Source organism: Amycolatopsis sp. NPDC026612 (assembly GCF_040638285.1).
Taxonomy (GTDB): domain Bacteria; phylum Actinomycetota; class Actinomycetes; order Mycobacteriales; family Pseudonocardiaceae; genus Amycolatopsis.
In genome coordinates this window covers 1-57549 of the sequence record NZ_JBEZYB010000039.1, presented here as the reverse complement: position 1 = coordinate 57549, position 57549 = coordinate 1, and the positions used below count along the sequence as shown (strand labels likewise).

Genomic DNA, 57549 nt, shown 5'->3' with positions numbered 1-57549 from the left:
CGGACGCGGTGCACCTTCCCGCGAAGAATCCACAGTGGACAGTGTCTGCTGCTTCGCGCTCCCCATGTTCGCCGAGCTGCAGACCGCGTCGGACCAGATCACCGAACGGTACGCCGGCGTCACGCGGATCGTGGCGGCCGGCTCGGCTGAGCGCCGCGGATTGTCGGGGGTGGCGGTTAGCATCGGCCCATGACCAACGCCGAACCCGTCCCGCCCGACGACAGCTACCTGCGTTCCCTGGTCGAGGCCACCGCCGACGCCGTCGCGGCCGCCGAACCGCTGTCTTCCCCGCACACCGGCGCGGACGAGGCGACGCGGGCCGAAGTGACCTCCGCGGTCGAGCGCAGCTCACCCGACCTGGTGACGTTGAGCCAAGATCTGCACGCCCATCCCGAAGAGGGGTTCGCCGAACACCGGTCGGTGCGCGCCTTGGCCGACCTCCTGGCACGCCACGGTCACGAGGCCGCCGTCGGCGTCGGCGGGCTCGACACCGCGCTGCGGGTCAGCACGCCGGGCACCGGCCCGCACATCGCCGTCCTCGCCGAATACGACGCGCTGCCCGGGCTGGGTCACGCCTGCGGCCACAACATCATCTGCAGCACCGCCGCGGGAGGTTTCCTCGGCGCCGCGGCCGTCGCCGAGCGCCTCGGCGGCCGCGTCAGCCTCATCGGCACACCCGCCGAGGAAGGCGGCGGTGGCAAGGAGATCCTCGCCCGCGCCGGCGTGTTCGACGACGTGGACGCGGTGATCATGCTGCACCCGTTCAGCCACGACATCGCGCTGCACCCGTTCCTCGGGCGCCGCCAGCTGGAGATGGTCTTCCACGGTGTCGGCGCACACGCTTCGGCGCAGCCGTTCATGGGCCGCAACGCGCTCGACGCCGCCGTCGCCGCGTACCAGGGCGTCTCCGCCCTGCGCCAGCAGCTGCCGCAGAGCGACCGCGTCCACGGCGTGTTCACCGACGGCGGCGCCCGCCCCAACGTCATCCCGGCCCGCGCCGCGCTCCTGTTCTACCTGCGGTCCCAGAGCCCGGCGACCCTGCGTGACCTCGCCGCCCGCATGACGTCGATCGCGGAAGGCGCCGCGGCGATGACCGGCTGCGGCGTCGAGCTGATCTGGGACGCCCAAGCCCCCTACCTGCCGATCCGGTTCAACACCGCGCTCGCCGGGCGCTGGTCGGTCAACCAGGTGGGCACCGGCCGCAAGCCACTTCCGCCGGGCATCGTGCCGGAGTCGCTCACGGGGTCGACCGACCTGGGCAACCTCTCCTACCGGATGCCTGCGCTGCACCCGATGCTCGCCGTTTCGGGACCGACCGTTGCGTTGCACACCAAGGAATTCGCGGCCGCGGCCGCATCGGAGACGGGCGACGCCGGCGTCCGCGACGGTGCACTGGGCCTGGCCCTGACCGCCGCCGACTACCTCGGCGACGCCGAACTGCGGAAGGCGGTGCACGACGAGTTCGAGGCGGCGGGAGGAGCGCTGGACGTCCCGTCGTTCTTCGCCTGACACTGAGGAACAGCTGAGTTTTCTCAGCTGATTCTTCTCAGCAAAGCCTGAGGGATTTCCACAGGCTGCTCACAAGCACAGGCGCGAATCTAGTGCCATGACCGAGAACGAGAGTCGGCCCGGCCCCGCCTCAACCGGTGGGCACCAGCCGCACCAGCACACCCAGCAGTACGGGCCGTACGCGCAGTACGCCTACCAGCAGCAGGCCGCGCCGAATCCGCTCTTCACCCCGCAGCCGCAGGGTCCCGAGGCCCCCACGGCGCTGAAGACCAAGCCGCGCCGGGGCGGCCGCGTCGCGATGATCGTCAGCGCGACCGCGCTCGGCGCCGCGCTGGTCGGCGGCGTCGGCGGCGCGGCGATCGTCGGGCTCACGACGAGCTCGGCGGACGGCGCGACGACGTCGGTGAGCACGCCGGCCGCGAACGGGCAGACGGTCTCGAACTCGACCTCCGGCGACGTCAGCGCCGTCGCGGCGAAGGTGACGCCGAGCGTGGTCCAGATCAACGTCACGACCGACCAGGGCGAGGCCATCGGCTCCGGCGTCATCCTCACCCCGGACGGCCGGATCCTGACCAACGCGCACGTCGTCAACGGTGCCCAGAACGTCGTCATCACCACGTCCGACGGCAAGAAGTACCAGGCCAGCGTGGTCGGCGCGGACACCAAGGCGGACATCGCGGTGGTCCAGGCCCAGAACGCCAGCGGCTTGGCGGCTGCATCATTGGGTGACTCGAGCAAGCTGGCCGTCGGCCAGGAGGTGGTCGCGATCGGCTCGCCGGGCGGCCTGCAGAACACCGTCACCACCGGCATCGTCAGCGCACTGAACCGGAACCTGTCCGACATCGGGCAGGGCGAGCAGCAGCAGCGCTCGCCGTTCAGCCGCACGTCGAACCAGAGCAGCGACGCGCCCAGCTACACCGCGATCCAGACCGACGCCGCGATCAACCAGGGCAACTCCGGCGGCGCGCTGGTCGACGCCCAGGGCAACGTGATCGGGATCAACTCGGCGCTGTACAGCCCGTCGGCGTCGGCCAACGGCGCGGCGGGCAGCGTCGGGATCGGCTTCGCCATCCCGATCAACGACGCCAAGAAGATCGTCGACCAGATCGTGAACAACTAGGACGCGGACGGGCCGTGGTCGGGGCGGCCCGTCCCCCGCTCTGCGGGGAGCGGGAACACGCGAAGGCCGTTTCGAGAGTCGATCGGGGACTCCCGAAACGGCCTTCGTGCTGGTCAGAGCGTGTAAGCGAGGGTGAACAGGTGGTTCTTTTCCTCGTCGATCCCGATGCTCGCCGTGCCGGCGATCCCGGCCAGTTCACCGAAGCCCGAGCCGGTCAGGATCTTCAGTGCCAGGCCGCTGTCGTCGGCCGAATGGTGCAGGACGAAGCCGCCCTTGCGGCCGTCGACCGAGACCTCGAGACGTTCGAAGCCGACGTACGCGCGCGAAGTCGCGTTGGACGCCGTCAGCATCTCGACGGTGCTGGTCCCCTCGACCGCGCCGGTGAACGTCTTGCCGATCGCCACCCGGGCGAACTCGGTGCCCGAGGCTTCGTCGGTCGCCTGCGGCTCCCAGGTGCCGACGACGAACGAAGCGGTGGCGGTGCTGGTCATGGGTCGTTTCCCCTTGTCTTCGCGGTGCGGTTCCCCGTCAGCGTGACAGCGATACCTGACAGCTCGCGTCAGGTATTCCTCACCGTCGCCGGTTGCCGAACAGCCCGCGCGTGATCTCCCGGCCCAGCGCGCTCGCCGCGGACCGCATGAACGACTTCACGGCCGGGTTCTTCATGGCCGACTCAAGGAAGCCCGGTTCGTCCTTTTCGGGCACGGGAGCCGGCGCATCGGGAGCGGGCTCGGACGCCGGAGCGGCGGCGACCTTCGCGGCCAGCTTCTCGTAGGCCGACTCCCGGTCGATCGTTTCGGCGTACTTCGCGTGCAGGTCCGAAGACGCGACGGCCACGGAGACGGCGTCCTCGCCGATCGAACCCATCTTCGATCGCGGCGCACGCAGCCGCGTCCACGCCACCGGCGTCGGCGCACCCCGTTCCGACAGCACCGTGACGACGGCCTCGCCGATGCCCAGGGACGTCAACGCCGTGTCGAGCTCGTAGAACTTCGTCTTCGGGTAGGTCTTCACTGTCTTGGCGAGCGCCGCCTGGTCGTCCGGGGTGAACGCCCGCAGCGCGTGCTGGATCCGCGCGCCGAGCTGCGAGAGCACGGCGTTCGGGACGTCCGTGGGCAGCTGCGTGCAGAAGAACACGCCGACACCCTTCGACCGGATCAGCTTCACGGTCTGCTCGATCCGCTCCAGGAACGCCTTCGACGCGTCGTTGAACAGCAGGTGCGCCTCGTCGAAGAAGAACACCAGCTTCGGCTGGTCGAGATCGCCCTCTTCGGGCAGCTCCTCGAACAGCTCGGCCAGCAGCCACATCAGGAACGTCGAGAACAACGCGGGTTTCGCCTGGAGGTTGTCCAGTTCGAGCAGGGTCACGACGCCCTTGCCGCCGACCTGACGCATGAGGTCGTGCACGTCCAGCTCAGGCTCGCCGAAGAAGTCTTCGCCGCCTTGGGCCTCCAGATTGGACAACGCACGCAGGATCACCCCGGCCGTCGCCGCCGAGACCCCGCCGATGCCCTTGAGGTCTTCCTTGCCCTCGTCGCCCGTGAGGTGCGTGATCACCGACCGGAGGTCCTTTGTGTCCAGCAGCGCCAGGCCGCGCTGGTCGGCCCAGTGGAAGATCAGCCCGAGCGTCGACTCCTGCGTCTCGTTCAGCCCCAGCACCTTCGCCAGCAGGACCGGCCCGAAGCTCGTGATCGTCGCCCGGATCGGCGACCCCTTCCCGCCGGTGCCCAGCGACAGGAACTGGACGGGGAACGCCGTGCCCGCCCAGTCATCGCCGAGCTCCTGCGAGCGCTTCGTGACCTTGTCGTTCGCCTCCCCGGCCGCGGCCAGCCCGGACAGGTCGCCTTTGACGTCGGCGAGCACCACCGGCACCCCGGCCGCCGACAGCTGCTCCGAGATCAGCTGCACCGTCTTCGTCTTGCCCGTCCCGGTCGCCCCCGCGACCAGCCCGTGCCGGTTCAGCGTCGCCAACGGCAGGCGCACAGCAGCCGCCGCGTCCACCTGCCCGTCGACCACCACCGCACCCAGCTCCAGCGCGGCACCCTCACTCGCGTAACCAGCGGCGATCTCCCGCGCCGGCGACTCCTGCTCGGTCACTGCCCGCTCCCCGATCTGTGTCCTGCACCACATCGAATCCGGCTTGGCGAGCGTAACGCGCCGTACGCGCAGGTAACGCGCTCCATATCCCCGTGTCGGGTTAGGGTCACCAGGTGACCGACCGCCTAGTCTGGATCGACTGCGAAATGACGGGGCTCGACCTCGGCAAAGAAGCGTTGATCGAAATCGCCGCCCTCGTCACCGACGCAGAACTGAACGTGCTCGGCGACGGAGTCGACATCGTCATCCACGCCGACGAGGAAAAACTCGGCGGCATGCCCGAAGTAGTCCGCGAGATGCACGCCCACTCCGGCCTCACCGAAGAGGTCCGCCGCTCCACGGTGACCCTCGAAGAAGCCGAGCGCCGCGTCCTCGACTACATCCGAGAGCACGTCCCCGAGCCCGGCACCGCCCCCCTCGCCGGCAACTCCATCGCTACCGACCGCGGCTTCATCGCCCGCGACATGCCCGCCCTCGACGCCCACCTCCACTACCGCATGGTCGACGTCTCCTCCATCAAGGAACTCGTCCGCCGCTGGTACCCGCGCATCTACTACGCCAAGCCGGAAAAAGGCCTCGCCCACCGCGCCCTCGCCGACATCAAGGAATCCATCGGCGAACTCGACTACTACCGGCGCGTCGCCTTCGTCCCCCAGCCCGGCCCCACCAGCGACGAAGCCAAAGCAGCCGCCGCTGAAGTGCAGGAACGGCACCAGGGGTAACCCCCTGCAAACCCCGCGCGGACACCCGCTACGATTACAGGCAACGAGGTGATCGCAAGCGGTTCCCTCGCAGATGGTGGGCGTAGCTCAGCTGGTAGAGCACCTGGTTGTGGTCCAGGAGGTCGCGGGTTCGAAACCCGTCGCTCACCCCATCACCCCGGCATGGTCAGGGCCTTGCGGCCCTCTCCCTATGTCGGGGTTTCGCCTTTTTGTGGGGGTCGAACCCCCACACCCCCGCCGGGGGCCCGCCTCCGGACCCCCATCCCGTGTGGTTGCGTGCCGTTGCCGTCTTACTTGCGCTGGGCTATTCGTGGCAACGCTCACGACTGGATGGCTCAGCGTGCGGGGGGCTGGGTGGCGGTGCACCGTTGAGCCGTGGAACGTTCAGGTGCGAAGGTCAGGGGTCGGAAGAAGAAGCTGCGGTATGAGGACATCACCGTGGTTGATCGGTCGGTGCTCAAGCGGGCCGTGGGGGCCGCTGCACTGGGCAATGCCATGGAGTGGTTCGACTTCGGGGTCTATGCCTACATCGCCGACACCATTGCCGAGGTGTTCTTCCCCGCCAGCGTGTCTCCTGAGGTTCGGCTGATCGGGACCTTCGGGGCCTTCACCGCCGCCTTCCTCATGCGGCCGCTGGGCGGGCTCGTCTTCGGGCCGCTCGGGGATCGGATCGGGCGGCAGAAGGTGCTCGCCGTCACCATGATCATGATGGCCATCGGGACGCTCTGCATCGGACTGATTCCGTCGTACAGCTCCATTGGGGTCTGGTCGCCGATCCTGCTCGTACTGGCGCGGATGGTTCAGGGGTTCTCCACCGGCGGCGAGTACGGCGGTGCCACCACCTTCATCGCCGAGTACTCGCCGGACAAGCGGCGGGGGTTCATGGGGTCCTGGCTCGAGTTCGGGACGCTCGCCGGGTACGTGTTCGGGGCGTCCGTCGTCACCGGCATGAAGGCCTGGGTGCCGCACGAGACGTTGATCGAGTGGGGATGGCGCGTTCCGTTCCTCGTTGCCGGGCCCCTCGGCATCATCGGGCTCTACATGCGGCTGAAGCTGGAGGAAACGCCGGCGTTCCAGAAGCACGCCGAGGAAGCCGAGAAGCGTGGCCGCTCCGGCGAGCCGTTCTGGAAGATGTTCACCGAGTACTGGCCCGCCCTGCTCGTCTGCGTCGGCCTCGTGCTCGTGTTCAACGTCACCGACTACATGCTGCTGTCGTACATGCCGACGTACTTGTCCGAGCAGCTGCACCTCGACGCCACCCACGGGCTGCTGCTGATCATCGTCGTCATGGTCGTGATGATGCTCATCATCATGGTCGGCGGCCGGATCACCGACCACGTCGGCCGCAAACCGGTGATGATGGCGGGCTGCCTCGGGTTCCTCGTGCTGTCCTGGCCGCTGATGCTGCTCGTCCACGACGGCGGCCTCGTCCTCACGTTCCTCGGCCTGATGGGACTCGGCCTGTTGCTGCTCTGCTTCGAGGTGTCGATGCCCGCGGCGCTGCCCGCCCTGTTCCCCACGGCGATCCGGTACGGCGCGCTGTCCATCGCGTTCAACATCTCGGTGTCGCTCTTCGGCGGTACGACACCGCTGGTGATGCAGTCGCTGATCTCCGCCACCGGCCACGACTTCTGGCCGGCCTGGTACCTGATGGCGGCGGGCGCGATCGGCGCCGTCGCGGTGTTCTTCAGCCGCGAGACGGCGAACAAGCCGCTGTGGGGCTCGGGACCGTCGGTGTCGACCGAGGCCGAGGCGCGGGAGCTGGTCCGCGACTCGGGTTAGTTCGCCGCCGTCCGCCACTCGTCCCAGGACAGCTGCCAGACGCTCCAGCCGTCGGTGGGCTCGAGCTTCGGGCCGCCGCTGTTCTGCACCGTGACGAGGTCACCCTTCTTGGACGTGTCCATCAGCCACTTCGTGTTCTCGGTGGACAGGTTCAGGCAGCCATGGCTGACGTTGCTGTGGCCCTGCTGCCGCACCGACCACGGCGCGGAGTGGTAGAAGATGCCACTGTAGGACAGCCGGATCGCGTACTGGACGAAGGTGCTGTAGCCGCCGGGCGCGTCTTCGGGCACCCCGTAGGTCGCGGAGTTCATCGTGTACCCGGTGTGCTCGCTCATGACGGTGTAGGTGCCCTGCGGCGTGTTGTGGCCGGGCTTGCCCATGGAGGTCGGCATGGTCTTGACCTCCTTGTCGTTGATCGTGACCGTCATCTGGTGGGTCCCGCCGTCGGCGACGGCGACGAGCTTGTCGCCGACAGTGACGCTGGCGCCCTTGTCCTCCCGGCCGTAGCTGCCGTTGCCGAGCGGCTTGCCGTACACGGCGGCATCGATCTTGATCTTGGTGCCGCTCTTCCAGTAGTCCTTCGGCCGCCAGGTCACCTGCTTGTCGCCGGACCACCGGAACGCGCCCTCGGTGGCCGGCTCCGCGGTGACCTTCAGCGCCTTCTCGGCGGCGGACTTGTCGGCGACGTTGCCGGTGAAGGTGAAGATCAGCGGCATCCCGACCCCGACGGTCTCGCCCTCGACGAGGTTCACCGAGACGCCGAGCTGCCGGGCGGGCTTGACGGTGCCGAAGGTCGACTCCGACGTGACCGGCTTGCCGTCGCTGCCGGTGGCGGTCGCGGTCAGCCGGTAGGTCTTGTTGTAGCCGAGCGGCTCGGCGGAGTCCCACCCGGAGCCGTCGGCGCGCGGCTTCCCGGCCACGACCTTGCCGTCAGCCCCGGTCAGCTGCACCTCGCCGACCTTCCCGTCCGCGACGGTCACGCTCACCGGTTCCCCGGGCGCGACGTCTTTGGCGTCCTTCGCGGGGGCAAGGGTGAGCACGGCGGGCTTCGGCGCGGGCCGGGGAGCACTGCTCGCGGAAGCCGTCGTCGCCCGCGGCGGTTCACCCGAAGGACTGCTGCTGCAGCCGGCCACCGTGAGGCCGATCACCCCGGCGACCACCAGCAACCGCGCCCCCATACCGGCCGAACCCGTCATGCCCACCCGCCTGTTTCGCCGTCGATGTCCGACCACAGTGTGCCCGACCAGCCGGGACGCGGGAGCGGCAACGCCAGAACCCGGGTGAGGGGACCCCCCTGAAACGGGCCTCCACACGGGTGGTAATCTTTTCCACGTCGCCGAGGGAAACCCCGGCAGACACCAGCGCCATTAGCTCAATTGGCAGAGCAGCTGGCTCTTAACCAGCGGGTTCGGGGTTCGAGTCCCTGATGGCGCACCCTCACTCCCCAGGTTGAAGACTTCTTCGACCTGGGGTTTTGTGTTATCCGGAATCATTGCTTACCTTCCTCTCTTGTCCTTTGTGGTCTCCCGAGAGCGCAAGCCGGGGCTGCACACAACGGCAGCCAACCGCACCACGCGACCAGCCGGAATCCGCCGCAGGCAGGTGACCCGGCGGTCTTACGATCGACGGCACCTGCGGAAAGTCACCGGGTTTCCCGCCCGGGCGTGGCGGTTGTCTCGCCGGGGTCGATGCGGCGCAGCAGGTCCTGGAGCTGGCGGCGCTGGGCCGGGGTCAGCCGGTTGATCATCTCGGCGTCCAGGCGCGGAATGTGGGCTTTGAGCCCGGCGCGCAGGGCCGCCTGGCCCGCGTCGGTCAGCGCGACGCGGAAAGCGCGGCCGTCCTCCGGGTCGCGTTCCCGGCGGATCACGCCCTTGTCTTCCAGGCGGGCGACCAGCTTGGTGGTGCCCGCCGAGCTGTAGCCCATCCGGGTGGCGACCATGCTGGCGTGCGTACGCGGGCCGGGGAAGCGCGCCAGGCGCAGCAGGAACTCGAACTCGGTGCCGTCCAGGCCGGTGGCGGCGCGGATGTCGGCGTGCAGCAACGCGTCGAGGGCCCGGTGCAGGTTGACCACCCGACCCCACAGCACCACTCCTTCGTCGGCCACCAGTGCGCGCAACTCCTCATCCACGGTGCGATGGTATCGAACCATGGGAACATACCTCGCCAGAGAGCTAGTTTAACTCGCCAGCGAGGTATATATTGAGTCGTGCCGACCACCTGGCCGGCCACGAGGAGGCTGCGAGCAGGATGACCGACCTGACCTACACGATCATCGACGGGGACTTCCCCGCGGGCGTCAAGAACAAGACCGCGACCCTGGTGACCAGCGAGAACGAGGCGCTACTGGTCGACGCCGGGTTCACCCGCGCGGACGGGCACCGCCTGGCCGCCGCCGTGCTCGACTCCGGCCGGGAGCTGACCACCGTGGTGATCAGCCACGCGGACCCTGACTTCTACTTCGGCGCCGAAGTGATCGCCGACTCGTTCCCCGGCGCGCGGTTCCTGGCCACCCCGGAGGTGGCCGCCGCGATGGCCGGGAAGTACGAGGGCAAGCTCAAGGCCTGGGCGGCGCTGGGTGCGAACCTGCCCACCCGGCTGATCGAGACCGAGCCGCTCACCGGCGACCTGCAGTTCGCCGGCCACGCCTTCGAGCTCAAGGGCGCCCCTGCAGCGGCGCTGCCCGACCGCACCTACCTCCACCAGGCCGAGGACCGCGCGATCCTCGGCGGCGTGCTGGTCTTCGCCGACGAGCACGTCTGGCTCGCGGACACCCCGCGCGACGAGCAGCTCGACGCCTGGGACGCACTCCTGAGCGAGATGCAGGGCCTCGAGCCCACGCTCGTGGTGCCCGGCCACCGGCAGCCCTCGGCCGCTGCGGACGCGAGCGCGATCGCCTACACCCGCGAGTACATCGCCGCGTTCCGCCGCATCGTGGCCGCCGCGGCCGACGGTGCCACCGCCACCGAGGAGCTGCTCAAGGCGTACCCGCAGGCCGGCATGCAGATCGCGGCGCAGCTCGGCCCGAAGGTCGTCAAGGGCGAGATGGCGTGGGGCTGACCATGACCGAGACCGATTTCGCCACGAGCAGCGCACCGGCCGACGTGGTGCGCCGCCAGTACCTGGCCTCGGCCGCCGGCGACCTGGCCGCCCTGCGCGCCACGCTCGCCCCGGACGTGGAATGGACCGAGATGGCCGGCTTCCCGCTGGCCGGCACCTACCGCACGCCAGACGGCGTGACCGCGAACGTCATGCAGCGGCTCGGCGCCGACTGGGACGGCTGGGCCGCGCACGACGACACCTACGTCGTCGACGGTGAGAACGTCGTGGTCCTGGCCCGCTACACCGCGGTCCACAAAACCACCGGCAAGCACCTGAACGCGCGCGTTGCCCACCACTTCACCGTTCGCGGCGGACTGATCGTGCGCTTCGAGCAGTTCGTCGACACCGCCCTGGTGCGCGACGCCGCAACCCCCGACAGCTGATACACCCGCTTTGCCGAGAAATGACCCAAACCCATTGTCCGCAGCCGCGAACAAAGCCCTCGTGCTCGCCTTTTACCAGCAGGCGTTCAACGACGGCGAGCCCGAGCAGGCCGCCGTCCACCTGGGCGCCACCTACACCCAGCACAACCCCGGCGCCCCGGACGGCGCCGAGGGATTCATCGGCTACGTGCACTGGCTGCGCGGCCAGTTCCCCGAACTGCACCTGGACATCAAGCGCGCCATCGCCGAAGACGATCTGGTGGTCACCCACAGCAACCTCCACCTCAAGCCCGGCGACCTCGGCATGGCGGTGGCCGACCTCTGGCGCATCGCCGACGGCAAGATCGTCGAACACTGGGATGTCGTGCAGGAAGTCCCCGAGAAAAGCAGCAACGACAACACCATGTTCTAAAACCTGAGATCAGACGCGGCGTGACCGTGCGCGCACTCTCTTGCCGGCGAACGGACACCTGACCCTGGGCCGGCCCGGAAAGCCGCGGCTTGCAGGGTGGGATCGGACGCAGTACTTTCGATACGATACGGTAGCGTAGCGGAAGTGGGGCGCGGAGTGGGCACTTCGGAGTCCAGCGGCAAGGCTCGGCCCTCGGCGATGGGGCGGCCGCGGGATTTCGGCCGTGACCTGGCCATTCTTGACGCGACGCTGTCACTGCTGACCGAGGTGGGATACGAGCAGCTCTCGATGGAAGCGGTGGCCGCGCGTTCCGGAGCGGCGAAGACGACGATCTACCGCCGGTACCCCGACAAGGCGGCGCTGGTCGCCGCAGCGGTCGAGCGCCGCGCGCCCGCGAAGCCCCCGCCGCCTGCGGGCGACAGTCTCCGGGACACCGTGCATTCCCTGGCGGCATGGCTCGCGCGGAGCATCTCCGAACAGGACGTGGGTCTGCTCGGGGCCGTGTTCACCGGCATGCGCAACGACGCACGGCTCGCCGAGGCGATGCGGCTGATCCTGCGGCGGGACGAGACCGCGATGGCGGACGGACTTGTTCGCCACGCGGCCGAGCGACTGGCACCCGGCGCGTCAACGCTCTTCGCCGAGGTCGCTCCGGCACTGATCGTGCATCGCATCGTGGTCGTGGGCGAGCCGTGCGACGCCGCCTTCGTCGAGCACCTCGTCGACGACATCCTCTTACCGCTCCTGCGCCGCACCTGAGCGTCCATCCGGCCGATTCGCAGCACTCGCAAACCGGGAGGCACGATGAAAGCAGTACGTTACGACCGTTTTTCGGGCATCGACGGGATCTACCTCGCGGACGTCCCCGAGCCCGTGGCCGGCCCGGGCGAGGTCGTGGTGCGGGTCGAGGCCGGGGCGCTCAACCCCGGGGCGCTACCGGCGCTGCACGGCAGTTCGTACACGCCGGGCCGCGATCTCGCTGGTGAAGTCGTTGCGGTCGGTGCCGACGCGCCCGGCTTCGCCGTCGGTGACGCGGTGCTGGGCAGGCTCCAGAGCTGGGACGCCCACGCCCAGTTCGTCGCCATCCCCGCCGTCCAGCTGGTGAGCAAGCCTCAAGCCCTCTCCTGGGACGTGGCGGGCTCGCTCTACACCACACCGATGGCGGGCCTCGGTGCCATCCGGGCGGTCGACCCCCGGCCGGGCGAGACCATCGTGATCTCGGGTGCCTCGGGCGGCGTCGGGTTCACCGCCGCCCAGCTCGCGCTCCGTGCCGGGGCGACGGTGATCGGCCTGACCAGCGACGCGCATTTCGACCTGCTGCGGCAGCACGGCATCGAGCCCGTCCGATACGGCGACGGCGAACAGGAACGGATCCTCGCCACGACCGGCCGAGCCGATGCCTTCATCGACACCGTCGGTGGCGGCTACCTCGACCTCGCCATCACCCTCGGCGTTCCGGCAGACCGCATCGACACCGTCGTCGATTACCGCGCAGCGAAGGAGAAGGGCGTCAAATCTCTCGGCACGGCCGACGCCGGCGGCCTCCCGGCACTGGCCGAACTGGCTGCCCTCGCCGCGACCGGCGACCTGCACATCCCCATCGCCGCAACGTATCCACTCACCGCCGTGCGCGACGCCTATCGGGCCTTGACCGACCGCAAGGCCCACGGGCGCATCGTGCTGCACCCCCAAGATCTCGGCTGAACGGCACACTGACCGGCAGCAACCGCAACGACACCCAGCTCACGACTCAGCCGGCGACGAACTGCTCCTGCCACTCGCCGCTGCCGTACGGCGGCGCCGCGACCTGGAGATCACCGTAGGACGGGGCCGGTTTCCACGAACCGAACACCCGCAGCTGGTAGCTGCCGACCGGAACGTTCTTGAAGGATGCGAAGCCGTTGGCGTCGGTCTTGGCGAAAGACCGGGCCAGCTTGCCGTCCTCGACCAGCACGACGGTCTGGTTTGCCAGGCCCTCGTCGGCGTCCGGCTGGTTGTTGCCGTTCTTGTCCACCCAGATCCGGCCCTTGGAGTCGGCGCGCATGCCGGGGACCTTGGCGTAGGCCGCGGCGTACGGGGTGCCGCCGCTGTGGCCGTCGTTGACGGCGCAATCGAGCCCCGTCGTGCCGGTGTAGGCCGCCTTGGCGGGCACCTTGCCCTGTGCCGTGAGCACGATCCGCTGCCCCGCGGCCAGGGTTCCCTCGCGACGCTGGTTGCCGAACGCGCCCCACTGGTCGTCCGTCACCGTCAGCTCCGCGCCGAAACCGCCCGCGTCGCAGCTGAGGAACAGGCCGGTCAGCGGCTGGTCGCCGGAGTTCGAGAGCGTGACCGTCACCTTGCCGGTGTCGCCGGCGGCGTAGCTCGTCTTGTCCAGCGTCAGAGCCTCGTGCAGCACGTCGGACAGCGGCCGGACGGCCCGGACCTCGAGCGCCGTGTAGGCCCCTCGGCCGTCCAGCCGCATCGCCCCCACGGACTGGTCGACCCAGCCGCCGGGCACCTTCTGGAAGGACAGGTAGGCGATCCGGCTCAACGGGAGACCGCTGAAGGAGAAGTGGCCCGTCGCGTCGGTGACGGCGACCAGGTCCGACGTCGTCCCGACGCCGATGAAGTGCGCCTCGGCGCCGGCCAGGCCCTCGCCCGGCGATGGCTTGCCGTCGCCGTTCGCGTCGCCGTACAGCAGGCCCGCGACCTGCTCGGTGCCCCGCGCCAGCGGCAGCGTGACACGCTGGACGTTGTCGCTGTAGTCGACGTCTTGCGCGCCGTACACCTCGATGTGCACGACCGAATCGCCGTCGAACGTGCCCAGCTGCCCGGTCAGGTGGATGCTCCGGGTCTCCCCCTGCGCGATGGTCGCGCCGGTGCCGCCGTCCGAGAGGTCTCCCCATTGGTTCCGGTCGTTCCAGAAGGGCGTCCCGGACTCCGAGTAGGCGGTGCCGAACGCGCCGAACGCGACGGAGTCGCCGATGTTGCTCACCGTCACGTCGAGCCCGACGGTGTCGCCGGACAACCAGCGGCCCTGCTGCGCGGTGACGGTGACCTTGAGGTTCGGGCCGGAGGCGGCCGACGCGGGCGTCGCGGCCATCCCCGCCACGACGAGTGCCGCAGTCAGCACGCAGACTGACCGCATGAATCTGCCAGTAGGCATGGTTTTCTTCCCCCTTGAGTGCTTCAGGCGAATCTAGGACCGGCCCGGACTTCCGGGGGAGACCGGAACGTTCCGCAAGACCGGTACGGCAACCTTTCCGGCGCCTGAAGCGTTCCGGAGCGCACCCCCCGGCCGGGTTCACCTCGGCGGGGCGGTGAACAGGACGTTCAGCAGGTCCACGGCCGCGTCCCGGGTGAAGGCCGCAACGACGTAGTAGTCGGCGATCGCGGGGAGGAACGCCAACGGGATCTCGTCGGGCGACCGGCCCGGCAGGACGACCGGCAGCAGCTTCTTCGTCCACCGGTCCCGGTCGCGGTGCAGGAGGTCGGCCAGCCGGCTGTACTCCGACCGGATGCCGCGGTGACGCGTGGAGTCGGCGAGCTCGCCGTCGCCCACCGCGCGGTACGCCGGCGACGCCACGACGAGCACGTAGTCGGTGCGCAGGATCTGGGTCGTCGTCCACTCGTCCCAGTTGCGGCGGTGCTCCAGGTCGTCCTGGTCGACGCGCACGTCGACGCCGGCCGCAGCCAGCAGCCGGCACAGCTCCACGACGGCCTTCTTGTGCGCCGGGGACTCCTGCGCGTACGAGACGAACACCCGGGGTCTGCCGTCGGCCGCCGGGGTGGCCGGGACGTCCGGTTCCGGCGCTTCGGGGAGCCGCACGGTGAACGCGTCGGGTTCGCCGCTCGCGTGGAGGCCGAGGTCGCCGTCCGCCGTCAGGTGGTAGGCACCCCCGGCCAGCACCGGCAGCTCGGTCCGGTCCGGCGGGGTCAGCAGGACCAGCCACGCGGTGTGCGTGCCGGCGTGGACGCCGCCGGAATGCCGCCACCGCACCCGCGCGCTCCCGAGGCCGAAGCCGGCCACTTCGGACCGGACGGCGGGCAGCGCGACGTTGGCTTCGCTCGCGTCGGCCGCCCAGCGGGAACGGCCGCCGGCGCGGCGGACGAAGTTGAGCTGCCCGGTCAGTTCGTAGGTGCGCGCCGGCTCGGCCGCCGTGACCGCGCGGGGGATCGCGTCGACCACCATCACCTCGGCGGCGTCGAAGGCGAACTGCACCTCCGCCCAGGCCGGGGGTGTTTCGCCGGCGGGCACGTCGAACTCGTAGTTCACGCGGACGAGGTAGGCCGCGTGCCCGGCGAAGCCGGCCGGCAGCGGATCGATCCGGTGCAGCTGCCAGCCGGAGAAGCGGATCAGGCCGATCGCGATGTCGTTGGGCGCCAGGTCGACGGATCTCACGAAGACGTCGAGGAACAACGGGACACTGCCCGCTGTCCGGTCGGTCGGAGACGAACGCACGAGGTCCTCCTTCGTCTCGGCGGCTGCCGGTTTCTCCGCCCCGTTGCGTCGAGTCGTCCCTTGCGAAACCGCGTCGACGGAAGGAGTCGCTCCGGACGCCGATTTGTTTCACCGCGTCGATTCTTTCGATTATTCGATTCGTTCGACCACGCCTCCGGTCCTATGCGAACCGGCCGGATTGACTGCACGTATCGCCCATGTTGGAATATGTCCATCAATGGCCCGGGAGGTAAAACCGTGACTTCGAGATCAACGAAGATCAAGTCCGTTTTGTTCGCCACCGCGCTGGCGGCCGTCGCGGCCGTGTCCGGCGTGGCGAACCAGGCGCCCGCCGCTGCGGCCCAGCTGAACGCCACGCAGATCGTGGCCGACATGGGTGCGGGGTGGAACCTGGGAAACCAGCTGGAAGCCAACGCCAACGGCGTGCCGAGCGAAACGGCGTGGGGGCTGCCCACCGTGACGCAGGCGCTCGTCGACAAGGTCAAGGCCGCGGGGTTCAAGACGATCCGGATCCCGGTGTCCTACCTGAACTACATCGGGGCGGGCCCGAACTACCCGATCAACGCCGCCTGGCTGAACCGGATCCAGCAGGTCGCCGACTACGCCTACCAGCGCGGCCTGTACGTGCTGATCAACATGCACGGTGACGGCTACAAGTCCGTCAACGGCTCCTGGCTGATCTGCGATTCGTCCGCACAGGCGACGATCAAGGCCAAGTACCAGAAGGTCTGGCAGCAGGTCGCGAGCCGGTTCGCCGGCTACGACCAGCACCTGGTCCTGGAGTCCATGAACGAGGAGTTCGACGGGCAGTACGGCACCCCGACCCAGCCGTGCTACTCGAACATCAACGCGTACAACCAGATCTTCGTCGACACCGTGCGCAAGACCGGCGGGAACAACAGTTCGCGCTGGCTGCTCGTCCCCGGCTGGAACACCAATATCGATTACACCACCGGAAACTACGGCTTCACCTTGCCCACGGACCAGTTCCGCTCGTCGGCCATTCCGGCAGGAGAAAAGCGGATCATGATTTCGGTGCACTACTACAGCCCATGGGACTTCGCCGGCGAGGAAAGCGGGAACATCACCCAGTGGGGCCGGGCGGCGACCAACCCGGCGAAGAAGTCGACCTGGGGTCAGGAAGACTACCTGGACGCCCAGCTGAAATCGGTGCACGACGCGTTCGTCGCCAAGGGGTACCCGGTCGTCGTCGGTGAATACGGTGCGATCGACAAGTCGTCGTTCGATTCGTCGAACAACCGGTACCGCGCGGACTTCGCGCGCGCCGTCGTGGCCACCGCGAAGAAGTACGGCGCGTCGACCGTCTACTGGGACAACGGCGCCAACGGGCAGTACGGGTTCGGCCTGTTCGACCGGCGCTCCTACGCGGTGACGCACCAGACCATCATCGACGCCATCATGAGCGGCGCCGCGAGCCGATGACCGCTCGCTCCGACCGGCCAGGGCCGGGCGGAAGTGTGGGCAGGCGCGCCGAGGGGGGAGGAGGCGCACCTGCCCACGGGTGAGACGCTAGCGGACGGCCCGGCAGTTCGCCGATCGAACCGCCGGGCCGGTCCTCAGCTGCAGGTCTTCCCGTTCACCGCGAAGGCCGCCGGGCGCGGGTTGCTGCCCGTGTAGCTGCCGTTGAAGCCGAGCGAGACGGACTGGCCCGGCGCCACCGCGGCGTTCCACGGCATGGCCGTGGCGGTGACGGCCGCGCCGGACTGCGCCCACGTCGCCGACCAGCCCTGCGTCACCTTCTGGCTGCCCGGGAAGCTGAACTTCAGCGCCCAGGTCGGCCACGCCGTCGTCCCGGTGTTCTTCACGGTGAGGGCGGCCGTGAAGCCGCCGTTCCACGTGTTCGCCTCGTAGGTCACCGCGCAGCCGCCGGCCGAGCCGTCCGGCAGGGTCGTGAACTGCGCGGACGGCGAATCCGGGCCGGTGAGACCCGCGCCGTTGCGGGCCACCACGACCAGGGTGTAGGCGGTCGACGGCGACAGCCCCGTCAAGGTCGCACTCGTCCCGGTCACGGTGGTGAGGACCTTGCGGGCCGAGCCGGTCACGCTGACGACGTCGTAGCTCTTGATCCCGCTTTCCGGGTCGGAGGACGCCGCCCAGGTCACCGTCGCCCCGGTGCCGGACACCGCCGACACCGCGGGCTTGCCCGCCGCGGCCGGGGCGGTCGTGTCGACCGCGGACGGCGACTTCTCCGCCGTCCAGTTCGCCAGCCAAGCCAGCGCCGAGTTCCAGTTGATGGCGACCTCGTTCACCGAATACGCCTGGATGTCGTCGACGAAGCAGCGCTGGGGCGCGCAGCCGGTGAGCAGCCGGGCCGCGGTCGGGTCCTGCAGGCCGCTGTTGGGCCCGCCGGACAGCGCCCCGGGCGGGGCGGTCGGCAGCGCCGGGTCCAGCTCGTGCGCCCAGAACCGGTGGTGGACGTTCTGCACGGCCTGGTCACCGTGGCCGGAGACGTAGGAGTAGTTCGCCGGGTTGCGGCCGAGCAGGTAGTCCATGGCCTGGAACGCGCCGTCGCGGTACTTGGCCTGCTTGGTGAAGTCGTACGCCAGGGCGAGCACGACGCCGTTGTTGGCCACCAGGCCGTTGGAACCCCACTCGTACGTGCCGTCGGCGGTGCGGTACGGCGCCGGGTAGCCCATGCCCGCCATCTGGGCCAGGTGGCTGTCGGCGGTCGTGGTGATCGCCGTCTTGATCGCCGCCACGTCCGCCGCGGGCAGGTCGGTGGCCACCAACGCGAGCGTGATGTCCCCGAGTGCGCCCGTCGAGCCCCAGTCGAAGCCGTGGGTGTTGAAGCTGACGCCGCGGTAGAGCGACGACCCGGTGACGTCGGCGCGGTACCCGCTCTTCGCGGTCGTCGCGAACAGCTCCGCGGCCGCCCAGTAGAACTCGTCGGTGACCGTGTTGTCACTGTAGGTACCGCCGCCGGTGCCGTCGTCGGGGTCGGCGAGCAGGTTCGGGTTGGCCTTCGCCGCGGCGTAGGCCTTCTCGGCCGCGGCGAGCAGCTTCGCCGAGTACGCCTGGTCGATGGTCCGCCACAACCGCGACGCCTGCGCCGCGACCGCGGCCATGTTCAGCGTGGCCGCCGTGCTCGGCGCCGAGAGCCGGCGGGGCTGGCTGTCCTGGTCGGGCCGGGTGGGCAGCGCGGTCCACTGCGCGTCGTGGATCTTGTGGTGCACCATGCCCGCCAGCGGCTTGCCGTCGGGCACCTGCATGGAGAGCAGGAAGTCGACCTCCCAGCGGGCTTCGTCGAGGATGTCGGGCACGCCGTTGGCCTGCTCCGGGATGGCCAGCTTCCCGTCACCCAGCGCGCTCGGGTCCCCCACCTTCAGCGCGCGCTCGTACTCGTCGAGCAGCTCCCAGGTCGCGATGCCGCCGTTGACCACGTACTTGCCTTGGTCACCGGCGTCGTACCAGCCGCCGCGAACGTCGAGGGTGTAGCCGCAGTTCAGGTCCGCTCGGCAGGGCACGTTGTTGTCACCCTGGTTCGGTGCGACGTTCACGTGCCCCGCGGGGCGGGCGTAGGTGGCGCCGACGTACTTGGCGTCGATCGCGATCCCGCTGCGCTGGTGGTAGAAGAACGCCAGCGAGTCGTAGCGCAGCTTCTTGAGCCCGTCCGCGGAGATGTCGAACGGGAAGCTGGTCTCGGCGCCGACGGCCAGCGTGTAGCCGGTGCCGGCGGTGTCGTAGGCGGAGAAGTCGATGTCGTGGACGCTCTCGCCGGAGGCGGCGTCCGCGCCGCGGGGCCGGGTCTGGCCGGTGGTCACCGCGGCGCCGGCGGAGTTCTTCAGCGTCCACGTCAGCGGCGTGGTGGCGCTGCTGATCACGGTGGCGTGCTTGGGCAGGCCGGGCACGTAGCTCTCCTGGTTCACCCGGATGCCGCTCGTCGGGGGCAGGCCGCCGGGCGGGATCACACCGCCGATCAGCGAAATGTTGTCCAGGCAGACGGTGTTGTTCGCGGCCTGGCCGCCGAACCAGAAGGCCAGCTGGCCGTTGCCCGCGTTCGGGAAGTCCAAAGTGGACGTGAAGGTGACGGTGAAGTGCTGGGTCGCCGGGGTGACCGTCAGGTCGGTGCGCGAGATCTGCCGGTAGGGCGACACGGCTTCCCCCGCCACGGCGGAGATCTGCTGGGTCGTCGTCGCGTGCGCGTCGAACTTCAGCGTGTACTGCTGGCCCGCCTCGAAGGGCACGCCGTTCTGGCCCGCCAGCGCGTCGTAGCCGTTGGCCGTGCCACCGGTGACGTCGGTGCAGAACTCCCCGCCGGTCACGTGGCCGGTGGTCCCGGACCCGGCCCACCAGGGGTCGAGGGTACCGCCGGCGAAGGTGCCGTTGAGCAGCCGCTCGTAGTCCGCGGCGGACGCGGGCACGGAACCCGCCGTCAGCCCGAGCGTTACCGCGGCCAGCAACGCCAGACCGGTCCGGAATTTCCTTGCCCGCATTCGCCATCTCCTCGTCGTCGAGCCAGGCGTAAGTGGGAGCGCTCCCAGGCAGGAAACTGTAATCATCCGCGCGCGCCTTTGGCAATGATCCCGCCGGCGGAGTCTGGACGCGGCCCCGGAGGTTCCTCTATACATACGTGGCCACTGGGTGAGCCAAGCCGAAAGTTTCACGAAGCCCGCGCGCGACCGACAGTGTTAACGCTAACAATTCGGTCCGCCCATCGGAAAGGGGCGACGATGCCCGCTCGAACCCGACCCCGGGTCCTGCACTTGTTCGCCGCGACGGCGGTCGCGCTGTCGGTATCGGTCGCCGTCGCGGCTCCCGCCGCCGTCGCCGCGCCCGGGAGCCCGGCGGTCACTCCGCCATTGGGGTGGAACAGCTGGAACAGCTTCGGCTGCAACGTCAGCGAAACGACCGTCCACCAGGCCGCCGACGCGATGGTCTCCTCCGGCATGCGCGACGCGGGCTACCAGTACGTCGTCGTCGACGACTGCTGGTTCGACCCGCAACGCGACGCACAGGGCGCCCTGCGCGGCAACGCCTCGAAGTTCCCCAGCGGCATGAAGGCCCTCGGCGACTACCTCCACGCCCGCGGCCTGAAGTTCGGCATCTACCAGGTCCCCACCGACCGCACCTGCGCCCAGCGCGGCGGCGCCTACCCCGGCTCCACCGGCAGCCAGGGCCACGAAACCCAGGACGCCCGCACCTTCGCCTCCTGGGGCGTGGACTACCTCAAGTACGACTGGTGCTCCCCCGCCGGCACCCGCGACGAAGAGGTCAGCCGCTTCGGCCTCATGCGCGACGCCCTGCGCGCCACCGGCCGCCCGATCGTCTACAGCATCAACCCCAACAGCTACCACGCCATCACCGGTGACAAGTACGACTGGGGCCAGGTCGCCGACCTGTGGCGCACCACCGAAGACCTGCTCGACATCTGGCAGAACGGCAACACCAACAGCTACCCCATGGGTGTCGGCAACGTCCTCGACGTCACCGCCCCGCTGGCCGCCCAGGCCGGTCCCGGGCACTGGAACGACCCCGACATGCTCGTCGTCGGCCGCCCCGGCCTGACCCTGACCGAATCCCGCGCCCACTTCGCCCTCTGGGCGCTGATGGCCGCGCCCCTGATGGCGGGCAACGACATCCGCACCATGTCCGCCGACATCAGCGCCATCCTGCGCAACCCGCGGCTGCTCGCGGTCGACCAGGACCGCCTCGGCGCCGGCGGCCGCCGTGTCCGCGACGACGGCAGCATCGAAGTCTTCGCCAAGCCCCTCGCCGACGGATCCGTCGCCGTCGGGCTGCTCAACCGCGGCAGCGCCACCGCCACCATCAGCACCACCGCGGCCCAGGTCGGGCTGTCGGGCACGTCCTTCACCCTGACCGACCTGTGGACCGGCGGCACCTCCACCAGCTCCGGCAGCATCTCCGCGAGCGTCCCCGCCCACGGCGCGGCCGCCTACCGGATCTCCGGCGGTACGCCCGTGGCCGCCACCACCTCACGGCTGCGCGACGCCGGTTCCAACCGCTGCCTCGACGTCGACAACGCCTCCACGGCCTCCGGCGCCGGCACCCTGATCTGGGACTGCCAGACCGCCGCCAACCAGCTCTGGACCACTTGGGCGAACGGCGAAATCCGCGTCTTCGGCGACAAGTGCCTCGACGGCACCACCAGCGCCGCCCGCGTCCTCAGCCGGTCGTGCACCGGCCAGGACAACCAGAAGTGGACCCTCGGGGCGGACGGGTCCATCCGGAACGTCCAATCAGGACTCTGCTTGGACGTCGAAGGCGCCGCGACCGCCAACGGCACGCACGCGATCCTGTGGACCTGCAACGGCCAGGCGAACCAGAAGTGGAGCCGCGTCTGAACCTTCGCGCGGAGAATCACCCTTCTCGCGACACGCCGAAGCCGCGACCGACACGTCGGTCGCGGCTTCGGTCTGCGCCGGGTGGGACCGGCTCACGGCTTCCGCCCGGTGGCCGGTCCCACCCGTGCCGGCGTCACACCGAGCACGCCGCACGGCGTCGTGCGACGCCGGAGTCCGCGCCCCGGCCGGCTTCCGCACACACAACGGGCGGCCGCGGCGCGGGGACTCAGTGGCCCTGGCTCGTACCGCCGTCGGCGATGCCGCCCGAGGCGCAGTTGTACGGGGACTCGCCGCTGGCCTCGTGCTCACCCGGCGACAGGATCGGCACGCCGATGCCGTTGAGCGAGTCGTGGATCGGGACCTGCACCCCCAGCACGTTGACGTCGTTGCCGCACAGGCCGAGCGTGCCGTTGACGTTGTGCAGCGCGTCGGTGTTGTTCAGGTTGAGCAGGCCGAGCTGGCTGGTGTAGCCACCGTGGTCGTCGTGGCCGTCGAGCGTACCGGCGGCCGCGACGCCACCGGCCAGGAAAGCGCCGGCCGCCATGGCAGCCGTGACGAAACCAAGCTTCTTCAGCATTTGTTCTCCTAGAATTGACGGTGCATCGGACAGGACGGCGGCGAGGTGTGTGTTCTCCGTCCCGCGTGAGGGAAACGTACTGAGTCACCGGCACCGCTTCCACCGCACGCCACCATCGGGTGCGCACCGGAAGCCGCTGACCGGGCCTTGATTGGTCCGATCGGGTCATCGGGTTCAAAACCGTAAAACCCCTCCGGCAACGACGGCCGGAATCGCACATCCGTTCATGCCCCAACCACCCGGAGAACAGCGACGAACACGCGGCGGAGGCCGTAGGGTCAACCACGGAACCCGTTCCTCCGACCCCGGGAGCGGGTGTCCCGCTGGTGAACCGGCGAGGGGTGAACCCCTCAGCCGAGCCCGCAGCCGGGCGACGCACACCCTCGCCGGTTCCCAGCCACTACCCGGAATTCGTCCGCAGCACGTGGCTGCACAACGCCACGCGGACCGTGCGTTCGGTGTCCTCATCGGACAGACTCGGCCCGGCGTTGCTGCCGGCGGCCACGACGACCGCGGCGACGTCGCGGAGCTTGACGTTGGTCTGCTGCGACACGGCGACCAGCACGCCGAACGCCTCCGCGGCGGGACAACCGCGCAAGAGCATCACCATGCCCTTGGCCTGCTCGATCACCGCGCGGGACGACAGCGCCTCGCGCAGCTGCGCGTTCTCGGCGGCCGGGTCGACGTCACCGGGGGCGCCGCGGCCACGGTCGTGCTCCACTCGTCCTGGCTTTCTTTCTGCAGCGAAAAGCCGCCGCGCGGAAAACATCCACGCGGCGGCCTCCTACCGGGTTCGTCAGTTGCCCTGGGCGGTCCCGCCGTCCGCGATACCGCCGCCGGCGCAGTTGGACGGCGACGAGCCATCGGCCTCGTGCGCCCCCGGGGAAAGGACCGGGACGCCGACCCCCTGGGCGACGTCGTGCACCGGGACCTGCACGCCGAGCACGTTGACGGTGTCGTCGCAGACGCCGCCGACCGCGTTCACGTTGTGCAGCGCGTCGAGGCTCTGCACGTTGGCCACGCCGAACTGGTCGCTCTGGCCGGCCGGGTGGTCCGAGACGGTGACGGTCGTCGCGGAGGCCGAGCCACCGAACGCGGCCAACCCGGCGGCCAGTGCGGTCGCGACGAATCCGAGCTGCTTGATCACGAGAAAGAACTCCTAAGGTGCCCGCCCGTGTCCCGGGCGGAACTCACGGCGCAAACCGTCGGTGCGCCATTCCGGTTGCGGGGATCGAATGGTTTTCCGCCGAGGCGGAACTCAGTTGCCCTGGCTGGTGCCGCCGTCGGCGAGACCGCTCGAAGCGCAGTTGTACGGCGATTCGCCACTCGCCTCGCTCGCCCCCGGCGACAGCACCGGAACGCCGAGACCGTTGAGGGAGTCGTGGATCGGCACCTGGACACCGAGCACGTTGACGTCGTTGCCGCAGAAGCCGAGCGTGCCGTTGACGTTGTGCAGCGCGTCGGTGTCGTTCAGGTTCACCAGGCCGACCTGACCGGTGTGGTCGTACCCGAGGTTGCCGTGTTCTTCGCCCGGCGTGCCGGCGGCCGCGATTCCGCCGGTGATGAACGCCCCGGCCGCCATGGTGGCGGCGATGAAGCCGATTTTCTTCAGCATGAATTCTCCTCGATCGACAATTGCCACGGCGTCATTTCCAGGCGTTGTTCCGCCTTGGTGGGAAAAACGTACTGATGCCCCGGCGGCCGTTCCAGCCGGTTCACCGATCGTGTGGGGTGCGCGGCCCCCTGACCGGGGGTCGTATAACTCGACCGGGTGGCCCCCGTCCGGAGCGGCCGCCATTCGGCCGCTCGGCGCCGGAAAGACCAGGTGATCGATCGGCGAAGCGTTACTACGCAACGTGTTCGCCGATCCAGACACTGCGGCGCGTCACGCTTTAGGGTTGCTTCAGTCGCCCAAATCCGTCTCGGAGCGTGACGAAGTTCCGAACCCCATCCTTCGAAAGTGAACCCACTTCTTGGTTCCTACGCTTTGCCGGACACCTGGTACGCGATGCGGGACTTGAGGAGTCGATTCGTGGTGGATTACGCAGTGCTCGTGGCGTCCGCGGTGCTGTACGCGGTGGGGATCGTCGCGCAGAGCGTCGCCGCCCGGCGCGCCGGGAACCGGCCGGGCACGGGACTGGGCCTGCTGGCCCGGCTGGCGGCCGATCGCCTGTACCTGCTCGGTTTCGCCGGTCAGGTGGGCGGGTTCGCGCTCGCGTTCTTCGCGCGCGCTTCCCTGCCGCTGTACCTGGTGCAGACCGCGTCTTCGTCGGCCATCGGGCTGGCGACCGCGTTCGGGGTCGTCGCCCTCGGGTGGCGGATCCGCGCCGCGGAGGCGATGACGCTGGTGCTGCTGGCCTGCGGGCTCGTCGTGCTGGCCGGGTCCTCGTCGGCCTCGGTCGCCACCGACCTCCCGCCCGCCGGGGTCGCCGCTCTGGCGCTCGTGGTGCTCGCGACCGGGCTGGCCATGGTCCCCGCGGGCCGGGCGGGGACCTTCCTGCCTGCCGCGGTCCTGTCCGGCGTCGCGTTCGCCGTCGTGGCGGTCGCGAGCCGCACGCTGGCCCACCTCGATCTCCTTGCCCTGCCGGGGAATCCGCTGACCTGGCTGATGGTGGCGGCCGCCGTGCTCGGGCAGGCTTCGATGGCGACCGCCCTGCAGTGCGGGCCGGCGGCCGCGGTCGTGGCGGCCGCCGACGCGACCACGATCGTGCTGGCGTCGGTCACCGGGATCGCCGTCCTCGGCGACCACGTCGACGGCGGGCACGGGCCGTGGGTCGCCTCCGGGCTGGCCGTGGTCGTGGGCGGGGTCCTGCTGCTCGGCGTGCAGTCGCGCGCGGGCACGGCCGCCCTCGCCGGGGAGGCCGCGTGACCCCGCGGCCGCTCGCGAGCGTCTCGGTCGACCTCGACAACCTGTGGGCCTACCTCAAGACCCACGGCGATCCCGGCTGGCGCGACCGGCCCAGCTTCCTGCCGTCCGCGGTGCCGCGGCTGCTGGAGATCCTCGGCGGACAGGGCCTCACGACGACGGTCTTCGTCGTGGGCGCCGACGTCGTCCTCGAAGACGGCGCCAAGGCGGTCGCCGAGATCGCCGCAGCGGGCCACGAGGTCGCGAACCACTCCTTCGGCCACGAACCCTGGCTGCACCGCTACTCCCGCGACCGGCTCGAGGACGAGCTGAGCCGGACCGAAGACGCGATCACCGCCGCGGGCGCACCCCGGCCGAGCGGGTTCCGCGGCCCCGGCTACAGCGTCACGCGCGAGCTGATCGAGCTGCTCGCCGAACGCGGCTACGCCTACGACGCCAGCACGCTGCCGACGTGGATCGGCCCGCTCGCCCGCGCCTACCACAACCGCACCGCGAAGACTTCCGACGAGGGCAGCGACGAGCTGTTCGGCGGCTTCTCGCGGGTGCTGGCACCGGTGCACGCGTACCGCTGGCGAACGGGCGCGGGCAGCGCGCTGGTGGAGCTGCCGGTGACGACGATGCCGCTGCTGCGCACGCCGATCCACGGCTCCTACCTCCTGCAGCTGCACGAGATCTCGCCGCGGCTGGCCCGCGGGTACTTCCGCACGGCGCTGCGGCTCTGCCTCGCCCGTGGGGTGTCCCCGTCGCTGCTGCTGCACCCCACCGACGTCCTCGGCGCGGCCGACGCACCCGGAATGGAGTTCTTCCCCGGCATGACGGCGCCGGGCGAGCGGAAGGTGGCCTGGCTCGGCTGGGTGCTTTCCGCGCTGCGCGAGCACTTCGACGTCGTCGGCACCGGGGAGTACGTCCGCCGCACGACCGTGCGCCGCACCCGCCCGGTCGCCCGGCTCGACGCCGGGAGATGACGATGGTCGCGGTTTTCCGGCCCGAGGCCGAGCCCCGGGCCGCCCAGCTCTTTCGGGGGTCCGGGTGGCGAAGCCCCCGGCCTGGGGCAGCGCCCCGCATGTCACTGTCACAGCTCGTCCGGCCCGCCCGGCACGAAACCCGCGAGGCGGCAGTGCTGCGGGTCCTCGCCTGCGCGACCGTGGCGCTGGCGCCGGTCGAAGGCTATCTGACCGCCGCGCAGAGCCAGCTCGGCAAGGTCGCGCCCGCGCTGCTGACGGTGGTCTGGCTCGTGGTGCGGATCCGCCGGCGGCAGCCGCCTCGTGCGATGCCGTTGCACGCGGTGCTCGCGCTGCTCGCCGTGGTGCTGACCGCGACGGCGGCCCGGCACTCGGCGGGCCCGTTCACCGCCGAGTACACCCTGCGCTGGCTGCCGTTCCTCGTGGTCACCGCGGTGCTGGCGGACGTCGCGAGCCGGGAGGTCCCGATCCGGTGGCTGCTGCTGGCGGCGGCCGCCGGGGCCACCGTCGCCGGCGCCGGGGCGCTCTACAGCCTGGTCGCCGAGGGCGAAGCCCGGGCGAGCGGGCCGCAACCGGACCCGAACGACCTGGCCTACTTCCTCGTCGCGGCGGTCCCCTTGCTCGCCGCGCTGAACCGCCGGGGCCGCGGGCTCGCCCTGACGGCCGCGGGTGTCGTGCTGGTGGCCGGCGCGACGGCGACGTTCTCCCGTGGTGGCGCGCTGGGGCTGGCCGCCGCGGTCGGCTGGCTGTTGCTGCGCCGGGTCCTGCCGTGGCGGGTGCTCGCCGCCGCGGCCGCGGTGGTCGCCGGGCTGGGCCTGGGCGCCCTCGTGTTCGCCGGGCCGCAGCTGGACCGGGCCCTGCAGGAGAAGAGCTTCATCGCGGCGTCCAATGTGGACACCCGGGAGCTGCGCTGGCAGGCGGCGGCCCGGATGCTGACCGCCCACCCGGTGCTCGGCGTCGGTCCCGGCGGGTTCCGCGAGCACTACGCCGCCGAGTCCCACGACGCCGAGGTCGACGAGCAGACCCCGGTGGCGCACAACATGTACCTCGAGGTCGCCGCGGAACTGGGCCTGCCGGGGTTCGCGCTGTTCGCCGGGGTGGTCGGCACCGCCGCGGTGGCGAGCGAGCGGACCGTCCGGCGGGCCGGCTCCGGTCCACAACGGACGGAAGCGGCCGCGATCCAGGCGTCGCTGCTCGCGGTGCTGGTGACCTCGACGTTCCTGTCCGAACAGTACTACCTGCCGTTCTGGTCGCTGGCCGCGCTCGCCGCCGCGGCCGAAGCCCGGATTCGCCGAGAAGGAGGAGGGAGCGCCGATGCGGGTGCTGCACGTGATCAGTGAGATGGGGGCGGGCGGGGCGGAAACCCTCGTGGCCGGGATGGTGGCCCGCGGCGAGGAGTACGGCTGGGTGTCCGCGGTCGCCAGTGGCGGGGGCTTCCAGGCCGACGCGCTGGCCGCGGACGGCACGCCGGTGTTCCCCGTCCCGCTCGCCCGCCGCAGCAAGGCGGGCGTGCTGAAGGCGGCCCGGGCGACCCGCCGCGCGATCGCACGGTTCCGGCCCGACGTCGTGCTGGCCCACAACGTCGGCGCGAGCCTGGTGGCCCGCCTCGCGCTCGTCCCCGGACGGCGGCGGCCGCTGGTGACCGTCTTCCACGGCGTCGCCGCGGACGACTACCCCGCCGCGGCCCGGATCCTGCGCCGCACCTCCGGGCACGTCGTCGCCGTCTCCCCGGCCACCGCGGACATGCTGACCGCGGCGGGCCTGGACCGGCCGGTGGTGATCCGCAACGCCGTGTTCCCCCGGCCACCGGTGTTCGGCCGCCCGGAGGTCCGCGCCTCCCTCGGCGTCCCGGAGCGGACACCGGTCGCGCTCTGCCTGGCCCGGCTGGAGCCGCAGAAGCGGCACGACGTGCTGCTGGACGCGTGGGCCACGGTCGGGGGAGACGCCGTGCTGTGGCTGGCAGGCGACGGCAGCCTGCGGGCGGAACTCGAGCGCCGCGCCCAGGCACTGAGCCGCCGGGTCGAGTTCCTCGGCACCCGCACGGACGTGCCGGACCTGCTCGCCGCGGCCGACGTCACCGTCCTCACCAGCGACTGGGAAGGCCTGCCGCTGGCGGTGCTGGAATCGATGGCGGCCGGGCGGCCGGTGGTCGCCACCGACGTCGGCGGGATCGGCGCCGTGCTGGCCGGCGGCGGCGGGATCGTCGTGCCGCCCGGGGATCCGGCCGCGACGGCCGCGGCGCTGAACACGGTGCTGTTCGACGAAGTCACCCGGAAGACCGTGGGGGCCGAAGGGATCCGGGCCGTCGAGCGCGACTACGACCCGCACACGCTGATGAAGTCCTACGACGAACTGCTCCGAGGTGCCCGGTGAAGGATCTGCTGTCCCGCCTCCCGCGCACCGCCGTGCCGAGCGCCGTGGTGGCGGTGCTGGCCGGTCTCCTCGTGCTGCTCGGCGGCCTGACGCGCGGGACCGAATACCAGGGCCGGGTGAGCCTGCTCGCCACACCCGCCGCGGCGGACGGTGCCCCGTACGGCGAGGTCGTCTCGCTGGCCCTGCCCGGGCTGGTCGAGCTGGCCCGCAGCCCGTCGGTGCTGCAGGCGGCGGCTCCGGTGTCCGGCTACTCCCCCGACGAGCTGGCCGGGCACGTGTCGGTCGAGCTGGTCCCGGCGTCCGGCCTCGCGCGGCTTTCGGTGCGCGCGGCGTCGGCGGAGCAGGCCGGCGCGGCGGCGAAGGCGCTGGGCAAGGCGCTGATCGACGCGGACCTGCTCGCCCCGGCCGCCAAGCTGCGGACGCTCGATCCGCGGCCCGAGGTCGTCGCGGTGGCCCCCGACCCGGCGCTGGTGCTGGGCCTGGCCCTGGTCGGCGCGGTGGCGGCCGGCCTCGCGACGGCGGCGGTGCGCCGGGTGACGCCGGGGGGCGCGGGGCCGGGCCCGGTGCGCCGCGCACTGGCGGCGGCCGGCGTCCGCTGCCCGGTGGCGGTGCTGCGGGAGGCCGACCCGGCGGCCGCCGACCGGCTGGCGGTCCTGTGCCGGGCGGCCGGGCGGCCGGTCCGGGTGCTGCCGGTGGCGCCGGAGCTGGCCGAGACCGCGGCGAAGCTGGCGGCCGGGCTGCCCGAGGAGCGGGGAGAAGGCGCCTCGGTGGTGGCGGTGGCGGCGGCCGGACGGCAGCAGGCCGACCTGACCGCGGCGGTGGCTGTGCTGCCCCCCGACGCCGTGCTGGTGGCGGTGGTGCTGGCATGACTTCGAGACAGCGCACCGCGTCCGGCGCGGCAACGCGACCCACGATCCCCGGCGCGGCTTTCCTCCGCGACCGCGCCGCCGGCCTGACCCCCAAACAGCGTGTCGTCCTTCTCGCGGCGGTCCTCGCCGGGGCCGTGAGTGCCTGGCACGCGCTCGCGCCGTCGTGGCGGGTCCCGCTGCCGACCCCGGGCAACGCCGGCGAAGAACGCCTGCAGGACTTCCGCGACGCCCTCTACTTCCCGATCCGCGAGTTCCTCGCCGGCGGCAACCCCTACGACCCCGCGGCGATGTTCGCGCACTGGCCGGTGCGCCAGGACTTCAACCTCTACCAGCCCTACCACCTGCTGCTGCACGCGCCGTTCGCGCTGGTGGGCTACCGGGCCGGGGCGGTCGCCTTCACCGTCGTCTCGCTGCTGCTGCTCGTCGCGCTCGCCGCGCTGACCGCACACGCCGTCCGGCGGTCGGTCCCGGTGCCGTTCGCGGTCACCACGGCGGTGGTCGCGGCGCTGCTGGTGACCAGCCAGGTCGGCAAGGCGCAGCTCTACATCGGCCAGGTCAACCCGCTGATCGCCCTCGGCGCGGCCGGCGCCGTGCTGGCGAGGCGGGACCGGCCGGGGTGGGCTTCAGTGGCGCTCGCGCTGGCCTGGCTCAAGCCCCAGTACGGCTTCCCGCTGGCAGTCCTGCTGTTCACCCGCGGCTCGCGGCGGGTCGCGCTGACGGGCACCGCCATCGCCGCGGCCGCCAGCCTGCCGGTGGTCGTGCTCCTCGTCGTGCGCGGCGGCGGGATCGGGCCGTTCCTCGACGTCGTCGTCGCGAACCTCACCCACGCCCGCGGCACCGGCTACGGCGCCGTCGATTCCCTCACCGCCCAGCGCATCGACGTCGCCGCGGTGCTGTTCCGCGTCACCGGCTGGGTGCCCTCCGGCGTCGAACTCGTGGTGCTGGCCGGCGTGCTCGGGACGACCGCGCTGCTGGTCCGGACCGCGCACGCCCCGATCGCCGACCTGCTGACCGTCCTCGCCGTCGTGGTCTGCGTGGTGCACCAGCCGGGCGACGTGCTGATCGCCGTGCCCGCGACGGCGGCGGTGGGCGCGCTGTGGTGGCGGCACCGGGGCGAACCGGGCTGGGGCGCGGCCGGGCTCGCCGTCCTCACGCTGGCCGTGCCCTTCGCCCATCTGTACACAGTGGACTCCACGGTGGTCTCGGTGTTCGGGCCACGGGCGGCGGTCACCGTGGACGGGGTCGCGGTCGTCGTCGCGTGGGGCCTGGCGGTGGCCGCCGCGGTGCGGCTGACCCGGGCGCGGCCGGTGGTGGCGGCGTGACGAGCGCGCTCGGGACCCGCGTGGTCCGCGGCTCCCTGTGGCTGGGAGCGGTCAACCTCGTCAGCAAGAGCAGCCAGATGGTGGTCACGCTGGTGCTGGCGGCCCTGCTGACCGAGGGGCAGCTCGGGGCCGTGGCCCTCGCCGTGGCCCTGGTGAACCTGGGCCAGGTCGTCCAGTCGATCGGGGTCTACGACGTCATCGGCCGCACCGCCGGCGATCCGCGCCGGACGGCGGGCACGGTGCTCACGCTGAGCGTCGGCGCCGGGATCGTCCTGGCCGGCGCGCTGGTGGCCGTGGCGGGCCCGCTCACCGCGGTGCTCGGCACCCCGGACGCCGCGGGGCTGGTCCGGCTGGCCGCGCTGGGCCTGCCGTTCTCGGCCGCCGGCGGGGTGCAAATGGGCCTGATGCACCGGGAGCTGGACTTCCGGCGGCGGCTGCTGCCCGACGGCGGGAGCGCGGTGCTCGGCGCCGCGGTGACGGTCGTGCTCGCCGCGTGCGGTGCCGGCCCGGTGTCGCTGGTGCTCGGCCTGCTCGGCACCGCGGTGGCGCAGCCGCTGCTCGGCGCGCTGGCCGGCGGTGGGGTGCGGCCGTGCTGGGACACCGCGGCGGTGCGGGAAGTGCTGCGGTGGGTGGCCGTGGTGGGGCCGGCCGCGGTCGTGGGCGCGCTGCTGGTCAACCTCGACTACCTCGCGGTGGGGCACGTGCTCGGACCGGCCGCGGTCGGCGTCTACTCGCTCGCGTACCGGCTCGCCTGGGTGCCCTACATCATGGTGGCGGTCGTGCTCGGCGCGGTCGCCTTCCCGGTGTTCACGCGGTTGCAGCGCGACGGAACGCCGCTGGCCGGCGCGGTCACCCGGTTCACCCGCGCGGTGCTCGTGGTGACCGGCGGGCTGTACCTGGCCCTCGCCGTCCTGGCCGACCGCGTCGTGCTGCTCGGCGCGCGGTGGGCGGACGCGGCCGGCCCGCTCGTGCTGCTGTCCGGCTACGGCGCCGGGATCTGCCTGCTGCAGATCTGGTACCAGGCGGTCAAGGCGACCGGGCACGTCCGGCGGTACCTGGCGCTCGAGACGACGCACCTCGGCCTGCTCGCGGCGGGACTGGCGCTGCTGACCCACGCGGGCATCGGCGCGGTCGCCGTGGTGCAGCTCGGAGCGGCGTGGCTGGTGGTGCCGCTCGCCTGGCGGGTGCTGGCCGGGCTCGGCGTGGCACCGTCGGCAGCGGAGCTGGCGGGCATGGTCGTTCGCGTCCTGGTCGCTTGCCTGGCCGGAGCGGTGCCCGCGATGGCCTTGGCGCGGTGGTCCGGGGAGTCGCTGCCGGGCGCGCTGGCCGAAGCCGCCGTTCTCGTCGCCGGGTACGGCGGGGCGACCCTGCTGCTGCAGCGGACCGCGCTCGCCGAACTGCGCCGGGGAGGTCTCCGGTGACCGCCCCGCTCGGCCCCGCGGACGGCGGTGGTCACCGATGAGGATCGTGCACGTCTCCCAGCCCGTGACCGCGGGCGTCGCCGCGGTCGTGCTGGAACTCGCGGTGGCCCAGCGGGATCGCGGCTGGTCCGTCACGATCGCCTGCCCGCCGTCGGGCGGGCTCGCCGACCGCGCGCGGGAGCTCGGGATCGACGTGCGGGGCTGGGCCGCCCGCCGCGCGCCCGGACCCCGTTCCCTCACCGAGACCCTGCGGCTGCGGCGGCTGCTGGCCGGCCTCGACCCGGATGTCGTGCACCTGCACAGCTCGAAGGCGGGGCTGGCCGGACGGCTGGCCGTGCGCGGCGGCCGGCCGACCGTCTTCCAACCGCACCTCTGGTCCTTCGAGACGGCCGACGGGCCCCTGCGCCGCGCCTCCGCCGCGTGGGAGCGCTTCGCGTCGCGGTGGACCGACCTCGTCGTCTGCGTGAGCGACGACGAACTCGCCGCCGGCCGGGCGGCGGGGGTGACGGCCGAGGCGGAAGTGGTCTGCAACGGCGTCGACACCACCCGGTTCGTCCCCGGCGACCGGGTCGCGGCGCGCCGGCGGCTCGGGCTGCCCGAGCACGCGCCGCTCGCCGTCTGCCTCGGCAGGCTCGCCGAGCTCAAGGGCCAGGACCAGCTGCTGTCGGCGTGGCCCGCGGTGCTGCGGCGGCTGCCGGACGCGCGGCTGGTCTTCGCCGGGGACGGGCCGATGGGTCCCGTGTGGCGCGAGCGGCACCCGGTGGCGGGACACGCGTCCGTGCGCTGGCCGGGGCACACCGACGAGCCTGCGGCCTGGTACACCGCCGCCGACGTGGTGGTCCTCCCCTCCCGCGCCGAGGGCATGGCGTTGGTGCCACTGGAGGCGATGGCGTGCGCGCGGCCGGTCGTCGCGTTCGACGTCGGCGGGATGCGGCAGAGCGTCGCGGACGCCGGCGCGGTGCTGCCACCCGGCGACGTCGGCCGGCTCGCCGAGGCCGTGGCCGCGCGCCTCGCCGACCCCGGCCTGGCCCGGCGCGAAGGCGAACGCGGCCGCCGCCGCGTGGAACTGTCCTTCGACTGCGGGCGGATGACCGATCAGATCGCTGCCCTCGTCGACAAACTCACCCCGTCGGAGCGCCTCTCGTGACCCGCATCGCCTATCTGCTCACCCAGGACCGGGGCGGCCCGGTGGACGTCACCGTCCGGCTGGCCGCGACGCTCGCCGCCGACGGCGCCGACGTCCGGGTCTTCGGTCCCGTGCCCGCGCGGGGCGCTTCGCTGCTCGAGGGCCGGCACGAGGAGCTCGCGGTGTCCGGCAAGGAAGACGTCGCGGCGGCGGGCCGGGCGCGGGCGGCGCTCCGGGCGTGGCGGCCCGACGTCGTGCACGCGCAGGACCGGCGCGCGGGACTGGTGATCGCGGGCCTGCGGTTCGCCCGCGGCGCCCGGCCGGCGCTGGTCCAGACCTACCACGGCGTGCCCGACGACGTCGCGGAGCCGTGGTTCCGGAGCGAGTCCGGGGCCGCGAGACCTTCGGTCTACACGCGGACGGTGCTGGCGGCGGACGCCGCCGTCGCCCGCGTCCTGGACCGCACGATCGTGCCGGCCGAGGCGATGGGGGCCTTCCTGCGCCGTCGCCTGCGGGTGCCCGCCGGACGGCTGGCCCACATCGACAACTGCGTCGAGCCTGCCGAGCCGGACCCGCCGCGCGGGCCGGTGCGGCACCTCGTCTTCGCCGGGCTCCTGGTGGAGCGCAAGGGGCTGCTCGACCTGCTGGCCGCGCTGGCCGTCGAGGGCGTGCTGCCGCCGGACGCGCGGCTGACGGTGGTCGGCGACGGCCCGCAGCGCGCCGAGGCGGAACGGGCCGCGCGGCGGCCGCCACTGGCCGGGCACGTGACGTTCCTCGGGTTCCGCCCCGACGTCCCCGCCCTGCTCGCCGGCGCCGACGCGCTGGTTCTGCCGTCCACCATGGAGCAACAGCCGCTGGTGGTGGCCGAAGCGATGGCCGCGGGAAAGCCCGTACTGGCCACGGCCACCGGCGGCGTGCCCGCCATGCTCGACGTGCCGGACGGGCCGGTGTTCCTGGCCCCGCCCGGGGACGTCCCCGCACTCGCCGATCGGCTGCGGGCCCTGTTCGCGGAACCGGACCCCGCCCGCCTCGGCCGGCTCCTCGCCGACCGCGCCCGCGCCCGCTACCGCCCGGAAGCCTGCGCCCGCCGTCACCTGGCCCTCTACGACCGGCTGACCGTCACCGGGCCCAGTGTGAGCCGGCTCGGAACTCGTCTCGGGTGATCCGCCAGGCACTGGCCATGACCTGGGGCGGATCGACGAGGACGACCGCGTCCGCGGCTTCGACGGTGAGCGGGGGCGGGGCCGGGGTGGACGTGGGCGTGGGGGTCGGGGTGGACGTCGATGTAGGGGCCGACGTGGACGTGGATACAGACGTGGACGTGGATGTGGATGCGGGCGTGGATGTGGGGGCCGAGGTGGACGTGGGAGTGCGCGAAGCCGACGTCGAAGCCGAGGTACGGGTGGCTGTGAGCGTCGGAGTGGGGGTGGGTGCCAGGGCGCCGGGGACGACCAGGCCTTCCGGGGGAACCACCGTCTGGGTGGACGCCGTCGTGTTGACCGCGACCCAGCCGTGGGTGAACGTCCGGGTCCAGACCCCGTTCGGCAGCCGGCTGGCCGCGTCCACCGCCTCGCCCAGCCCGCTGTCCTGCAGCGTCGACCACTCCGGGTCGCGGTAGTCGTCGGTGGTCGCGCGGGTCCAGCACGTCCGGGGGCCGGCGAGCAGGGCCGCGCTCGCGTAGCCGGAGCGCTCCTCCCGCGCGTTGTGCGTCCGCGTGACCAGCAGCAGCCAGGACTCGCCGAGAGCGGCCTGCGCGCGCAGTTCCTGGAACTCGTTGCCGCGGAAGGTCAGCAGCCCGCCGGTGCCGCCGTTCTCGCGGAAGCCGAAGTTCTCCTCCATCGCGCCCCCGAAGCGGGAGTGCGCGGTCCAGCGGCCCGGTACCAGGTGCGTCTCGGACACGTTGGGCACCAGCAGCTTGTCCGCCTTCGTGAGGGCGTCGCCGGCCTTGGACAGGAACGCGTCGAGGCCGTCACGGAGCTTCCGGTCGGTGCCCGCGACGTTCGCGGTGCCCGCCAGCACCGCGGACGAGTAGTGGCTCAGGGAGTTGAAGTCGTTGTCCGCGAGCACGCCGTCCCAGCCCTCGCGGGTCACCTCCGCGACGACGGCGTCGGTCCAGGCCTGCTGGTAGTCCGGGTTCCACACCGCCATCTGCCAGTGCTTCGGGTAGCCCTGCCACTCGATCCGCCGCCCCTTGACGTCGCGGGCGAACCACTCCGGGTGGTGCTCCTGGGCGGAGACGTAGCCGATCCCGCTCGGCAGGAAGACCGCGTCCTGGCCGCCGTCGACCGCGCCCGGGTAGTTGCGCGTGCTGGAAAGGTCCTTGTAGACCAGCACCTTCACGCGCGGGTTGAGCTGGTGCAGGCGGCGCATGGCCGCGCCCTGGTCGGCGTTGAGCACGACGACCTGGTACCGCCGGGCCGCCAGCTCGATCTCCTGGGAAGTCGGCGGCTGCCCGATCCCGTACCACCACGCGCACGGGGCCAGCGGCTTCGGCGGCGGCGCCGAGATCTCCTGCGCCGAACTGGTGATGCACCCGGCCAGGCAGCCGGCCAGCAGAACGGACGCGGCCGCCCAGCGCGCCGCCGGGTGAGCACGCGTCAGCGTTGCCTTCGGCACAGCAGTTCTCCCACCGTGAGGATGATGATCTTGACGTCCAGCCAGAGCGACCAGTTCGCGATGTAGTAGTTGTCGTAGCGCGCGCGGTCCGCGATCGAGGTGTCACCCCGCAGGCCGTGCACCTGCGCCAAGCCGGTCAGCCCGGTCGGCACCCGGTGCCGGGCCCAGTACAGGTCGTGGACGGTGGAGAACTCGTGCACGAACACCGGCCGCTCCGGCCGCGGGCCGACCAGCGACATGTCCCCGCGCACGACGTTCCACAACTGCGGCAGCTCGTCCAAAGAGGACCGGCGCAGGAAGCGGCCGACCGGGCCGACCCGGCGGTCCCCCGCCACCGACCAGCGGGTCTGCGAATCGTCGACGGCGGCCTGCCGCACGCTGCGCAGCTTGTAGAGCACGAACGTGCCACCGTCCATGCCGACCCGCACCTGCCGGAAGAAGACCGGGAACCCGCTTTCCACCGCGACCGCGAGCGCGCAGACCGCGATGACCGGGGCGAGGACGACGAGCGCGCCCGCGGCCAGTGCGGTCTCGACGGCGCGCTTGACCCACCAGCTCGGCCGCCGGGTCGGCGCGCCGCCCAGCCACACGAGCGGGTAGCTGCGGAGCCGGTCGACGCCCGGCCCGTCCGGGCAGAGCTCGAACAGGTGCGGCAGCACCAGGGTGACGCACCCGAGCCGGTGGGCGGTGATGGCGGCGTCGACGATCGGGCCGTCGCGGTCGTCGGCGGGGGCGAGGATCACCGTGCCCGCGCGCAGCCGGGCGATGGCTTCGGTGAGGTCGCCGTCGATCCGCTCGACCGGCAGCCCGGCGGGCACCGGGTCCGGGCCGGCGGCCACGAGCCCGACGGGGAGCAACCCGAACTCCGGGTGTTCCAGCATGGTGCGGACCAGTTCGCCGGTGATCCGGCCGGAGCCGACCACGACGGCCCGGTCGCAGCGCCGCAGCCGGCGGCGCCCCCACCGGCCGAACGCGAAGACCGCCGGGCGGACGGCTTCGCCGAGCACGGCGAAGCACAGGACCACCTCCTGCATCCGCGCCGTGGTGGCACCGTCCATCCCGGCCACCAGCCCGGCCCCGGTGACGAGCGCGAACGCCAGCGCGGTGGCGGTGACCGAGCGCGGGAGGTCCTGCAGCCAGGAAAGCCACAAGCGGCGGCGGTGGATCCGGCCGGCCACCCTGGCACCCGCGAGGGCCACCGCGGTCACCGCCGCGCCCACGGCCCCGGGGCCGGTCCGCAGCACCGCCATCAGCCAGGCGGCGCCGTCGACGGCGACGAGCAGCACGGCCACGGCGTTGACCCGGGCGAGGAGCGGGCGCGAGCGGACGGCGGCCCGCGGCCGGTCACCCGGCCGGGCGCGCCGCTGCGCCGGCACGGCTTCGACGACGACGTCTTTGAGTTCAGTCACCGGTCTCGACCTCTTCTTGACATGAGGGTTCCATTCTCGCTTTCTTCACGTCTCATCCATTCGAGGCAACACCGGCACTTTCGGGTGAAGTTTGCCTCGAAGTTTCGGCGATGCACTCGATCGGGGTGTTCAGCAAACCCGATCCGGTGATTTCCGGAAACACCAAGTAGTTCTGACGACGTCCCTCCTTCCGAGGGACTTCCGCGGCCACTAAAGAAACCACACAACATAGCCGAATAGAGCAGGACGGCCGCACCAAACCCGATTCCGGCCGGGTGACGAGCACAACCAGACGAGGGGAACCGTGTCGCGCGAAGAGACCACTCTGGCCACACTGTCCGATCCGGACCGCACCGGGCCTGATCCCACCGCCGGCCGGACCGGCGGACGGGCGCACGTCGTGCTGCCCGCGTTCAACGAAGAAGCATCCCTGCCACCGCTGCTGCACCGGCTCGCCGAGGTGGCCCGCACCGAGCAGGTCACCGTCTGGGTCGTCGACGACGGTTCCGCCGACGCCACGGTCGCCGTGGCCGAGTCGGGCTACGGCGGGCTCGACGTCCGCGTCGTGCGGCACCTGGTGAACCTCGGCCTCGGCCGCGCCGTGCAGTCCGGGCTCCGGGCCGCGCTGGAGGCCGCCGGTCCCGACGACATCGTCGTCGTGATGGACGCCGACGACACGCACGACCCGGCGCTGATCCGGGATCTGCAGGCGGAGATCACCGCCGGCGCGGACGTCGCCATCTGCTCCCGGTTCGTCCCGGGCGGCGACGACCGGACCGCCCCGTTCGGACGGCGGCTGCTCTCCCGCGGTGCGGCGCAGCTGTTCCACCGCACCCTCGACGTCGACGGCGTCCGGGACTTCACCAGCGGCTACCGCGCCTACCGGGCCTCGCTGCTGGCCCGCGCCTCCGCCCACTGGGGCGAACGGCTCATCGAAGAGCAGGGCTTCGCCTGCATGGTGGAACTGCTGCTCAAGCTCCGCCACTGCCGGCCGGTGATCACCGAGGTCCCGCTGGCCCTGCGGTACGACCGCAAGCAGGGACCCAGCAAGCTGAAGCTGCGGCGGACCGTCGTGCAATACCTGAAACTGCTCGCCCGCGACCGGCTGAGCCCGGCGCCCTACCGGAAGCTGTGACGCCGGTGAACAACCCCGCCCACGTCGCCGTGATCGGCGGCGGCATCTGCGGCCTCGCCGCCGCCCACCGCCTCGCCCACCGCGGCACCCGCGTGACCCTGCTGGAAAGCAGCGACCAGCTCGGCGGCCTCGGCACGTTCTTCGCCCACGGCGACCGGTGGGTCGAGCGCTTCTACCACTGCATCATGCCGTCCGACGCGAGCCTGCTGGAACTGCTCGGCGAACTGGGCCTGCGGGACGCGGTGCGGTGGCGCGACACGACGATGGGCATGGTCGTCGACGGCCGCCGCCACCCGTTCAACTCCCCGCTCGATCTGCTCCGCTTCTCCCCGCTGCGGCTGCCCGACCGCGTGCGCTTCGGCGTCGTTTCCCTGCTGCTGCGCCGGCTGGGGCAGGGCCGCGACCTCGACACGCTGCGCACCGAGGACTGGCTGCGCGGGCTCTACGGCGACGTCGTCTGGGAGCGCCTCTTCGCGCCGATGTTCGGCTCGAAGTTCGGACCGTCCTTCGGGGACGTTCCCGCGCTGTACCTGTGGCAGCGGCTGGGCCGCGAGCGCAACGTCGCCACCCGCGGCTACCCGGACGGCGGCTACAAGACCGTCATCGACGCACTGCGGACGTCGATCGAGGAAGCCGGTGGCACCGTGCGCACGGAAACGCCCGTCCGGCGGCTGCACAGCACCGGCGGCCGCTCGGTGCTCACCCTGACCGGCGGCGAGGTCCTCGACGCCGACCACGTCGTCTCGACCGTGCCGTTGCCCCTCCTGCGGCGCATCGCCGACGACGCGCTCGCCGCCCGGCTGCCCACGACCGACCTGCCCTACCAAGGGGTCGTCACCGGCGTGTTCTTCCTCCGGCAGCCGGTCACCGAGCACTACTGGACGCCGGTCCTGCACTCGGGAACCGAGTTCGACGGCGTCGTCGCGATGTCCGCGCTCGCCGGCCCCCATGACGGTTGCCACCTCGTCTACGTCATGCACTACACCGACCGCGACTCACAGCTGTACCTCGACGACGACGCCGCGATCGCCGCCCGCTGGTCGGCGCAGCTGCGGGGCCTGTACCCCGAGCTCGCCCCGGACGACATCGCCGAGGTGCGGGTGTTCAAGGCACCGTTCGTGGAACCGGTGTACCCGCTCGGCTACCTGGCCGCGCGGCCGCCGGTGACCGTGGACGGCACGAACCTCCTGCTCGCCACGACCGCCCACGTCTACCCGGACGTCACGAGCTGGAACTCGAGCGTCGCCCTCGCGAACGACGTCGTCGCCGCGCTGGCGGATCAGCCGGTCGTCGCCGGATCGGCGCGGTGATCGAGCAGCGCGCCGAGCGCCGTCACGATCCGGGCGGAGGCGGATCCGTCGCCGTACGGTGACGGGAGGTGCCGGAGGCGCTCGCGGTGGCCGGCCACGTCGTCGAGCCAGCGGGCGACCTCCGCGCCGATCCCCGGCCCCGGCAGCACCCGCGTCCCGAACGTCCCGGCGATCTCGGGCCGCTCGGTGCTGCGCCGGACCACGACCACCGGTCGCTTGAGGACGCTCGCTTCCTCTTGGATGCCCCCGGAATCCGACACGAGCACCGCCGCTTCCGCGGCCAGCGCGAGAAACGCCGGGTAGGCCTGGGGTTCCAGCTCGACCAGCGGGTCGAGCAGGTGCCGCAGCCCGGCCTCCTCGACGCTCTTCGCCGTGCGCGGGTGCAGGGGGAACACCACCGGCAGCGGCAGGCGGCCCAGCTCGCGCAGGATCACCGCCAGCTGCCGGGGGTCGTCGACGTTCTCGGGACGGTGGATGGTCGCCAGCACGAACCGGTCCCGTTCCAGCCCGCGAGCCGCCAGCACCGCCCGCCGGTCCTCGGCGGCCGGGAGCGCGGTCCGCAGCGCTTCGACGACGGTGTTGCCGGTGAGGGCGATCCGGTCGTCGGGCACGTTTTCCGCGAGCAGGTTCCGGCGGTTGAGCTCGGTCGGCGCGCAGCACAGGTCGGCGAGGTGGTCGATCAGCACGCGGTTGTGCTCTTCGGGCATCGCCCGGTCGTGGCTGCGCAGCCCGGCTTCGACGTGCACCAGCGGGAGGTCGTGCGCGTTGGCCGCCAGCGCGCCGGCGAGCGCGGACGTCGTGTCGCCCTGCACGACCACCACCCCGCCGGAGCCGGCCGCGAGGACCTCGTCGACCGCGCTGACCGTCCGGCCGAGCTGACCACCGCGGCGGCCGGCGCCGACACCGAGTTCGTGGAACCGGCCGGACGGCGGCAGATCCGCGCGGATGCGCGAGTACAACGACCGGTCGTAGTGCTGTCCGGTGTAGACGACCGCGCACTCGTCGCCGAAGGCCCGCATCAGCGGGGCCAGTTTGATCAGTTCCGGCCGGGTGCCGCAGATCAGCGTGATTCCGCCGGTTGCGGCAGGCGGCCCGGCTGAGGAACTGCCGGTGGCTTCCCGGAATTCTGCGGTGGTCGTCGACATGCGGTGCGGTCCTTTCGGGCGATGAGCTCGCCGCACGCTACTCACCGGAACCGCGGAACCGGCGGCAACTCAGTCCATCGGGTGACGACCCGGTGTCGCACCCGGGAATTGCGGACGCTCTAGAATGGCGGCGCCTCGGAATACCGGACAGGACGGCCCAGCTGTTGCTCAAGAAATTCGCGGTACTGGCACTGGTGGTGCTTTCGGTCACCGTCTCCGCCTCCGCCCCCCGTGCCGACGCCGCTCCGAGCTTCCTGCTGCCCGACCTCCGCCAGGCGCCACCGGGGTGCGCCGGTGGCAGTTCCGGCGAGCTCCCGCTGTGCACCGCCTGGGACGTGTGCCCGGTGGTCGACCCCGCCGCCCCCAACGGCCGCTGCGTCGCACCGTCCGTGGCGAAAGCCGTCCGGCTGCGGTTCACCAGCGCGGAAGAGAACGTGGGCGACGGGCCGCTGCTGCTCTTCGGCCGTCGTGACAGCACGAAGCAGGACACCATGACCGTCCGGCAAGCGCTGCGCAACGGCACGGACGGCTCGATCCCGGGCAGCTACGCGGCGGCCCAGCGGGCCACCGGGGCCTTCACCTACTACGAACCGGCCCTCGCCCACCAGCACTGGCACCTGATGAACTTCGAGCACTTCGCGCTGGTTTCGCCCCAGGGCAAGACCGTCGTCACCGACCGCAAGAACGGCTTCTGCCTCGGCGACCGGTTCCGGGTGGCCGACATCGGCCGCCTGAACCACGTGCCGGGCGACACCGGCGCCGACGCCGACCTCGCCGGAACGCTGCGCGAGAACATGTGCCGCCACCACGAACCCACCGCCCTCGACGTGCTGGAGGGGATCTCGGTCGGGGCCGGCGACGACTACAAGTACACCGTCGACTTCCAGTGGCTGGACATCACCCGCGTGCCGGCCGGGACGTACGACCTGGTGAACACGGTGAACGCCGACCGGACCCTGCTGGAGACGGACTACCGCAACAACTCCTCGGCCGTCGCGCTGTCCATCACGTGGCCCCGGGGGATGCCCGGGCCGGACGAGGCGATCCCGGCGACCCCGGTCGTCGAGTTCCTGCGCAGCTGCCCCGGGCAACCGCGCTGCGCCTGAGCCACGACCAGGGCCGTCCCACCGGGCTACGGCGCCGGATCGGCTCCCGGGGTGGCCGCCCGGGCTCCGGGATCGCGGACCTCGTCCGCCGGTTTCGCGCAGACGCAGAAGAGGTTGCCCTCCGGGTCGGCCAGGACCACCCAGTCGTCGTCCGGGTCGTCGTCGACGTGGCGGACGAACCGCGCGCCCAGGCCCACGAGCCGGTCGACCTCGTGCTGCTGGTCGTCGGTGTAGAGGTCCAGGTGCATCTGGTCCCGCGCCGACACCGGCGTCGCGGACCGCTGCAGCGACAGGTTGACGTACGGGCCGCGCAGCAGGCGGAAGTCACCGGATTCGGACGCGGGCCGCAGCTCCAGCGCCGCGCACCAGAACCGGGTCATCGTGTCCAGGTCGGTGCAGTTGATCACCGTGCTGCCCAGCCTGATGGCCATGGTCGTTCCCCTGTCCTGCCCGGGCCTGCCTCGACTTGACGCTGCGCGGCAGCATAGTGCGGCCGGAACCCTTCACCAGCCTCGCTGGTGCAGGTAGGCAGCGATCCGCACCCGCAACGCGCGGATGTCGGCCAGGTCCAGGGTGAACGAACCGGCCGGCCGGTAGCCCGGCTCCGCGTGCCGCGGGTCGCACGGCCCGGAGACGTAGACGAAGCCGTCCTGCGGGTCGTGCCGGGGCTCCGACCAGGCCGGGTCGCCGTCGAGCGTCAGGCGGCCCGCCCGGGCCCGGGCGGTCCAGTAGGTCGGGAGCTTCATCACCTCGCCGAGCGCCTTGGCGAAGGCAGGCAGGTCTTCCTCGGGCAACGCCAGCCCCCGGCCGCCCCACACCCGCGGTGTGGCGGCCGGATCCCGGTCACGGCCCGCGGCCACGTGCGTGAAGGTCGCCTGGTCGCCGGACGTGCGGATCGTCCACTGGGGCAATTCGGTCAACGTGGGCACGGATCGCTCCTCGCTCGCTCTGGTCTGTCCCCCAGGCGCGACCCACCCTAGTTGATCTCCACCGCGTGGTCGAGCCCGCCCGGCGCCCACGCTCGGGAAAGCGCTTTCGGGAAATCGTCGAATTCGCCCGAGTACCCCGCAGAAGCCTTGATTCGATCTCGGATCTGCGGTTCCCTTTTCGGGAGACCGTGCGTATTTCGCCGAAGGAGCTCATCCCATGAACGACAAACCGGAAAACGTACCGGCCGGCCTGGACCGGCGCACCGTGCTGCTCGGGGCGGCCGCCGGCGCCGGCGCGCTCGTCCTGGGCGCGGGTGCCACGACGCGGGCGACAGCCGCCGTGACCCAGCCCCGCGCGGCGGCGGCCGCGTTCTTCAAGGGCGCCGACATCAGCTGGGCCCCGCAGATGGAAGCCCACGGCTACGCCTGGAAGAACGCCGCTGGGCAGAGCCAGGACCTGCTGACCATCCTCAAGGGATACGGCATCAACGCGATCCGCCTGCGCACGTTCGTCAACCCGTCCGGCAGCGCCACCGACGGCCACTGCAGCATCACCGAGGTCGCCGCGCTGGCCAAGCGGGTCAAGGCCGCGGGCATGTCCATCATGCTGGACTACATGTTCGGCGACACCTGGAACTCCGTCGGGGTGCAGAACCCGCCCGCCGCGTGGAAGAACCTGAGCTACAGCCAGCTGCTGTCCGCGATGAACTCCTACGTGAACCAGACGATGAACGTCATGAAGAGCAACGACGTCCTCCCGACGTGGGTGCAGATCGGCAACGAGATCAACAGCGGCATCTGCCACCCGGTCGGCAGCGTCTCGAACGGGGCCCAGATGACGGGCCTGCTCAACGCGGCGTACAACCAGGTCAAGCAGGTCTCACCGAGCACGACGGTGTGCATCCACCTGGCGCAGCCCCAGAAGTGGGACTCGATGCAGACCTTCTTCAGCCGCTACTCCGGAAACGGCGGCAAGTGGGACATGTCCGTCTTCTCCTCCTACGGCAGCGCCGACCTGGCCGCCGGCATCGTGGCGAACATGAAGAAGATCTCCAGCCAGTACGGGAAACCGTTCCTGCAGTCGGAGTTCGGCGGCCCGGTGAGCAAGGTCTCCGCCACCAAGGCCTCCCTGGTGGCCTACCTCAACGCCCTCAAGAGCAACGGCGGCCAAGGGTTGTTCTACTGGGAGCCGGAAGGGTATTCACCCTTCACCGGCTACGCCAACGTCGCCTGGAACTCCGCGAACCGCCAGCCCACCGCCATCATGGACGGCTTCAAGCAGGCCTGACCCGCGGAAGGAAAGGCGGTGACCTCCGCGTCCGGAGGTCACCGCCTTTCCGGGTCAGGATTCGAAGGCACCGAGGTCCGGCGCCTTCCCGCTGTAGGGCAGGCCGACGTTGGTGCCCTTGTCGATCAGTGCGCTCCCCGCCGCCAGGCGGAGGTTCGGCAGCACCGGCAGGCTGCCGTCGGCCTGGCGCCGCGCGTCCCAGCCGGCCGTCGACACGCTCTGGAACTGCGCGTCCGACAGCGTGACACCCAGGTTCCAGGAGTTGTACGCAGCGTTCGTGCCGGTCATGTTCGACAGCAGGGTGTTCTTGTACGCGATGTTGTTGCGCAGGTTGCCCAGGCCGGTGGCCCCGCCGCTCGAGGTGATGCCGAGCATGTTGTAGTCGGGGTTGTTGGCGTAGCTGGTGTTGTCGAAGTAGTCGTTGGCCAGCGTGTGGTGGTTGGCGTAGAACCCCGCGGCCTTGTTTGCGAACGCCACCGAGTTCCGGACGGTGTGCTTGACGCCGTTGCTCACGTACTTGCCGCCGTAGCCGCCCATCTTGAAGCCGTTGCCGTTGCCGGACGAGGTCGTCGTTTCCGGCAGGTAGCCGTTGCGCCACGCCCACGAGTTCTCGATGGTCACCGGCGAGAACGCGTTGATCAGGTCGAAGCCGTCGTCGGAGTTCCACCACGCGCGGCAGCCGCGGAACACGTTGCCCGGGTGGCCGGCGGAAATGTGCGCACCGAACCCGTCCGCGCTTTCGCCCGCGCCGTTCGACGTGCGCGGGTCGTAGTTGTCGTGGGAATCGGAATTGAGGACGAGGTTGCCGCCGCCGTCCTGGATGAACAGGCCGGGACCCATGTTGTTGTGCAGGTTGAGCCCTTCGAACGTGTTGTTGCTCCCGGAGATCCAGATCCCCCACGACTCGTGGTTGAGGTTGTTGTTCTGCGGTACGCCCTTGACTTCCAGTCCCTTGAGGTGGATGAAGCTGCCGGTGACGTCGAAGCCCTTGATCCGGCAGTCGTCGCTGACCCGGGAGAAGTCGAAGACGGGCGTTTCGCCGGGATAGGCCCAGTAGCGGATCGGGTTACCCGCACTGCCGCTCTTGTTCAGGGTGATCGCGTCCACCCGGTCGGTCTGGCTCGCGCAGGCCTTGTTCGCGCGCGAAGAGGTGTAGGTGCCGCCCCGCAGGTACACCGTGTCGCCCGCCTGCGCGACGGCCTGGGCGTGCGCGACCGACGCCCAGGGCGCGGCCTGCGTCCCGGCGGCGCTGTCGCTGCCCGACGGGGCGACGTAATAGGCCTTGCCGGCCACGGGACCGGCCACGGCCACCCCGCTGCCTGCCAAGGCCAGCGCGACGGCCGCCGCGGCGGTGAGGGTGTGCATTCCGTCCATGCGAAGGGACCTCCGATTCAGTTGCAGCTGCCGGAACACGGCACGAACGGTGCCGTCGTGCCGGTCAGCGTGGTCGTGCCCAGCGTCAGGCCGCCGGCGCTCGCGGTCACCGTGATGGTGCCCGCCCCGGTCGCCCGCACCAGGCCGTACGCGACGCCCTGGTAGGCCTTCCGCACGATGCCGCGGAAGGTCTCCTGCACCGGGCTCCCGCTGTCGACCGCCACCAGCACGCCCGGCCCGCTGACGCTGAACGTGATCGGGGCGGACGAGCCGGTCACCACGCGGCCGGCCGAATCGGCCACGGTCGCCTTGACGTAGGAGACGTCGTCGGTGTCGGTCGACACGGTGCTGTGGTCGGGTGCCACCAGGACCCGGGCGGCCGTGGTGCCGGTGGCCGGCGGCGACGTGGCCGGCGCACCCCACGTGCGCTGCCACGAGTACCCGATCGGGCGGACCGTGCCGACGCCGTCCACCAGGCCGAAATCTCCCTCGCCGCGGGGCCAGAGCCCGTCGGCCTCGCCCAGGTACGCGGCGCCGGTCCAGAGGAACAGGCCGGTGACCACGGCGTTGTTCCGCACCGTCGTCCACGCCGAGGTGTCGGTGCCCATCTCGGTGAACAGCCCCGCCCGCGTCGGAGACGTCTTCGCCGCCTGGATGACCTCGTCCGGCCGGTAGTTGCCGCCGAAGACGTCCACGATCGTCCGGGTGGCCCCGGTGACGTCGCCGCTGTCGCCCGGCCGGAACAGCGCCTGGGTGACCGGACGGCCGTCCAGGGCATGCGCGATGGAGACCATCCTGGTCAGCAGGGGCGTCCGGGTCGAGATCGAGTCGCGGATCTCGTTGCCGGTGCTCCACATCGCCACGCTGGGGTGGTTGCGGTCACGCATGACCACGCTGGTGGCATCGACCTGGTACCACGGCGTCGAGCCGCTCGCGCCCGGTACCGCGGGCGTGCCGGTCGGCGACGACGCCGTCTTGCCGAAGTACGTCGCGTAGTCACCCACGTCGGAGTACTTGTGCTGGGTCCAGACGTCGAAGAACTCGTCGAGGACCAGGAACCCCATCCGGTCGGTCAGCTCGAGGAACGCCGGGCTCGGCGGATCGTGCGCGGTGCGGATGGCGTTCACCCCCAGCGCCTTCAGCTCGGCGAGCCGCCGCTGCACGGCCCGCTGCGGCGCGGCCATCCCGAGCCCGTGGAAGTCCTGGTGCAGCGCGACGCCCTGGAACTTCACGTTCTTGCCGTTGAGGCTCATCCCCGTGGCGGCGTTGAACGTCAGGGTCCGGATGCCGACGGACGTGAGGTCGTCGTCCACCGCGGTGCCATTCACGAGGACGTTGGTGGCCAGCGAATACAGGTTCGGGTTCGCCAGGTCCCAGAGCTTCGGGTTGCTCACCGGCACGTCGTAGGCGAAGGTGGCCGACGCGCCGGCGGCGATCGTCCTGGCCGCCGTGGTGACCGCGGGCAGCGCGGCCCCGCCCGGGTCGCTGAGCACGCCCTGGACGCTGACGCTCGCCGCCGAGCTGCCCTCGTTGACCACCGTGGTTTCCGCGTGCACGGTGGTGGCGTTCGGTGTCGTGACGCGGGTGGCCCACTGGCCGACGTGCACCGGGTCGGTCGCGATGAGCCGGACGTCGCGGTAGATTCCGCCCCCGGTGTAGTAGCGCGACGCCGGCTGCGACGTCGTGTCCGTCTTGACCGCGACCACGTTGTCGGCGCCGCCGAACTTCGCCGCCGCCGTGATGTCGTAGCGGAAACTCGTGTAGCCGTACGGGTGGGTGCCGATGAGCGTGCCGTTGACGTACACGCTCGCGTTGGCCATCACGCCGTCGAACTCGAGGGACACCTTGCGGCCCGTGGGCACCCCGGCCAGCGAGAAGTGCTTGCGGTACCAGCCGATGCCCGCGGGCAGGTACCCACCGCGGCCGGTGCTCGGCGCCGACTGCGAAAACGGGCTCGCCGGCGGGTTCTTGCCCTCGATGCTCCAGTCGTGCGGCACGCTGAGCTTGCGCCAGCCACCGTCGTTGTAGGAGGCATCCCCGGCGCCACCGGCGTCGCCGTAGTTGAACAGCCAGCCGGGATCGAAGTCCGTGACCGTCCGGTAGCGGTTCACCGCGGCGGTGCCCGCGTCAGCGGTGCCGGACACGACGGCGAGCGGTGCGATCATCACGGCGAGCACCCCGGCGGCGGCTTTGCGCAGCCTTGCCACCGCCATCACCGGGCCAGCGCGAAGCTGGGGTGGGGCGGCTGGTTGTAGGCGGTGTTCTGCCAGGCCACGGCCTCCCGGTACTGCCGGTCCTGCATCAGGGAGACGTGCGAGATGCTGGTGGTGTCCGTGGTCGAGTAGATCCGCAGCGCCCGGTTGTCCGACGTCGGCCAGATGACCTCCTCGCGCCAGTCGCCGAACAGGTCCGCCTGCAGCGACGGCGTGTTCTTGGTTCCGTTGTTCGCGTGCACACCCGACCCGGTCAGCAGCCGGGTGTCTCCCCCGGTGCCGTACTTGTCGATGTGGGTGCCGTCCAGCAGCTCCCGCTGGGCGTCGCCGTCCCACCAGATGACGAAGTTCGTCGAGGACGGCTTGCGCCCGATGTTCTGCCCGCTGGTGTTCAGCAGCCCGGACACCGCGGACGACCACGACTCGGCACCAGGGCTGCCGGCGTAGATGTCATCCGAGACGCCGCGGCCGTTGTCGCAGTTGCAGGACGCGTTCTGCCAGATGATCTGCCCGGTCTTCGCGTCGGCCATCCAGGCGGCGGGCTTGGACTTGTCCTCGTCCACCTTGAACTCCTCGAGCCCCGGCCGGCTGGGGATCAGGTCGCCGACGTGCATGGCGTCGCCGTGGCCGTTGCGGGTGTTCCACAGTGCCTTGCCGTTGTCGTCGATGGCCATGGCGCCGAAGACGATCTCGTCCCGGCCGTCGCCGTCGGTGTCCGCGATGGCCAGCTGGTGGTCGCCCTGCCCCGCGTACTGGGAACCGGCCGAGTTCGAGTCGAACTTCCACCGCTCGGTCAGCGCGCCCCCGCGGAAGTCCCAGGCCGCGATCACGGTCCGGGTGTAGTAGCCGCGGCTCATGATCAGGCTCGGGTGGGACCCGTCCAGGTAGGCCGTCCCCGCCAGGAACCGGTCCACCCGGTTGCCGTAGCTGTCCCCCCACGCAGACACCGTGCCGCGCGGCGGGTCGTAGTTCACCGTGGACATCGCGGCACCGGTCTGCCCGTTGAACATGGTCATGAACTCCGGGCCGGACAGGACGTACCCGCTCGAGTTGCGGTAGTCGGCGCTCGCGCTGCCGATGACCTGGCCGGTGCCCGACCGGGTGCCGTCCGCGGTCTTCATGCCGACCTCGGCCTTGCCGTCGCCGTCGTAGTCGAAGACCTGGAACTGCGTGTAGTGCGCGCCGGCCCGGATGTTGCGCCCGAGGTCGATCCGCCACAAGCGCGTGCCGTCCAGCTTGTAGGCGTCGACGAAGACGTCACCGGTGTAGCCGGACTGCGAGTTGTCCTTGGAATTGGTCGGGTCCCACTTCAGCACGATCTCGTACTGGCCGTCGCCGTCCAGGTCACCGGCGCTGGCGTCGTTCGCGGTGTAGGTGTAGCTCTCCCCGGACGGCGTTGTCCCGCCACCGGGTGGCTGGATCGGGATGTCCCGGGTGCTCGCCGCCACGCCCTCGACGCTGTTCAGCGTCAGCGAATCCTCCGCGGCGAAGGCCGACATCCGTTCCACCCCGCCGACCACCGCTCGCACGGTGTACCGGGCATCCGCCGGCGCACCCGCGTCGACGAAGCTCGTCGGCCCGCTTATCGGCGCTGACGTCACCTTGGTGCCGTCGCGGTAGACGGCGAACGCCACGCCGGCCGGGTCGTCGGCGAGCAACCGCCAGCTGACCCGGTTGCCCTGGGCGGTGTGGACGCTGACCACCCCGCGGTTCAGCTTGTCCGGCTGCGGCGTGCCTGCCCGCGGGGCGGCCGGGACGACCGCGCCGACGGCCGGGGCCGGGATCAGCCCCACCGCCAGCACGCCCGTGACGGCCACGACGAGCCGCCTGCTGATGGCGAACTTGCGCATGGCTACTCCAATCTGCGTCGATTGCCGAAGTCAGCCGAGGACCGCGGCCAGCCGGGCGGCGATCTTCCGGTGCCCGGTGTCGTTCGGGTGGGTGCCGTCCACCGTGTCGGTGGCCTTGTCGATCCAGCCCGCGGTGTCGATGAACTTCACCTTGCTGTCCCCGGCGTCGTGCCGGGCGGCCACCGCGGCCTTCGTCTCGGCGGCGTACCGCTGGTAGAAGTTCTCCATCGCGTGGATGGTCGCGTTCGGGTACTTCGCGCGAACCCGTTGCAGGAGCGTCACGTACGCGCTCTGGAACTGCGCGCCGGAGACGTTGTGGCTCTTGTCGTTGGTGCCGAGGTTGATCACGACGTCGGCGGCTTGGTAGCGGGAGAAGTCCCAGTCCGGCGCGCCGGTGGCCAAGCCGGTCTTCAAGAACCGGTCCCGCATGCCGAGGCACCCGTCCGGAGCCGGGTACAGGCAGGCGCCGCCGACGGCGATCTGGGTGTGCCCGGCGCCCAGCTTTTCCGCCGTCAGCCAGCCGTACGCGGTCAGCGCCTGCTTCGACGACAGCTGGCCCACCGTGATCGAATCACCGACGAACTCGATGATCCGGGACGGCACGGCCGGCACGACGGTCCGGGCCCCGGAGTCCAGCAGCACGCCCTGGAACACCGCGTCACCGTGGTACGAGCCGGCCACCGGCCGGTAGGACACCCGCAGCGTGTGCGTGCCCGACGGCAGCCGGGACGGCGTCAGGTCCACCGTGCCGCGGACGTTCGTCCGCGACACCCAGGCGCCGCCGTCGACGCTGGTGAACAGGTCGACGGCGTTGCGCTGGCGCAGTTTCACCGTGGTACCGGTGAAACCGACCACCACGTACGCACCGGCCCATTCGGACACGTAGGCGCCCGCCGCACGGGTGTCCCACCGCCCGAAGTACCGGATGTTCGAGTCCGACGGCGAGCCGTCGCCGGTGGCGGCCGAAGCCGGGTGCACCGCCGTGCTCACCGCGGCCACCACCGCCACCACGAGCGCGACGGCCCGCGACCTCGTACCGATGGGCATCGTTGCCCCTTTCGTGTCCGATGTGGACTGATCAGCGAAGGTAGGCGGCGAGCGGGAGGTTCTGCTCGCGGATGCCCTGGACGACCAGGTTCGCCATCTGGGTCGCGCCGTACACGGAGAAGTGCGTGTTGTCGGTGACCCCGTCGCTCGCCGCGGTGAGGTAGATCTTCTGCGACCCCGACGAGCCGAGGGACTCCACCAGGGTCTTGCTCTTGGCCGTCAGGTCGAGCACCGGCACGTTCGCGGACTTGCCGAGCGCCCGGATCACCGCGGGCAGGTCGACGCCCACCCCGTTGACGTGCAGGGCCGTCGGCGTCAGCTTGCTGCCGCTGAACAGCCGCCGCACCGGCGGGGTCACCAGCACGGGGATGCCGCCGCGCTCCCGCACCCCGGTGACCAGCTTGGTGAGGTTGTCGCGGAACGCCGTCGCCGTCGTCTGCTTGTCGTTGTGGCCGAACTGGATGAGGACCAGGTCCTTGCTCTTGATCAGCGGCTTGAGCGTCGGGAAGAGCGCCTTGGTGGCCAGGAAACTGCCCGAACTCTCCCCGGAGTCCGCGTAGTTGGCGATCACCGCGCCCTGCCGCACGGCGGTGGGCAGGATCTGCCCCCAGCCGGTGTAGGGCGCCGCCGGCTGGTCGCAGACGGTCGAGTCGCCGGCCAGGTACGTCACCAGCGGGGTCTGGGCCGCCGTCACGGTCAGCGAGCCGATCGCGGGCGCGCTGCCGCCGAACGTGATGTCCAGGCCCGCGGTGCCGGTGCCGCCCTGGCCGGTGGGCTGACCCTCCGGGGTGCGCACGTTCACCGTGACGGTCGTGGGGACGACCTGGCCCGCGTTCGTCGAGACGGCGTTCAGGACCTGCCGGCGCGCCTCCACCGACATCGACGTGCTGGCCGCCTTCGTGGTGCTGCCCAGCCCCACGGTGACGTCGTAGTTGCCCGGCGCGACGGCGAAGTGGCACTTGATCGGCGCCGTCCCCGAGCACTGCGCGGGCAGCGCCCGTGGGGCGGCCGCGGCCACCGCCGGAGCGGGAACCAGGGTGGCCGCGGCCAGGCCGGCGAGGAGGATCGCGTGGTGCTTGAGGGACATCGGTACTCCTGTATCCACTGTGGACGGTGAGTCAGCCGGCCGAGCAGGTGCTGCCGTTGAGCGTGAAGGCGGTCGGAGCCGGGTTGGTGCCGCTGTAGGTGCCGTTGAAGCCGACGCCGGTCGAGGCGTTCGGCGCCAGCGCGCCGTTCCAGCTCAGGTTCGTGGCGGTCACCGCGCTGCCGGACTGGGCGAACGTGGCGCCCCAGCCGGGCAGGGTCACCCGCTGGCCCCCGGCGAAGGTGAAGGCCAGCGTCCAGCCGTCGACCGTGCTCGCGCCCGTGTTGGTGATCGTGACGTTGGCGGTGAACCCGTTGCCCCCGCCCCAGTTCGAGGCGGAATAGGTCACCTTGCACGCGCCGGACCCGCCGCCCGCGCTCGTCGTCGCCGTCGCGACCGCGGAGAGGGCCGAGGTGTTGCCCGCCGCGTCCTTGGCGCGCACCTGGTAGCGGTACGTGCTCGAAGCCGCCAGACCGCTGTCGGTGAACGACGTCGTCGCGGTCGAGCCGACCACCGCGAACGTGCCGCCGCTCGCCCCCGGCGCCCGCAGGACGTCGTAGCCCGTGACGCCGACGTTGTCCGTCGACGCCGTCCAGCTCAGCGTGGCCCCACTGGAGGTCACCGCCGACACGGCCGGGGTGCCCGGAACGGACGGCGCCTGGGTGTCCGCCTGACCGCCGCCGTAGATGGTGGCTTCCTTGGACGTCTGCCGGATGCCGTTGGTGCCGTTGAGGAACCGCTCGCCCCACGCCGTGAGGCTGGCCGGGTCGAAGCCGTTCGTCATGTCGAGGTACCCGACGTCACTGCTGTTGCCGCTCCACGACCAGCCGATGTAGCCGAGGCCGCGGGCCTGCGCCTGGGCCATGATCGTGTCCTCGTCCGGGTTGCCGTCGGTGTGCATGCTCCCGAACTCGCCGACGACCAGCGGCAGCCCGGCGGTGCGGAAACTGTCGAAGTACGCGTTGATCTCGGCGGCGGTGTCGTAGACGCCGTACATGTGGATGGAGAACACCGTGTTGTGCTGCGGGTCGGCGTTGAACACCGTGGCCGCGTTGTCCCGCATGATGTTCTGCCAGTCCTGGCCCCACATCGGCGCGTCGGCCATCAGCAGGTGCTGCAGCCCGGCGGCCCGCAGCCGCTTGATCGCGTTGCTCGTCGCGCTCGTCCAGGTCGCGCTCACCTGCTGGTCGTTGCCGAACGGCTCGTTGCCCAGGTTGATCACGACGTAGTTTTCCTGGCCCTGCAAGGCACTGGCCACGCTGATCCAGTAGCTGGCCGCCTGGTCGAGGGACGCGGCCCCGCTCTGCTCGCCGTACCCGGTGGTGTCGTGCGCCTCCAGCACGCAGATCAGCCGGTTCTGCTTGCACTGCCCGATGATGTTCGTGACTTCGGCGGCCGAGGTCGGCCCCCACCGCTGCCCGCTGCCGAGGACGACGCGGACCGTGTTGGCGCCGAAGGACTTGATGTCGGCGAACGCGCGGGTCTGGGTCGGGTACCAGACGTAGGCGTGGTTCACGCCCCGCATCACGAACGGGGTGCCGCTTGCCTCGAGGATCCGGGTGCCGTCGACGTGGAGGCCGGTCGCGGCCGGGGTGTCCGTGCCGAGCGCCGCCACCAGCGCGGGGTACCAGCGGCTCTCCATCTTCTGGATGCCGGTGGTGCTGTTCGGGTGGACGCCGTCGCCGGTGTCCTTCGCGGTGTCGAACCCGGTCCACTGGTCGACGACGGTGATCGGGGACGCGGCCGTGGAGTGCGCCTGCGCCCAGCCGGGGATGGCGTTGTCCAGATCGACCACCCGCTGGCCGCAGGCCGTGCAGTTGGCCGGGTTCATCGGGATGATCTTGGCGACGACGAGCTTCGTGGCCGGGTTGGCGGCCCGCATCTGGCCGAGCAACGTCGTGTAGGCGTCCAGGATCGTGCTCGCCGGAATGTTGCTCCACACGTCGTTGGTGCCGAGGTGCATCAGGACGATGTCCGGCCGTGCCGCCGACAGCCAGCCGGGCAGCTGGTTGTCCCGCACGATCCCGGTCGCCAGGAACCCGCCGTGGCCCTCGTTGTCGCCGTCGTAGGCGAACCCGCAGCCCGGATCCGGCAGGCTGCCGACGAAGTCGACGTCGGTGTGGCCGGTGTCTTGCAGGTGTTTCCACAGCAACGCCCGCCAGCAGCCGGGCGATCCGGTGATGGAGTCGCCCAGGGCCATGACCCGCGTGGGTGCGGCCGCGCCGGCCGCGGCGGGGGCCACGACCGCGCAGGCGGCCAGCAGCAGGCCGGCCACGACCACGCGGAGGAATCGCCAGTTCATTACCGACCTCCTGGAGACAGCTCGACAGGACAGGTACGCAATCTGGGAGCGCTCCCACGCTAACACGGGCGACCCGGGGTGAACACCGGTCACCGAGACAAGAACCGGTCGATCCGCTTAACTGTTAAGCAATGCGCACCGGTCGAGAAAGCGTTTTCTCAGTAGCCGTGCGTTCGTTGGGAAGCGCTTCCCGGACCGGCGCGGCCGACCGCGGCGCGCGGTGTCGGCGGTCGATTGCGGGGCACCACGCCGGCCGTGTTCGCGGATGCCGTCGCAGTACCGGCGGCGGCCGGCGTGGGGCACGGTCATTCGATCTCCTTTGATCGACGACGTGACGGGCCAGGGAAGACAGCTGCGCACGTACCCAATCGGCCACGTGCCGTCCGGTAAGAATGGAACCGCACCGGTGAGAAATTTTCAAGGTCGTTCGACAAGTTCTGTGAACGTGCACAGTGCGGCTCCGGCCGAGCCGGCGGCCTTCCGGTTCAGGCGGAGTCGCGGACGACGAGCTCGGTCGGCAGGATCACCGAGGCCGGCCCTTCCCCGTCGATCTGGGCCAGCAGCTGCCGCACCATCGTCTCGCTGATGCGGTCCCACGGCTGCCGCATGGTGGTCAGCGGCGGGTGGGCCGCGGCCGCCACCGGCGAGTCGTCGAACCCGCCGACGGCGACGTCGGCGGGCACGCGGCGGCCGGTCCGCTCGAGCGCCGTCAACGCGCCGTCGGCCATCAGGTCCGAGGCGACGAAGACCGCGTCGAGGTCCGGGGCGCGGGCCAGCAGCCGCTGCATGCCCGCCTCGCCGCTCGCCCAGCTGTAGTCGCCGACCTCGACCAGCCGCTCGTCGACGGCGAGGCCGTGCTCGGCGAGCACTTCGCGGTAGCCGGCCAGCCGCTCCACCCCGCCGGGCGAGTCCTGTGGGCCCGCGATGGTCGCGACGCGCCGCCGGCCGGACCCGAGCAGGTGGCGCACCATGTCCTTGGCGCCCTCGCGGTCATCGGCCGCCACGTAGGACACCCGGCGGCGCCGGCCCAGCGGCTTGCCGCAGCAGACGAACGGCAGCCCGGCCCGATGCAGGTGCTCGACCATCGGGTTGCCGCGGTGCGAGGAGATCAGCAGCACGCCGTCGACGTGGTGCGCCGAGAGGAAGGGCGTGATGCGACGGCGTTCGGCCTCGGTGGCCGCCGTGATCAGCACGAGCGGGAGGTCGTGCGCCGCCAGCGCCTGGGTGCAGCCGCGCAGCAGGGTGCTGAAGTTGGGGTCCGCGAAGAACCGGTCCTGCGTTTCCGACAGCAGGAACGCGACCGAGCCCGCGCGCTGGGTCACCAGGCTGCGCGCGGCCCGGTTCACCACGTACCCCAGCTTGTGGATGGCGGCGTCGACCGCCTCCCGCGAGGCCGGGCTGACGTTGTGGCCGCCCTGCAGCACCCGGGACACCGTGCCGCGCGAAACGCCGGCGTGCGCGGCCACGTCGTGGATGGTCGGCGGCCGCTTGGCCCGCGGCCGCGGCGTCGTTCCCGTCATCGTCCCCCATCTACCGGCTGTGACCCCGACTTTACGGCTTCAGCCGGCAGATCGACGCACCGGTGGCGCAGCGGGCGGCGGCGGTGAAGCGCCGGACCTCGCACGTGGGGCTCACGCGGGCGGTGTCGTCCTCAGTAGACGGTCAGTGGCCGCCCGGGCCCCGGTCCCGTCACGGTCGGCCCGGGCTTCGCACCCGCCGCGGGCGACGGCTCGACTCGCGGACGACCAGCTCCGGCGTGAACACCACGTGCCGGTGCTCGTGCTCGGCAGGCGACTGCGATTCGGCGATGACCAGGGTCGCGGCCGTCCGGCCGATCTCGTGCCGCGGCTGGCGGACCGAGGTCAGCGGCACCGCGGCCGCCGCGGCGAAGTCGATGTCGTCGTAGCCGACGATCGCCAGGTCCTCCGGGACCCGCACGCCCGCCCGCACGGTGGCCTGGAGCAGACCCAGCGCCAGCAGGTCGTTCGCGCAGAAGACGGCGTCCGGCCGCACCGCCCTGGCCAGCAGCTGCTCGCCGGCGCGCAGGCCGCACGCGACGTTGAGGGCCGGGGCGGGGAGCACCTCGAGGACGTCCGGGGCCCGGCCGGCCCGCCGGATCGCGTCCCGGGCGCCGCGGTGGCGTTCGGCCGCCTGGTGGATGCCGGGCGGGCCGGTGACCATCACGATGCGCTCGCACCCCTCGGCCAGCAGGTGGGTGACCGCGAGCGCGCCGCCGTGGCGGTCGTCCACCGCCACCGAGCACAGGTCCTCCTCGGCCGTCGGGTGGTCGAGCAGGACCACCGAGATCCCCCGGTCCCGCAGCCACCGCACCGGCATCGGATCGGACTGCACCGGGGTGATCAGCACGCCGTGCACCCGCTGCGAGGCCAGCAGCTCGACGTGCCCGCGTTCCTTGCCCGCCGATTCGCCGCTGTTGCACAGGATCACCGCGTGCCCGGCTTCGCTCGCCGCCTCCTCGACGCCGCGGGCGACGTCGGTGAAGAACGGGTTGCTCACGTCGAGCACCACCAGGCCGATGGTGCGGGCGGTGCCGGAGCGCAGCTGGCGCGCCGGCTCGTTGCGGACGTACCCCAGGGCGACGATGGCGGCGAGGACCCGCTCGCGGGTGGCGGCGGCGACCACGCCGGGGCGGTTCAGCACGTTGGACACCGTGCCGACCGAAACCTCGGCGCGCACGGCGACGTCCCGGATGCTGATCGGCGGCTTCACCGGGCGCTCACCGCGACCGCGGCCAGCACCAACAGCCCCGGCGCGACGACCACGAAGGCCGGCGCTTGCCCCACGACGACGGCCACGACGACGATCGCGGTGACCAGCCCGGCGCTGCCACGCCAGTCCAGCACCGTCTCCCGGCCGGCCGCCGTCAGCACCTCCGGCCACCGCCGGCCCGGCCGCCAGGCCGCCGCGCCCCGCAGCCCGGCCGCCAGGAGCGCGGCGAGCACCGCCCCCAGGACCGCCCCGAACGCCCGGCCGCCGGGCAGCCCGCCCAGCACCGCGACGACGTCCACCCCGCCGACGGCCAGCAGACCCGCCGGGGCCAGGACGGCCACCGGGTGGGCGAGCGCCGCGCGGAACAGCCGGGCGAATCGGCGCACGGTGGGTGTCCGGCCGTCCGCGGCAACCTCGGCCAGCAGAACCGAACCGGCGGCTGCCGCGGCCAAGGACGTCACGACGAACACCGAGGCCACGCAGACCAGCAGGCCCACGAACAGGACCTCGGCCAGCAGCGCAAGCGACCGAGCGCCCCAATGTGGCCTTGGGTGCGTTGAACGCACCGAAGGCCGCCTTGGGTGCGTTGAACGCACCGAAGGCCACA

The 57549-nt window shown here is 71.5% G+C and carries 49 protein-coding genes and 2 tRNA genes; 26 read left to right on the top strand and 25 right to left on the bottom strand.

Features of this window, described 5'->3' with window-relative positions:
• Positions 1-189 precede the first annotated feature (189 nt).
• Positions 190-1509: a M20 family metallopeptidase gene (locus AB0F15_RS29005; RefSeq protein ID WP_360276886.1), complete on the top strand. Its 1320-nt coding sequence runs from the start codon at positions 190-192 to the stop codon at positions 1507-1509.
• 97 nt (positions 1510-1606) lie between these two features.
• Positions 1607-2629 (top strand): trypsin-like peptidase domain-containing protein, encoded by a 1023-nt coding sequence (locus AB0F15_RS29000; RefSeq protein WP_360276884.1) that lies wholly within the window; start codon positions 1607-1609, stop codon positions 2627-2629.
• 113 nt (positions 2630-2742) lie between these two features.
• Here AB0F15_RS29000 and AB0F15_RS28995 read toward each other — a convergent pair whose 3' ends face one another.
• Positions 2743-3120: a DUF3224 domain-containing protein gene (locus AB0F15_RS28995; RefSeq protein WP_360276881.1), complete on the bottom strand. Its 378-nt coding sequence runs from the start codon at positions 3118-3120 to the stop codon at positions 2743-2745.
• 79 nt (positions 3121-3199) lie between these two features.
• Positions 3200-4759, bottom strand: a complete 1560-nt coding sequence (locus AB0F15_RS28990; RefSeq protein ID WP_360276878.1) for a helicase HerA-like domain-containing protein — start codon at positions 4757-4759, stop codon at positions 3200-3202.
• Positions 4760-4839: 80 nt separating this feature from the next.
• Between AB0F15_RS28990 and orn the strand changes: the two genes are divergently transcribed.
• The 3 genes from orn to proP all read left to right on the top strand — a co-directional run bounded on the left by orn (position 4840) and on the right by proP (position 7230).
• Positions 4840-5448: an oligoribonuclease gene (gene orn, locus AB0F15_RS28985; protein ID WP_360276875.1), complete on the top strand. Its 609-nt coding sequence runs from the start codon at positions 4840-4842 to the stop codon at positions 5446-5448.
• Between the two features lie 76 nt (positions 5449-5524).
• Positions 5525-5600, top strand: a tRNA-His gene (locus AB0F15_RS28980).
• A 223-nt stretch (positions 5601-5823) separates the two neighbouring features.
• Complete coding sequence (proP, locus tag AB0F15_RS28975) at positions 5824-7230, top strand: glycine betaine/L-proline transporter ProP (protein ID WP_360276872.1); 1407 nt, start codon at positions 5824-5826, stop codon at positions 7228-7230.
• On the opposite strand, the gene AB0F15_RS28970 is transcribed toward proP, so the two are convergent.
• Positions 7227-8426, bottom strand: a complete 1200-nt coding sequence (locus AB0F15_RS28970; protein WP_360276870.1) for an Ig-like domain-containing protein — start codon at positions 8424-8426, stop codon at positions 7227-7229. The two genes, proP and AB0F15_RS28970, sit on opposite strands and share 4 nt — an antisense overlap.
• A gap of 165 nt (positions 8427-8591) precedes the next feature.
• On the opposite strand from AB0F15_RS28970, the gene AB0F15_RS28965 reads away from it, so the two are divergent.
• Positions 8592-8664 (top strand) — tRNA-Lys (locus tag AB0F15_RS28965).
• A 208-nt stretch (positions 8665-8872) separates the two neighbouring features.
• Here the strand turns inward: AB0F15_RS28965 and AB0F15_RS28960 are convergent.
• Complete coding sequence (locus AB0F15_RS28960) at positions 8873-9358, bottom strand: MarR family transcriptional regulator (protein WP_360276867.1); 486 nt, start codon at positions 9356-9358, stop codon at positions 8873-8875.
• A 119-nt stretch (positions 9359-9477) separates the two neighbouring features.
• Between AB0F15_RS28960 and AB0F15_RS28955 the strand changes: the two genes are divergently transcribed.
• The 5 genes from AB0F15_RS28955 (at position 9478) to AB0F15_RS28935 (ending at position 12828) form a co-directional block, all read left to right on the top strand.
• Positions 9478-10287: an MBL fold metallo-hydrolase gene (locus tag AB0F15_RS28955; protein ID WP_360276864.1), complete on the top strand. Its 810-nt coding sequence runs from the start codon at positions 9478-9480 to the stop codon at positions 10285-10287.
• Between the two features lie 2 nt (positions 10288-10289).
• Entirely contained in the window at positions 10290-10712 is a 423-nt protein-coding gene (locus AB0F15_RS28950) for a nuclear transport factor 2 family protein (protein ID WP_360184040.1), read from the top strand.
• A gap of 61 nt (positions 10713-10773) precedes the next feature.
• A complete protein-coding gene (locus AB0F15_RS28945) occupies positions 10774-11124 on the top strand; it encodes a nuclear transport factor 2 family protein (protein WP_360276861.1) in 351 nt (116 codons plus the stop codon).
• A gap of 144 nt (positions 11125-11268) precedes the next feature.
• Positions 11269-11883, top strand: a complete 615-nt coding sequence (locus tag AB0F15_RS28940) for a TetR/AcrR family transcriptional regulator (protein WP_360276859.1) — start codon at positions 11269-11271, stop codon at positions 11881-11883.
• A gap of 45 nt (positions 11884-11928) precedes the next feature.
• Entirely contained in the window at positions 11929-12828 is a 900-nt protein-coding gene (locus AB0F15_RS28935; RefSeq protein ID WP_360276856.1) for an NADP-dependent oxidoreductase, read from the top strand.
• Between the two features lie 46 nt (positions 12829-12874).
• On the opposite strand, the gene AB0F15_RS28930 is transcribed toward AB0F15_RS28935, so the two are convergent.
• Entirely contained in the window at positions 12875-14236 is a 1362-nt protein-coding gene (locus AB0F15_RS28930; RefSeq protein WP_360276853.1) for a hypothetical protein, read from the bottom strand.
• A gap of 171 nt (positions 14237-14407) precedes the next feature.
• On the bottom strand, positions 14408-15565 hold the full coding sequence (locus tag AB0F15_RS28925) for a toll/interleukin-1 receptor domain-containing protein (protein ID WP_360276851.1): 1158 nt from the start codon (positions 15563-15565) through the stop codon (positions 14408-14410).
• A gap of 237 nt (positions 15566-15802) precedes the next feature.
• On the opposite strand from AB0F15_RS28925, the gene AB0F15_RS28920 reads away from it, so the two are divergent.
• Entirely contained in the window at positions 15803-17008 is a 1206-nt protein-coding gene (locus AB0F15_RS28920) for a glycoside hydrolase family 5 protein (RefSeq protein WP_360276849.1), read from the top strand.
• A 134-nt stretch (positions 17009-17142) separates the two neighbouring features.
• Here the strand turns inward: AB0F15_RS28920 and AB0F15_RS28915 are convergent, their stop codons facing one another.
• Complete coding sequence (locus AB0F15_RS28915) at positions 17143-20019, bottom strand: glycoside hydrolase family 9 protein (RefSeq protein WP_360276846.1); 2877 nt, start codon at positions 20017-20019, stop codon at positions 17143-17145.
• Positions 20020-20256: 237 nt separating this feature from the next.
• Between AB0F15_RS28915 and AB0F15_RS28910 the strand changes: the two genes are divergently transcribed.
• Positions 20257-21888 carry a ricin-type beta-trefoil lectin domain protein gene (locus AB0F15_RS28910; RefSeq protein WP_360276843.1) on the top strand — a complete coding sequence of 544 codons (1632 nt, stop codon included), beginning with the start codon at positions 20257-20259 and terminating at the stop codon, positions 21886-21888.
• 226 nt (positions 21889-22114) lie between these two features.
• On the opposite strand, the gene AB0F15_RS28905 is transcribed toward AB0F15_RS28910, so the two are convergent.
• From AB0F15_RS28905 to AB0F15_RS28890, 4 genes are all read right to left on the bottom strand, one after another.
• Complete coding sequence (locus AB0F15_RS28905; RefSeq protein WP_360276841.1) at positions 22115-22465, bottom strand: hypothetical protein; 351 nt, start codon at positions 22463-22465, stop codon at positions 22115-22117.
• 400 nt (positions 22466-22865) lie between these two features.
• Entirely contained in the window at positions 22866-23186 is a 321-nt protein-coding gene (locus AB0F15_RS28900; protein ID WP_360276838.1) for an ANTAR domain-containing protein, read from the bottom strand.
• A gap of 75 nt (positions 23187-23261) precedes the next feature.
• Positions 23262-23612 (bottom strand): hypothetical protein, encoded by a 351-nt coding sequence (locus AB0F15_RS28895; RefSeq protein ID WP_360276835.1) that lies wholly within the window; start codon positions 23610-23612, stop codon positions 23262-23264.
• 111 nt (positions 23613-23723) lie between these two features.
• Complete coding sequence (locus AB0F15_RS28890; protein WP_360276832.1) at positions 23724-24080, bottom strand: hypothetical protein; 357 nt, start codon at positions 24078-24080, stop codon at positions 23724-23726.
• Between the two features lie 417 nt (positions 24081-24497).
• Here AB0F15_RS28890 and AB0F15_RS28885 point away from each other — a divergent pair, with 417 nt between their 5' ends.
• The 9 genes from AB0F15_RS28885 (at position 24498) to AB0F15_RS28845 (ending at position 34567) form a co-directional block, all read left to right on the top strand.
• The gene (locus AB0F15_RS28885) at positions 24498-25334 is read left to right on the top strand and encodes a hypothetical protein (protein WP_360276828.1); all 837 of its coding nucleotides are present in this window, start codon (positions 24498-24500) and stop codon (positions 25332-25334) included.
• The gene (locus AB0F15_RS28880; protein WP_360276825.1) at positions 25331-26296 is read left to right on the top strand and encodes a polysaccharide deacetylase family protein; all 966 of its coding nucleotides are present in this window, start codon (positions 25331-25333) and stop codon (positions 26294-26296) included. Before AB0F15_RS28885 ends, AB0F15_RS28880 begins: the two co-directional genes overlap by 4 nt.
• 98 nt (positions 26297-26394) lie before the next feature.
• The gene (locus AB0F15_RS28875; protein WP_360276822.1) at positions 26395-27633 is read left to right on the top strand and encodes an O-antigen ligase family protein; all 1239 of its coding nucleotides are present in this window, start codon (positions 26395-26397) and stop codon (positions 27631-27633) included.
• On the top strand, positions 27608-28666 hold the full coding sequence (locus tag AB0F15_RS28870) for a glycosyltransferase family 4 protein (protein ID WP_360276819.1): 1059 nt from the start codon (positions 27608-27610) through the stop codon (positions 28664-28666). Before AB0F15_RS28875 ends, AB0F15_RS28870 begins: the two co-directional genes overlap by 26 nt.
• Positions 28663-29535: a hypothetical protein gene (locus AB0F15_RS28865; RefSeq protein ID WP_360276816.1), complete on the top strand. Its 873-nt coding sequence runs from the start codon at positions 28663-28665 to the stop codon at positions 29533-29535. Before AB0F15_RS28870 ends, AB0F15_RS28865 begins: the two co-directional genes overlap by 4 nt.
• On the top strand, positions 29532-30857 hold the full coding sequence (locus AB0F15_RS28860; RefSeq protein WP_360276813.1) for a glycosyltransferase 87 family protein: 1326 nt from the start codon (positions 29532-29534) through the stop codon (positions 30855-30857). Before AB0F15_RS28865 ends, AB0F15_RS28860 begins: the two co-directional genes overlap by 4 nt.
• Entirely contained in the window at positions 30854-32278 is a 1425-nt protein-coding gene (locus AB0F15_RS28855) for an oligosaccharide flippase family protein (protein ID WP_360276810.1), read from the top strand. The genes AB0F15_RS28860 and AB0F15_RS28855 overlap by 4 nt, the downstream gene beginning before the upstream one ends.
• 37 nt (positions 32279-32315) lie before the next feature.
• Positions 32316-33425 carry a glycosyltransferase gene (locus AB0F15_RS28850; RefSeq protein ID WP_360276807.1) on the top strand — a complete coding sequence of 370 codons (1110 nt, stop codon included), beginning with the start codon at positions 32316-32318 and terminating at the stop codon, positions 33423-33425.
• Positions 33422-34567, top strand: coding sequence for a glycosyltransferase family 4 protein (locus AB0F15_RS28845; RefSeq protein WP_360276804.1), 1146 nt, complete (start codon positions 33422-33424; stop codon positions 34565-34567). Before AB0F15_RS28850 ends, AB0F15_RS28845 begins: the two co-directional genes overlap by 4 nt.
• On the opposite strand, the gene AB0F15_RS28840 is transcribed toward AB0F15_RS28845, so the two are convergent.
• Positions 34524-36020 (bottom strand): putative glycoside hydrolase family 15 protein, encoded by a 1497-nt coding sequence (locus AB0F15_RS28840; protein ID WP_360276801.1) that lies wholly within the window; start codon positions 36018-36020, stop codon positions 34524-34526. The two genes, AB0F15_RS28845 and AB0F15_RS28840, sit on opposite strands and share 44 nt — an antisense overlap.
• Positions 36002-37429 carry an exopolysaccharide biosynthesis polyprenyl glycosylphosphotransferase gene (locus tag AB0F15_RS28835; RefSeq protein WP_360276798.1) on the bottom strand — a complete coding sequence of 476 codons (1428 nt, stop codon included), beginning with the start codon at positions 37427-37429 and terminating at the stop codon, positions 36002-36004. Before AB0F15_RS28835 ends, AB0F15_RS28840 begins: the two co-directional genes overlap by 19 nt.
• Positions 37430-37733: 304 nt before the next feature.
• Here AB0F15_RS28835 and AB0F15_RS28830 point away from each other — a divergent pair, with 304 nt between their 5' ends.
• Positions 37734-38564 carry a glycosyltransferase gene (locus AB0F15_RS28830; protein ID WP_360276795.1) on the top strand — a complete coding sequence of 277 codons (831 nt, stop codon included), beginning with the start codon at positions 37734-37736 and terminating at the stop codon, positions 38562-38564.
• Positions 38561-39874 carry an NAD(P)/FAD-dependent oxidoreductase gene (locus AB0F15_RS28825; RefSeq protein ID WP_360276792.1) on the top strand — a complete coding sequence of 438 codons (1314 nt, stop codon included), beginning with the start codon at positions 38561-38563 and terminating at the stop codon, positions 39872-39874. The genes AB0F15_RS28830 and AB0F15_RS28825 overlap by 4 nt, the downstream gene beginning before the upstream one ends.
• Here the strand turns inward: AB0F15_RS28825 and wecB are convergent.
• The gene (gene wecB / locus AB0F15_RS28820) at positions 39844-41019 is read right to left on the bottom strand and encodes a UDP-N-acetylglucosamine 2-epimerase (non-hydrolyzing) (RefSeq protein WP_360276789.1); all 1176 of its coding nucleotides are present in this window, start codon (positions 41017-41019) and stop codon (positions 39844-39846) included. The genes AB0F15_RS28825 and wecB overlap by 31 nt on opposite strands.
• Before the next feature lie 164 nt (positions 41020-41183).
• On the opposite strand from wecB, the gene AB0F15_RS28815 reads away from it, so the two are divergent.
• Entirely contained in the window at positions 41184-42125 is a 942-nt protein-coding gene (locus AB0F15_RS28815) for a lysyl oxidase family protein (protein WP_360276786.1), read from the top strand.
• Between the two features lie 26 nt (positions 42126-42151).
• On the opposite strand, the gene AB0F15_RS28810 is transcribed toward AB0F15_RS28815, so the two are convergent.
• Together AB0F15_RS28810 and AB0F15_RS28805 are read right to left on the bottom strand one after the other, a co-directional pair.
• Complete coding sequence (locus tag AB0F15_RS28810) at positions 42152-42556, bottom strand: VOC family protein (RefSeq protein WP_360276783.1); 405 nt, start codon at positions 42554-42556, stop codon at positions 42152-42154.
• Between the two features lie 72 nt (positions 42557-42628).
• On the bottom strand, positions 42629-43054 hold the full coding sequence (locus tag AB0F15_RS28805; RefSeq protein WP_360276780.1) for a hypothetical protein: 426 nt from the start codon (positions 43052-43054) through the stop codon (positions 42629-42631).
• A 217-nt stretch (positions 43055-43271) separates the two neighbouring features.
• On the opposite strand from AB0F15_RS28805, the gene AB0F15_RS28800 reads away from it, so the two are divergent.
• Positions 43272-44342, top strand: coding sequence for a glycosyl hydrolase 53 family protein (locus tag AB0F15_RS28800; protein ID WP_360276777.1), 1071 nt, complete (start codon positions 43272-43274; stop codon positions 44340-44342).
• Positions 44343-44396: 54 nt separating this feature from the next.
• Here AB0F15_RS28800 and AB0F15_RS28795 read toward each other — a convergent pair whose 3' ends face one another.
• The 9 genes from AB0F15_RS28795 to AB0F15_RS28755 all read right to left on the bottom strand — a co-directional run bounded on the left by AB0F15_RS28795 (position 44397) and on the right by AB0F15_RS28755 (position 57439).
• Positions 44397-45716 (bottom strand): right-handed parallel beta-helix repeat-containing protein, encoded by a 1320-nt coding sequence (locus AB0F15_RS28795; protein WP_360276774.1) that lies wholly within the window; start codon positions 45714-45716, stop codon positions 44397-44399.
• A gap of 17 nt (positions 45717-45733) precedes the next feature.
• Positions 45734-47929 carry a glycoside hydrolase family 2 TIM barrel-domain containing protein gene (locus AB0F15_RS28790; protein ID WP_360276771.1) on the bottom strand — a complete coding sequence of 732 codons (2196 nt, stop codon included), beginning with the start codon at positions 47927-47929 and terminating at the stop codon, positions 45734-45736.
• A complete protein-coding gene (locus AB0F15_RS28785) occupies positions 47929-49779 on the bottom strand; it encodes a rhamnogalacturonan lyase (protein WP_360276768.1) in 1851 nt (616 codons plus the stop codon). The genes AB0F15_RS28790 and AB0F15_RS28785 overlap by 1 nt, the downstream gene beginning before the upstream one ends.
• A 30-nt stretch (positions 49780-49809) precedes the next feature.
• Positions 49810-50826, bottom strand: a complete 1017-nt coding sequence (locus AB0F15_RS28780; protein WP_360276765.1) for a GDSL-type esterase/lipase family protein — start codon at positions 50824-50826, stop codon at positions 49810-49812.
• A gap of 31 nt (positions 50827-50857) precedes the next feature.
• The gene (locus tag AB0F15_RS28775; RefSeq protein WP_360276762.1) at positions 50858-51913 is read right to left on the bottom strand and encodes a rhamnogalacturonan acetylesterase; all 1056 of its coding nucleotides are present in this window, start codon (positions 51911-51913) and stop codon (positions 50858-50860) included.
• 31 nt (positions 51914-51944) lie between these two features.
• On the bottom strand, positions 51945-54212 hold the full coding sequence (locus AB0F15_RS28770; protein ID WP_360276759.1) for a cellulase family glycosylhydrolase: 2268 nt from the start codon (positions 54210-54212) through the stop codon (positions 51945-51947).
• 485 nt (positions 54213-54697) lie between these two features.
• Positions 54698-55732, bottom strand: a complete 1035-nt coding sequence (locus tag AB0F15_RS28765) for a LacI family DNA-binding transcriptional regulator (protein WP_360276757.1) — start codon at positions 55730-55732, stop codon at positions 54698-54700.
• A gap of 169 nt (positions 55733-55901) precedes the next feature.
• A complete protein-coding gene (locus AB0F15_RS28760; protein ID WP_360276754.1) occupies positions 55902-56942 on the bottom strand; it encodes a LacI family DNA-binding transcriptional regulator in 1041 nt (346 codons plus the stop codon).
• Entirely contained in the window at positions 56939-57439 is a 501-nt protein-coding gene (locus AB0F15_RS28755) for a hypothetical protein (protein WP_360276751.1), read from the bottom strand. Before AB0F15_RS28755 ends, AB0F15_RS28760 begins: the two co-directional genes overlap by 4 nt.
• Between the last annotated feature and the right edge of the window lie 110 nt (positions 57440-57549).

Coding starts and splice junctions, on each gene's coding strand:
- AB0F15_RS29005 (WP_360276886.1), top strand. CDS start 190: ATGACCAACGCCGAACCCGTCCCGCCCGACGACAGCTACCTGCGTTCC.
- AB0F15_RS29000 (WP_360276884.1), top strand. CDS start 1,607: ATGACCGAGAACGAGAGTCGGCCCGGCCCCGCCTCAACCGGTGGGCAC.
- AB0F15_RS28995 (WP_360276881.1), bottom strand. CDS start 3,120: ATGACCAGCACCGCCACCGCTTCGTTCGTCGTCGGCACCTGGGAGCCG.
- AB0F15_RS28990 (WP_360276878.1), bottom strand. CDS start 4,759: ATGTGGTGCAGGACACAGATCGGGGAGCGGGCAGTGACCGAGCAGGAG.
- AB0F15_RS28970 (WP_360276870.1), bottom strand. CDS start 8,426: ATGACGGGTTCGGCCGGTATGGGGGCGCGGTTGCTGGTGGTCGCCGGG.
- AB0F15_RS28955 (WP_360276864.1), top strand. CDS start 9,478: ATGACCGACCTGACCTACACGATCATCGACGGGGACTTCCCCGCGGGC.
- AB0F15_RS28950 (WP_360184040.1), top strand. CDS start 10,290: ATGACCGAGACCGATTTCGCCACGAGCAGCGCACCGGCCGACGTGGTG.
- AB0F15_RS28935 (WP_360276856.1), top strand. CDS start 11,929: ATGAAAGCAGTACGTTACGACCGTTTTTCGGGCATCGACGGGATCTAC.
- AB0F15_RS28915 (WP_360276846.1), bottom strand. CDS start 20,019: ATGCGGGCAAGGAAATTCCGGACCGGTCTGGCGTTGCTGGCCGCGGTA.
- AB0F15_RS28910 (WP_360276843.1), top strand. CDS start 20,257: ATGCCCGCTCGAACCCGACCCCGGGTCCTGCACTTGTTCGCCGCGACG.
- AB0F15_RS28905 (WP_360276841.1), bottom strand. CDS start 22,465: ATGCTGAAGAAGCTTGGTTTCGTCACGGCTGCCATGGCGGCCGGCGCT.
- AB0F15_RS28890 (WP_360276832.1), bottom strand. CDS start 24,080: ATGCTGAAGAAAATCGGCTTCATCGCCGCCACCATGGCGGCCGGGGCG.
- AB0F15_RS28875 (WP_360276822.1), top strand. CDS start 26,395: ATGTCACTGTCACAGCTCGTCCGGCCCGCCCGGCACGAAACCCGCGAG.
- AB0F15_RS28870 (WP_360276819.1), top strand. CDS start 27,608: ATGCGGGTGCTGCACGTGATCAGTGAGATGGGGGCGGGCGGGGCGGAA.
- AB0F15_RS28860 (WP_360276813.1), top strand. CDS start 29,532: ATGACTTCGAGACAGCGCACCGCGTCCGGCGCGGCAACGCGACCCACG.
- AB0F15_RS28850 (WP_360276807.1), top strand. CDS start 32,316: ATGAGGATCGTGCACGTCTCCCAGCCCGTGACCGCGGGCGTCGCCGCG.
- wecB (WP_360276789.1), bottom strand. CDS start 41,019: ATGTCGACGACCACCGCAGAATTCCGGGAAGCCACCGGCAGTTCCTCA.
- AB0F15_RS28810 (WP_360276783.1), bottom strand. CDS start 42,556: ATGGCCATCAGGCTGGGCAGCACGGTGATCAACTGCACCGACCTGGAC.
- AB0F15_RS28800 (WP_360276777.1), top strand. CDS start 43,272: ATGAACGACAAACCGGAAAACGTACCGGCCGGCCTGGACCGGCGCACC.
- AB0F15_RS28795 (WP_360276774.1), bottom strand. CDS start 45,716: ATGGACGGAATGCACACCCTCACCGCCGCGGCGGCCGTCGCGCTGGCC.
- AB0F15_RS28790 (WP_360276771.1), bottom strand. CDS start 47,929: ATGGCGGTGGCAAGGCTGCGCAAAGCCGCCGCCGGGGTGCTCGCCGTG.
- AB0F15_RS28785 (WP_360276768.1), bottom strand. CDS start 49,779: ATGCGCAAGTTCGCCATCAGCAGGCGGCTCGTCGTGGCCGTCACGGGC.
- AB0F15_RS28780 (WP_360276765.1), bottom strand. CDS start 50,826: ATGCCCATCGGTACGAGGTCGCGGGCCGTCGCGCTCGTGGTGGCGGTG.
- AB0F15_RS28775 (WP_360276762.1), bottom strand. CDS start 51,913: ATGTCCCTCAAGCACCACGCGATCCTCCTCGCCGGCCTGGCCGCGGCC.
- AB0F15_RS28770 (WP_360276759.1), bottom strand. CDS start 54,212: ATGAACTGGCGATTCCTCCGCGTGGTCGTGGCCGGCCTGCTGCTGGCC.
- AB0F15_RS28765 (WP_360276757.1), bottom strand. CDS start 55,732: ATGACGGGAACGACGCCGCGGCCGCGGGCCAAGCGGCCGCCGACCATC.